A 57,307-nucleotide genomic window follows, 5' to 3' on the forward strand; every position below is an offset into this window, starting at 1 on the left:
ATGTCTTTATCTCCACATAAACTGCCTAATTATCAACAAGGCATAAGAGCTATGAGCCTTATTCTATCAGCGTTATAGGCGACTTGTCACCCCGACAGCATAATGCTACAGCATTTTTATTCACAGAAAAACCATTAACTCAAAGGATGATCGCACTCAACGTCCCATCTGGTCTCTTGAAGAAATAGAAACCAAGATCGGCTACGATCTATTCCCTCTTCTTCCTCAAGAAATAAAACAAGATATCAAAGATATCAAATACATCTTTCCCAGTAAAGAATCTATTGGAGATACTTGGGCTAGCCTTCCTTGGAAATCAAATCCACCGCCACTTCCCGAAGACCCTACAGATCCGGAAGAGGAACTTGAGGAACTTGAGGGTGAATCTGAGGAACTTGAGGAGGAATAATAAATAATACCGAATCCGCGTTAAAATCCCCTTTATGTTCTTCCCCAACTCTCTCGATCTCCCTCTCGGCCCTAGTCGCGCTGCGGTTAATTATAAAAGGGATATTTAACGCGGATTTGTATTAATTTATCTGACGCCTATCGACACAGAAATATGATGAATATTCAAACGGAGGGTAGATCTGTTTTCAGCAATGTTTAGCATTTATCGCTCTGGGCAATTATCGTTTCGGATCGTTCCATCTGGCATGACAGTATTGCACAAGGTAGCGTCTTCCCATTCTCCGCAAAGATTGATTGTTGTATTTGGGCCATATTCAGGCTCTCCTCTAGCTCCCATCAGATTAGCATTGCACAGATTTGAACCATCAAATGATGTTTCCTCTAGAATCGCACCACTGAGGTTTGCTCCAGTAAGATCGGAATTAGTAAACCCTGTTTGATGCAACTGGGTGTTACTCAGATTTGCGCCAATTAGAGTTGCTTTATAAAAACCAGCTTCAGTGACATCTGCATCGCTGAGGTCGGCTCCAGTGAGGTTTGTATTTTGACAGTGGAGCCGAGATAAAAAACCATTTTTCAAATTAGCTCCACGCTCGGTTGGCATCAGTCACGTCAGCATAGTGCAAAGTTGCGTTTTCTAAGCAGGCATTACTTAGATTAGCTCCCGTCAAGTCAGCCCCTTCCAACCAAGCTCCTTTCAAGTTAGCACCACTAAAATTAGCATTAATCAACTGAGCGTCACCCAAGTGAGCATCGCTCAAGTTAGCATTACTCAAGTTAGCATTAATCAAGTGAATACAATCCAAGTGAGCATCGCTCAAGTTAGCACCACTCAAGTCAGCACCACTCAAATGAGTACTCGTCAAGTTAGCATTAATCAAAATAGCATTGGCGAGATTGATATCAATGAGCTTTGCCTTGTTCAAATCGACACCGCTCAAGTCAACCCCAGCAAAGTCTCTTTCTCCACTGGTATACCGTTCGAGCAATTCTTCAGCGTTCATAAATTATCTAGTCAATTATTTTAATTTTTGAATTATAGTATAATTATCCTATGTTTTGCTAGTCCAATTCGATCGCACTCAACCTCCTAGTCGCGCTGGTGCAGTTAACGACCGAGGGGAGATTTAACGCGGATTTGTATTAATTTATCTGACTCCTATTGAAACAGAAATCAGATGAATATCTGTTTTCAGCAATGTTTAGCATTCATCAAGCTGTACAATTATCATTTCGGATGGTTCCATCTGGCATGACAGTATTGCACAAGGTAGCGTCTTCCCATTTTCCGCAAAGATTGATTGTATTTGAGTCGTCATATTCAGGATCGGGTCTAGCTCCCATCAGATTAGCGTGGCACAGATTTGAACCATCAAATGATGTTTCATCCATAATTGCACCACTAAAGTTAGCTCCAGTAAGATCGGAATTCCAAAACCCTGTTTGATGTAGTTTGGTATTACTTAGATTCGCGCCAATTAGAGTTGCTTTATGAAAACCAGCTTCACCGAGGTCTGCATCGCTGAGGTCGGCTCCAGTGAGGTTTGTATTTTGGCAGTTGAGTCTAGATAAAAAACCATTTTTCAAATTAGCTCCACGCTCGGTTGGCATCAGTCGCGTCAGCAGAGTCCAAAGTTGCATTTTCTCTCGCAGGCATTACTTAGATTGGCTCCACTCAAGTCAGCCCCTTCCAACCAAGCTTCTCTCAAGTTAGCACCACTAAAATTAGCATTAATCAACTGAGCGTCACCCAAGTTCGCATCGCTCAAGTTAGCATTAGACCTCTGGCAAAAGTGCGAACGCTCTAGTAAAATAAAAGAAAAAATTAGCTGAATAATATGAATTACGAACAATTACAAAAGTCTACCCCCAAGGACTTCAAACGCTACTGTGGAGTACATCAAGAAACATTCAAGGAAATGGTAAAAATAGTCAAAGCGGAAAAAATATTTCAAAAAAAATCTGGAAGACCAAGCAAATTGTGCTCAGAAGACCAAATCTTAATGACATTATCCTATTTGCGTGAATATCCTACTTTTTTTCATTTAGGAATTAAATGGGGTATCAGTGAATCAAATGCTGATCGAATTGTAATTAGAACTGAGAAAGCTTTAATAAGGTCAGGTTTATTTAATTTACCTGGCAAAAAGATTCTTTATCAAAGTAACAATGAGATAAAAACTGTAGTATTGGATGTGTCAGAGCATGAAATAGAACGTCCCCAAAAAAAGCAAAAAAAATATTATAGTGGCAAGCAAAAATATCATACAATAAAATCGCAAGTTCTAGCCAACCCAAAAAGTGCTGAAATAATATGTACAGCTTTTGGTGACGGGAAGACGCATGATTTTAGTTTGTTTAAAAAAAGCAAGATCGGGATAAATCAAAACCTTGAATTGCTAGGTGATAAAGGTTATCAAGGAATCACAAAGATTCATACTAATAGTAGAACACCGTTCAAAAAAAACAAAAACAAAAAACTGAGTCAAGCCGAAAAACAATTCAATCGACAACTGGCAAAATCCAGAATTATCATGGAAAATATACATCGAAGTTTAAAGATATTTAGAATACTTTCATCTAGATATCGGAATCGAAGAAGACGCTTTGGATTAAGATTTAATTTAATAGCTGGTATTTATAATTATGAACTTTCTTTAAAGACAAATTAGCAATCGCCTGAGACTTTCGCAAGAGGTCTATTGAATCCTCCACCGAAACTCGGTACTACGTCACATCATTAACCGAAACAGCCGCTTCCCTTGCTCAAAGAATTCGAGGCTATTGGGGAGTCGAAAACAAGGTTCATTATGTCCGTGATGTCACCCGGCGTAGAAGATGCTTGTCGCATTCGCACTGTTGGACTCGTTCAATGTTGGACAATCGATCGCAATTTTTCCCTAAATTTGTATCGCGATCGTGGCTTTCAAAACATGGCTCAAGCTCAAGGTCTGGCTGGCTTGAGTTTTAACATACTTAAAGACATCTGTAGAATCAAATAGCCCTGGTGTGGTGTACATCGCTTGACATACACCTTGACCTGTCTGGCACTGCAAACCCTATAAACTAGGGTTATTTTATAAGACTTAAAGGGCTTGAATTTGCAATTGCCAATTACCAATCACCTAATTCCAACGCTTCTTGCGTTGTCGCTGGTTCGCCACCGCCTCCACCAGTCCCAATCCGAGAAAATTACTCAGCAGCGACGCATTCCCGTAACTAAGGAAAGGTAGCGGAATTCCTGTAACCGGGGCTAAGCCGATGTTCATCCCAATATTTACGAATACCTGAAAAATTAACATTGACAGTACGCCGATCGCCAGCAAGGAACCAAAATTGTCGTTTGCAGTTTGTGCGATCGTCACCAAGCGGAAACAAATGATCCAGAACACCAACAGCACTGCAATGCAGCCAATAAAGCCCAATTCTTCGCCGATCGCAGAAAAGATAAAGTCCGTATGCTGTTCGGGAATAAAGTTAAGCTGAGTTTGGGTTCCGTGAAACAAACCTCTGCCTTTGAGTTCCCCGGCCCCGATCGCAATCCGAGATTGAATCAAGTGATATCCGCTGCCTAAAGGGTCTTTCTCGGGGTTCAAAAACCCTGTCAGGCGCATTTTTTGATAATCCTTGAGGACGCCCCAAAATACGTGTCCGACGTGTCCAGAAACCACATTCACCAACACAGCACCGAAAGTCCCCAGCCAAGGCCAAGGTAGGCTACGCCAAGCAATAATACCCGCCACGACTACCCAGGCTACCCAAATCGGTGTGGACACGTTATTGAGGAGAACTGAGAAGAGAGGAGAGAACAACAATATTAACCATCCGGGATTGACATTTCCCCAGTAAAACATCCCCATTGTGATCGCGCCAAACACCAGCGAAGTACCTAAATTTGGTTCAGCAAAGATCAATCCCCAGGGTACGGCCATAATCGCCAGCATTCTCAACATATCGCGCACCGTAGGGACAGTCTTCTCGTGCAGGAGGGCTGCTAAGGTGATAATCATCCCTACTTTGGCAAATTCTGAGGGTTGCAGGTAGAAGCCGCCGATATTGATCCACCGCTGGGCACCGAGCCCTGTAGTACCAATAAACCGCACTGCAATCAGGGACAAATTAATGAATATGTAAATCGGCCATTTCCACTCAATCAGTATTTGGTAGCGACAGCGGGAAATGATGATGGCGAGGAACAAACCGACTCCGCCAGTTACCCAGTGCCGCCACCAGTCGATCGAGCCCTGGTTGATTTCGACGCTGCGGATCATGATTCCGCCGAAGATGGTGAGGCTGATGCAAGCGGCAAACAGCCAAGGATCTGCTTCTTCCCAGGGTTTGAAGATCGATGTCCAGCGGTTTCTGACTTGTATTCTTTGGAACATGAGGATTTTAGATTTTAGATTTTAGATTTTAGATTATCGAGCCGATTTTCGGAAGTTGTGGATATATAGCAGTTGACAGTTGACAGTTGACAGTTGACAGTTGACAGCAATCAAACCGTTTATGCTGTGGGTTCTCGTCTCCATTCATGGAAGTCATTTATGCCCTCACGCCATGTGGCGGTTGCTATATTTTGGATGCTGAGCCTGCACTGTAACTTTAGAAGATTTGGTGTCAGTACGTCACTTTATTCGGCGAGTTGTACGGAGGTTCCGGGCAGTCTGCAACTGGCCGAGGTGCGCAGTGTGCACAAATCTGTAGGGTGCGCAGTGTGCACAAATCTTGTAGGGTGCGCAGTGCGCACCTTACGCGGATTTAGCTCGCTCCGCAAGTCCTAGAATCGGTCAAGTCGGCTCGTAAAGGTACTCAAAACCGTTACCGTCGGGGTCTCTGCCGTAAAAAGACGCTGTACCGTCGCGGTGTTCGTGAATCTGGGTGACGGAAACACCTTCAGTTTTGAGTTGTTCGTAGGCGGATTCCATTTCGGTGCGATCGTCAAATACAAACCCAAAATGCGGCCCTGCTTGGTCGTAAGTCGGACTCAACAGCGCCAGTCCATCATCTCCTGCTTTTAAATAAGCCCAGTCTGCATCTTTCCAAACTAACTCCATTCCCAATTTGCTGTAGAACTCAGCAGCTTTCTCTATGTCTTGCACGCAGACGGCTACGTGTCCCAATCGTTTTAGTTTCATGTCTAGAAATTTTATTGTTGTGCTTTACTTTATTGTATCTTTTTTCCTTTGTTTCTCAGTTAATTAGGGATTTTTTCGGGATTTTTGGTAGCGGCAAACTGTACTTTTTCTACTTGTTTGCTGGCGTCCATTTCGCTGAACAGTTGAATGGCGCGATCGAAGTTTTCTTGGGCTTTCTCGATGTTGCCGAGTTTTTGTTCTGTCAGTGCGAGCTGATAGCAAGCTTCGGCTCGGTCTAATTTAGCGCTGGGCAGATCGAGTATTTCTATTGCTTCTGCATGGTGCTGCATGGCTTGGTCAAATTCTCCTCGTTCTCGGTACAGGGCAGCTATACCGCTAAGAGCTTTGGCTTTGACGGTGCTGTAAAGGTTTTCGTCGGCCTGGGCGATCGCCTGACTGTACAAGCTCAAAGCTTTTTCTGGATCTCCGAGGTTTTTATAGGTGGTGGCTAGAAACACTAACTTGTATCCCGTACCCACTAACTGGCTCTCTTCGCGATCGGCATATAGTTTGTCGGCGAGTTCCTTGGCAGCTTTTTTGACTCCCACACAGGAGTTGAGAAAAGCTAACCCGACCTCGATCGAATAACTGTTAATCCCGATAATCCCGATTTCCTCCCGCGAATTTTTCATTTTGACAAATATCTCCAGAGCTGGTTCTAATTCCAGCATTTCTATTTTGCAAAACCCTATATTGATTGCAGCGTTAAGTTTCCAAAATTCTAGATTAGCTTTTTGGCCGTTTTCCGGTTCGCTATTTTTTGCTATATTTTGCAGACATTTAGTGGCTTTTCTTTCGGATATTTGGTGACATTCTATGGCTTGATTGATGTCGCCCAATATTCTGTAAGAAACGCCTAAAATACTGTAAAGACCGCTCAAATAATAGTCAGAAGTCACATTGTTGACGATGCGAGTAGTTGCTGAAATTATTGGCTGCAAGAAACCTAGTTTATAGAGCGCTCGTCCGAGTTTGTAATCTTTGGCAAACTGGATATTGATTTTTTTGAGGATGACGCTAGCGGCCTGCTCGAAACAGCTAATTGCCACGTAATGATAGTAAGCTTCAAAAGCTTTCAGCGCATCTTCTACGGTTTCAATAATCTCGACGCTATCCGTCCAAAACTCGGCTGCTTTGCGGTTGGCGGTGTCCCAGTCTGCGGGCGAAAGCCGATCGACTGCTTCTTCCCGAATTGCTGGATGCACCCAGTATTCGCCTTTTTGGGACTCGACTAGCGATCGGTGCAACAGCGATTTAATGATTTGTCTGCGTCCGGCTTCGGGCACGTCCCACAGCAGGCACAAAAGTGCATCACTAGGGACTGTCGGCACGTCTTGATAGCGGTAACAGCCCAAGCGGCAAAGGAGTTGATAGGCTTCGGGATCGAGTTCTTGCAGGCGGTTGAATTGACTGGTAACTAAATTTTTTAAGTCGGTTTCCACCAGCGGATCGTCGCTGTTTTCCAGCCAGTAGGCTGCCATATCTCCGTCAAAATCTTCTCGGATTGTCCCCCAAAGAATGCCCATGGCTTTGGCATTACCGCCGTAAACTTTGTGCATTTCCTGGAGTGCGACAGGATCTATTTTGATGTTGCGATCGCCAAAATACTGCTGCCAAGTTTCCACGTCCAATCCCGGAAGCAGGTAGTGTTCGACGGTTACGTCAGAATCGCAAAGTCGATCGCGACTGGTAATCAGCGTTACCGACTGCACCGCGGCATCAGCCAAAACTCGCAAGAGTTCGACGTACAGCCGGTGGGGTTCAATAAACTTACCTTGTCCGTCGAGGGCGGCTTCCAAATTGTCAATCAATACGCCGACTTTGAGAGTCTGAAGTTGCCGCTTCAGCCGCCCGAGGGTGACACCAAAGTCTGGCCCTGGTTCTTCTTGGAAGTCTTGCTTGAGCCATTCTTCGATCGCACTTTCTAAGGCTGTGAGGTTTTCTGTCTCTTTTGCCATCAGCAGTTCAATTACGCGATCGAACCCTTGAGATTTCAGGTACTGTCTGGCTAAAGTCGTTTTGCCCATACCGCCGGCACTTTGGATCACAATCACTTTAGCGCCTTGGGCTACCAGAGTATTCAGATCCTCGATCGCCTCAAACCTGCCCAAAAAGTTCGGATTTTCGATTTCCAAGTCCGAATCTAGCCCCAGGGACGATCGGGGCGGAACAATTTGCCCCGACTGCGGTTCTAGTTTCGAGTAGCTGCGCCAATATCGATCTATTACCGCTTGCAGGTTATCTCTTTTAACTTTTTCACCTTCTCCAAACAAAGCTGAAAGGCGCTTCCACAAATTAGAGGCAGCATCCTTAACAGTCCCTACTCCATATCCTTCACTCTCTGCAACCTGTTGGTACGTCCTGCCTTGCACCCCCATCCATGCTTCGCGAAAGATCGCGCTGTCAAGGTTGTCGAGAGTTTTCAGGTTTCGAGCCACAAGTAACGAGTTAGTAAAATCCAGTGCTTGATCCGCTTCCATTGAGTCACCAGGTTTAGCGTTACCTATTATCAAACAACTCTAACAGACTTTTTCCGACTCGCTTACGGGCTCAAACAGCCGACTTATAAGGACTTTTGCCGACTGACACAGCCATGGTTGACCTGCGAGACTGTTGAGTGTGGAGGGGAAGTTGACCGACAAGCTTCTGACATCCGCACCAATCAAGTCGAACTTACATTCAGGAGCCAGCAGCTATGTCTATTAACACTGATGAAAAGGCGATCGTCGATGAAGCAATTCGCCCTCAAGAATGCGGCCGGGTGCGCTTTCAAAGCACTTGGTGGCCTGCAAAATGCGATCGAGACATAACTTTTCACCCCGGGGATGTGGTTCGAGTTGTGGGAATTGACAACATTACCCTGATTGTCACAGCCTAGCTTTGACAGTTGACAGTTGACAGTTGACAGTTGACAGCAAGAGGGCGACCTCTACCTGGAAATTGGTAACGAGTCGAGCAATCAGTTTTTCGCATCTCAAACTTCAGCCAAACTTATAATCAGGAGCCAGCAATCATGACTTTTGACAATTCCGAAAAAGCGATCGTCGATGAAGCAATTCGCCCTCAAGAGTCCGGCCGCGTGCGCTTCCAAAACAGTTGGTGGCCTGCAAAATGCGAGCAAGAGATGACTTTTCAACCGGGTGACGTGGTTCGCGTCATCGGAATTGACAACATTACTCTGATTGTGGCAGCCTAGCTGCCGATCGAGCCAGTGAATCGAGTCCTGCAAGTTTTTACCTCTCAAGAATCCGACGAATCTGCACTCAGGAGTCCTAAAGTTATGAGTCTCAACCATTTGAAAAAAGCCGTCGTAGAAGAAGAAATCCGTCCAGGCGAGTCCGGTCGCGTCCGATTCCAGAGCACTTGGTGGCCTGCGAAGTGCGATCGACAAATAACTTTGAAACCCGGTGCTGTGGTTCGTGTCCTGGCACTTGAGAACGTGACTCTGATCGTTGAAGCGTAGTTGGGAATTAAGGATTTACCGAGTCTGGTTATAAGTTTATCGCCTTTGAAGGTTACGAAAAATTTGAAATTGGGAGCCAAAAATATGACTGTTAGCTATTTGGAAAAAGCGATCGTAGATGAAGAAATTCGACCAAATCAACCCGGTCGCGTCAGCTTCCAAAACAGTTGGTGGCCAGCTAAGTGCGACGATCTACAAATAACTTTGAAACCCGGTGCTGTGGTTCGAGTCCTGAGACTTGAAAACATTACTCTAATAGTTGAAGCTTAGTTCGGAAAAACTCTGAGGTGGGGAGTAGTCAGTCGATTTTAGATTTTAGATTTTAGATTTTAGATTTACACTCTCATTAAATCTGAGAGTTTGAAAGTCAGTCTAAAATCAGGGATCTGCCAGACTCAAGTTGAGGATTTGTATCGGTTTGTAGAAGGCAGAATTTAACTTCCCGCTTGCAATTGTTGGGATAAGAAATCTGACCATTTAATCAAACTTAAAAAGCGCGAGCTTTTCGCATCCAAAAGTCAAACATAACCTATCTTCAGGAGCCATCCACCATGTCTACTAACTATGTCGAAGAAGCAAGCTTTATTGAAGAAGAAGGAATCTTAGCCTTCGCTGATCAGGAAAAAGTGGGCAGTGTTAATCAAGCAAAATCAGCCGTCTCCGGTGCGGAAAAGTCCAGCACCGATGTAGCAGAAGAGACGGCGGTCGGTGAGGAAAAACCCGCTGTCGGCGATGCAGAAACAGTCCATACTCATCTAGCGCCAAAAGATATCGCCCCAGACCAAAAAGCGATCGTCGAAGAAGAAATTCGTCCGGGAGAATCTGGTCGCGTCCGTTTCCAAAGCAGTTGGTGGCCTGCAACATCTGACCAAGAAATTACTTTTAAACCCGGAGAAGCGGTTCGAGTCATCGCCATTGACAATGTGACTCTGATTGTTGAAGGGTAATTGCAAAGCATCTTCCGATTTTAGATTTTGGATTTTAGATTTTAGATTGGAGGATTTGGGGATTGGGAGATTGATGAATGGTTTATTAATTGGTAAATACCTCGGAAACTGTTCGCCTTCAAAACAATTCCAACCAATTTTTAGGAGTAGCAATCATGTTTTTTGACTATTTTGAAGAAGCAATCGTTGCAGAAGAAATTCGACCGGGTGAATGCGGCCGCGTCCGCTTTCAATGTAGTTGGTGGCCCGCTAAGTGCGATAAAGGCATAACTTTTAAACCCGGGGAACTGGTTTATGTGGTAGGAATTGACAAGATTACTTTATTGGTGGAGGGTATAGCTTGAAATGCGGGAATTTGCGATCGCGCTGCCGCCTAGGCGGATCTCTCTTCAAATCTCTTCAAAAGCGCGATCGAACTTCTCACCTCTGTTAATTGCAATATTCTAGAGTTTAACCTCAACAACTACTCACCGCTGACAGTCTTGTCGGCGGTTTTTTTTCAGTAGGAAGACGGTACCGTGCCTATTGGTGAAAACTTAAGCCTGAAAGCCTTGATAAATCTCGTTTTTACCTGAGTCCAGATCCCCCTCGCATCCCCCGCATCGTTGCGGGGACTTTGAGACAACTCCTGTCCCCCCCGACTATCCGGGGGGCTAGACAGGGTTAATTAAAGGTACGTAGTTGCGATGAAAGCGCTCTTTCCTAATATTATAAAGAGCGCTTTCATCGCAACTACGTACCTAATTTGTATGACGACAATAAATTTGATGTTAAGTTGACACTCCGAAAGGCTCTTGGAGTGTCCCTAATTACCCACAGCCTATGTATCATGCTGAGTGAAACGAAGCATCTCCCTCAATGCTTCGCCCAAGTGCGTTTAGGACTTTTCATAACGGACCAGAAGATGCCAGAGAAAAATATCCGGATCGTCATGCTGGATCTGAGCTTTAAACATCGAAACAAAAGGCTCATAGTCCAAAAACTCCATCTCCAAACAAAGTTGTTTTAATCCCGCTTCTTTAAAGATGCGATTCAAACGCAAGGGAGTGTAATAAATCTGGGCATCTTGCCACTCAGCGTCCCAAACTTTATTGCAGTATACATCGATAAATCCCTCTGTAACACAGTGAGCGTGTTTGCGACTAAAATAGGCAATTTCTAAGAAGCATAAGGTAGTTGGAAAATATCCGTATATCTTGCCACTGGGCTTGAGAACTTTACCAAATTCCCGAATCATCTGGCGGTTGGTTTTATCCTCACTGGAAACCACAGAATTTGCGAGGAGCACGTAATCAAATTTATCGTTCCACTCCGGTTTTTGTTCGATGATTCGCGTGGAGTCTACTTCCTCAAACACGATTTGCTGGTTGTTGAGTCGGGCATCTCCATCTGCTTTTCCCCAATCTGCTCGTGCTTTTTCAATCGCTGTTTTGGAAAAATCGGTACAGTAGATTTGTCCAATTTGGGGGCAAAATTCTAGTAAAGTCTTCTGAAGATAAATTTCCGAGCCGCAACCGGGAATTAGGACTTTGATGTCAGGCGAGTTGGGAATATCATAGCCGGGAGAACGCTCTGGACGGATTAAGTTTTTGCAGATTTTGGGGTCTTGGGTAATGCTGAAAGCGGTGTTGGTATAATCTTCGTGGTTGTTATCCCAGAGAGCTTTCTCTTCTTCAAGTGATTTCGAGCCAAGGTTTTGAGAAGAGGGGATTAGCCATTTGTAATCATTTGTATCGGTCATAATTTTTAACTCCAAAATGTTCAGTACAAGTTAAATCTGCGTGTCAATCACTCACCACCAATCTGCCGTTTTCCATCACATACGTGACATCCGCACGCAACGCATTAGCCATGCGGTGGGTGATGAAAATCACCGTGCGTTCTTTGGTAATGCGCTCGATGGTGGTGAGGATTTTGGCTTCCGTGGCGGGATCGAGGGCGGATGTGGCTTCATCGAGAATTAGAATTGCTGGATTTCTCACCAACGCCCTCGCCAGGGCGATTCTTTGGCGTTGTCCCCCTGATAACTGTCCGCCCCTGTCACCAACAGGTGTGTCGTAGCCTTGGGGTAAGGACAAAATAAATTCGTGAATCTCGGTGGCTTTGGCTGCGGCTTCGACTTGTTCGTCAGTGGCTTGTAGATAGCCCATGCGGATGTTGTCTCGCACCGAGCAATTAAACAGAATTACATCCTGAGAAACCAGTCCAATTTGAGAACGGAGGGAGCGTACTGTGGCATGACGTAAATCAATTCCATCAAACAGAATGCGTCCTTTATCTGGATCGTAAAATCGCGTTAGCAAGTTGACAATTGTACTTTTGCCTGCTCCACTTTGACCGACAAATACCACAAAGTCTCCTTGGCGAATCTTCAGGGAGAGATTTTTAACTCCTCCTCTATCTTGGGAGTAGCTAAAGGTAACATCGTCAAAGTAAATATCGCTGAAAAAGTGAGGTAAATCAATCGCGCCTGGTGCATCCTGAATCGCCGGAGTTTCTGATAAGATATCGCTGATGCGTTGCAGCCCTGCCACTCCATCAATAAATGCCGGTATTGACGAAGTTAAACCAAGAATATTGAGATTCAACCCTAGCATTAAAACTTGAAAGGAGGCAAGGGTGCCTACGGAAATGATATTCTGGTATGTCATGACAGCACCGATACTTAAAACGATAAGCTGCGTCAAGACAAAACCAATCATGGGGACTTTCTGCACTAAGTAGGAGAGAAAGGTTGCCCGGACATAAACCTGTTTTAAGTCATTCAAATCGGTGGCAAAATCTTCAGTCATTTGGTTCTCCAGCCCGAATATCTTGACAACGGTTTGCGAGAGGATATTCTCTTCGATAACGCTGGCAATCTGTCCTTCTTTTTGCAGCAACTTATAGCCGACTTCGGTGGCAAGGCTGGCAATTTTTGCTGGAGCAATGGTACAGATAGTTAAACCGATTAAACTGAGCAGGGCTAATTGCCAGTTGAGGAGGAAGAGGAAAACCATAGAAAATAGGAAGTTAGACAGTTGTAAAACAACAACTGTCAGCCCCATTGTAATTACACCATTTTCCACCTTTTGGACATCGGCGATCAGACAATTGACAATATCCCCGGCTGAACGCCGTCCAAAAAACTCCATTGAAAGGCGTTGGAGATGCTCGAATAGAGAGTATCGGATATTGTTAGTGATTAAAATGCCCAAACGCGCTCCTAGGAAAATTCCTAGCAAACCGATGCAGGCATATAGAATTGCTCCCACGACTAGCAATGACAGGATTAGAACCAGAAGACTATAGTTTTGGGGAACGATGGCGGCATCGATGATAAATTTTAAGCTGGCTCGGAAGACTGAATCAAATGCTGCGTCGCATATCAGGCAGATAAAGAGTAAAATGAATTGCCATTTGTAGGAGGCAATGTATTTGTTGAGGGTTTTAAAGAACCAAATAAGTTCCATGAGTTATGGGAGTTTGTCTACAGGCAAGATTTATACTTTGACTTGTGCAATTTCAATTGGATAGCCTTCTTATTAAGCAGGGTGGGCATTGTTCACCCTACAGGGATTTTCAGTTGTAATTTCTCAGCACCATCACTAGGATTTTACTGATTAACTTTTAAGTTAAAAATAACGGAATCGCACAACTTCTCTCCTTTTTGTTGTTAGCTTACTTGTTGTCTTGATTGAGTTTTTGTCCTCAACTTTCTCAATATTAGTCGAGATTTAATAGGTTTGTCAAGCTTAAGAAACAGAGTTTACACAAACTTTATCTTACCGAAAAACACAAATAAATCAACAGGAAATAATCCGATGCTATTATTTTAAGCTCGGATTATTTCTCTTTATTCTGCTGTTTTAAATAGCAGATGTGAGGCAAGTAAATGGAAGGTGGTTAAAGAAGCAATGCTCTCTTGACTCCTGAATTAGAGTGTGTTGAGGCGCGATCGCCTTTAAGGGTTGCGTCAGACTTTTACTCCTAAAAATGCTTTACACTCTGAAGACGATTACCAGCGATAATTTCTGAATTTCTAGAGTTAACAAAAGCCTCGACTAACGATTCCTAACTGAAAAAATCATTTTGGGATAGGTGGAGTGCGATTGCACTTCCTTATCAAAGGTTAAAATATCAAACAGAAGACACTCTACGCGATCTCCCAGGAATCGATTGGCTCACAAGCCCTTAAATTAAGGCTGTTACTGTATATCCAGGTGAACATTGTGAAATATATTGCTCAGCTAAATCGTGTATTCGACCGTTAATCACGCTACAGGGAACATACCAAGGGCTATCTATACATTGAATTTGAAGTGTTTCATTCGATGGATTATAATTCCATGTGACCGTGAATCCATCCTGAGTATATGAACCACTCTTGCCCGAAATATTATATCCTTGGGATCTAGCTGCTGCCTCTAAACAATCCAGAAGGTTTTGAGTAATGTTACTGAATGTTTGTAATGCACAAGCGCTCATAAAGTATCCTTTTTTTTGTTGTTCATCCTTAAGACGAATCCAGAGATCGATTTCTGAATTTTTCGAGTTAGGCGCTGTTTTTTCCTAACTCAATGCACCCCATGAAACCACCTCAAACACAAGAACTATAATTTCCACCCATTGCACTAGATTTTGTCATTGAATTAACATCAGCAACAAAAGATGTAGGATAGGCGCTGACGGCAGTGCCTACCCTACATCTATTTTCAATTACCGAGCGATTTTCGCTCAGAACTGATTTTTACTTTTAATAACGAAATCTAAATAGCATTATTTTTCTCCTTTTTTAGATGAATTTGATGTGCTTTCTGTGGAGACAAAATTTTATTTTTGTCTCTACACCTATAAGACGAATCCAGAGGTCAATTTCTGAATTTTTCGAGTTAGAGGCTGTTTTTTCCTAACTTAATGCACTCTGAGAGGTTCAGATCCCCGACTTTCCGAAGAAGTCAAGGATCTACGCTTTAGAACGAGATCCCTTTCGCCTCTTACCTTTCAACCGTTTCACAGCCTCCTCAACCTCCCCGCGAAAAGGGTAGAGCAACCGCCGGCTCAGCGCACTTCGATAGGCCTCCACAGCCTCCCTCACATCCCCCAAGCCCAACAACGCCCTCCCTCGCCAGTAACCAGCCATCGCTGGGTCAAACTCCATCAATTCCTGAGACTGACAAGCCTTTTCCAAGCATTTCCGGCTCGCCACCTCATCCCCCAACACTCCATAACTCTCCCCCAGCCACACCGCAGCAGATACAGATTGCAGATAACCCCCCTCTTCTGGTAACAACTCCCATCCTTGCGCCAAAGCCTCCACCGCCGCCCGGTGTTTGAGAGCCAATGCCAACACCCGCCCGTGAGCAAACCAAGCATCAGGTAACTGCGGCTCAAGTTGCGTCCCCTTCGCAGAGACAGCACACCCTCGCTCAATCTCCTGAAAACTTTCCACCAACACCCGCCCCGCCGTCGTCCAAACACTCCAGCGATCGGGAAAACAATCGAGCATTTCTTCTACTATTGATGTCAGGGTGACTTCACGGTTCGATCGCCCTAAATCCCCCTTAAAAAGGGGGACTTTGAGAGGAGTTCCCCCCTTGCAATTAGAAGACTTTGCCTGCTCTATCTCCCCCCTTCTTAAGGGGGGCTGGGGGGGATCTAGAGAGGCTGGGGGAGAGGTAACAGGCAAAATCTCACACAACGCCCGATAAATTTCACAATCCAGGGGATACAGACGATAAGCCTCCAGCATCGCCGCCGCCGCCCTCTGATATTCCCCCGTGTGGAACAAGTAACGCCCGTAGGAATACCAACCCCTAGGATGATTCGGGTGTTCCTCGGTAAACCCTTCCAACACCGCAACCCCGTTAGCCGACTCCCCCCGGAAAAGGTGATAATATGCCAGCAACTCATGACCGTCCGCCGCATCAGGAGCCAGTTGCAGCACAGAAGCGATCGTCTTTTTAGTCTGCTTCCCCTCCTCACCCGATACCAATCTCATCCGGCAACGAGTATCCGCCAGTCGTTTGAGTACCCCAAAATCACCCGGAGCCACCTCTAGCGCTTTGCTCAACCGCTGCTGCGCTTGGCGCACGTTCCCCACCGCCACCAGAGCGTCATAGCTGCCGATCGACGCGACAATATCCTCTGGGTGCAGTGACAAAACGGCATCAAAGGCTCGCAAAGCTGCAACCGCATCGCCTCTCCCCACCTGCACCTGGGCCAACGCCAGCCAGTGAGCTGCATTGTGAGGTTCAAGGGAAGCCGCCGACTCAAAAGCGAGTATCCCTGCCTGAGTATCACCTCTACAGAGTGCGATCGATCCGCTGATATGCTGTCGAGTCGCCTCATTGCGCGCATTCGCCGAGGCACTTTCATAAACCGCTGCTGCCTCAACCTCTTGTCCCATAAGCTGCAAGAGTTTTGCCAATTGCAAGCGGACGCCGATCGATGGTGGTTGCTGCCGATCGATTACTTGGCGATATTCCTCAACCGCCTGCTCGATCTGACCCATTTCAGACAGCAGATTCGCCAATTCCAACCGTTTCTTCCACCCAGAGGGAAACTGCTGCACGTACTCACTTAATGTTTTCAGCTTCTGCTCTTGTCGGGTTGGCTTGGAGTCTGCAACCAGGTAAGCATTTAACTCCACCCCAGAGGACTGAGTGAGCGATACCACCCGGAGTGTAGTGTTTCTAGACATATTGCTGTTACCTGATAATTAATTGTCTCGCCAATGTTCTGAGGGATGGGGGCGATCGCGGGTGGGGCGATCGTTTCATCGGATTGTAGGGGCAATCCCCCCGCCCCAAAATCTTGACGGGGTAGGCACTCTTGCGCTACCCCTACAGTAAATTCATCTGCGATCGGGGCAACTTCCCCCTTTTGAGAAGACTCGGAGGAATCTAACAGAGCATCATCCAACCCTGACAAATACCTGCTCAAACGCTTTTGCAGAATCTCTCGCGCCTGTTGGATGCGCTTGTAAACGTTATCTAGCGAGAGAGCAAGTTTTTGGGCAATATCTTGATAGGCAATTTGGTGGCAGTAACGCAGGATAAACGGATTGCGTAATCGAGAAGGAAGAGTATTAATAGCGCGGCGAATGTACTGTCCCAACTCATGATGCAGAAGTGCCTCTTCAGGAGAGTTTAAACCAGAAATAACTGCTGAATTTCCTGTAGCAGCTAATTCTTCAATATCCTCCATCTGCATTGCTTTCCGGCGGCGTTCTCGGTGTATATCTATACATAGATTATGGGTTAAGCGAATCAGCCAAGCTCGGAGGTTGGTGATTTTTTCGGCATGGTTTGGCAATTTATCCCAAGCTTTAAGCATGGCGCGACTGAGCACCTCTTCGGCATCAGTAGGATTCCCCCCCATCCACTTGACACAGCAACGGTAAAGATAATCTCGATTCTGTTCCCATAGCTGCCAAAATGCTTTCTCCATATCTTCTGGGCAACCCCAAATGTCTGCTGCAATAACGGATTGAGAATTTGACATGATTTTAAAAGTGGTGAAAGATAGATGTGAAGGAACATTCCTCTATTCCTTTTTTCGTTGCACCCCAATCCCGAAAACATCTCGCTCTGTGCGATCCGAGTATTTATCCGACTAAAGATTCGATTCAGTGTCGTTAGCGAATATTCAAGGTTGATTGTTGTCAGGGTGATTCATCAATCACCCCGACTCAGCAAAATCAAGCAAAAGGAACCGAGAAAAGGACACCGCCCTCGGTATAAGGCACTAGCAAAGGGTTAACACTAAAACCTGGGAAGTTGCGATCGGTCATCTCCTGATAGTTCCCCACTGCGGAAATCGCATTCAAAGCGAAATTATTCGACAAACCCAGACTTTCACCCACAGTTCCTTCCACTCCCAAAAAGCGGCGGACAACTGGATCGGAACTATTGATTTGCTGGCGCACATTTTCAGAAGTTATACCCAGTTCTAACGCTTCATAAACAGAATAAGTAACGCCTGTTACCACATCCTTCCACTGGGATTGATTCTCGTCCACCACCATTGCTAAAGGCTCTTCTCCCAAAACATCGGGAAATGGCTGATGTTTGTCTCGCTGGTCGGGGGGTAAGGTGAGAAGACTAGAGATAATCAGATTCCCATTGCCGGTGAGCGCATCCAATTCGCCCTTGATATAACGATCGAATAGGGCCTCCAAGCTATTTAAGGCTACGACTTCCGCATTAATGCCCGCAGCTTTCAGCTTTTCTCGCAGGGTTACCTCAGAATTGGTATTTGCACTCACGCCAATTCGGCGACCGGCAAGCTGTTCAAAAGAGGTAATTCCGCTGGCGGTTGGTGTTACCACAAATTGAGCATCGTAACTATTAATGGGGGCAAAATCTACCCCCAGCAAAGCATCCCGCTTGAGGTTGTGGCTGGCATTGCGGCTAGTTACATCAACGATGCCATTGGCGACATCGCTGAAGCGCTGAGGACCAGTTTTCTGAATCACGAATTCCACTGCGTTGGGGTTGCCAAATAGGGAAGCTGCTAGTGCCCGACCAAAATCCACATCAAATCCGCTGAAGTTGCCCTTGGAGTCAGCAAAACCAACTCCTGGCGCGTCATTTCTCACCCCGACACGCACGAAACCCCGGTCTAACACTTCCTGTAAAACGTTGCGGTTGTCGTTATTTACCAAGGGCACGGTTAATTGGTCAGTCCCCGAAAAGGGTAGATAATAAAGCAGTCCCCCAGGCTTGACAAACATTAGCTCATTGAGCCCGCGCGGCAGCACTTTGGGATTGAAATTGCGATTGTAAATTTCTTCGTAATTACCAATTTGTTTGATAACTTTCAACGCAAAATCATTTTTGAGTCCCAGGGATTCTCCTAACTTTCCTTCCACGCCTAAGAAGCTCTTGGTGGCGGAATTTTTATTAAGAAATTCATTCACATTCTGGGAGTTAATACCAAAGAATTCGGCTTGGATGGGAGCGCTGACCACCCAGCGCACCACATCAGCCCATTCAGACTGATTTTCCGGCACGACGAGTGCTAAAGGCTCTTTAGAAATGGCTTCATCCAGGATGACTTGATTTCCCGGATTGGATAAGGTGGGAATGCGATTGCTCAGCACCCCGCGATTAATGGAAACAGCGCCCAATTTCCCCGCATCGTAGGCAGCAAATAAGGTATCTTGAGAAGGAAAAGTTTGGATGTTGAGGGCGATTCCGGCACGTTTGGCGACATCTATTAAATTTTGCTGAGAGCGCGTTCCTGCTAATACGCCGATGGTTGTTCCTGGTAACTGCTTAACAGAACTAATTCCACTATTACCGCGCACCAATACCGCTTGAGTGTCGAAGAAAACCGTAGGCGAAAAATCTACTCCTAAACTGCCATCGCGGAGCATAGATTGAGTGGGCAAAGTGGCGGCAATATCGACTGCGCCACTGGCTACGCTGTTAAAGTCTTTGCCCGCCTCGACGACTACGAATTCTACTGCTTTCGGGTTATCGAACAAAGCGGTGGCTAAGGCGCGACTAAAATCAATGCCAATCCCACTAAATGAACCGTCGGATTCCCGCTTGCTAAATCCGATCGCATCGTCGTTAACTGCAACCCGCACAAACCCGCGCTTTAAGATTTCTTGAAGTTTAGGGCCTGTGGGTGTGGTACTGGCAACTGGTTTTCGACCTTCAGCCGCTCCAAACCGCGCATAATGTTCAAATCCGCTTGATAAACTACCCTTGGCAACTGCTGCTGCTACCTCGGGGTTAGCATCTAGATAAAATTGCTCGTTGAATGAAATTTGTGGCTTTCTTTTTTCAGTAAAACCAAACTTTACCCAATGCTCAAACCCGTTGGGAATAAGGCCAGAAGCTACGGCTTTTGCCACTTCTGGATTTTCTTGCAGATAGGTGGTCTCGTTGTAGTTAGGAATGGTCATAATGCTGGTAATTAGATAATTTGTGTGTTCAATTGGCAGGGTTTTTGATAAAGGCTCATTACTGCTCCAACCGCAGCGGATTCCCGCAGGTTTCTGTTGTTGGATGGTTTTGAATTTTATCAAAGCTGAAAACCCTTATTTTTCCGGCGGGTTGTTCGATCGCGGTAAAAAACCCGGTTATGAAGGTCGGAGTGCGTCCAGGACTAATTTAATTAGGATGTGCTGGGAAATTTTCGTCGTACAGCTAGCAAAGTAATGTCTCTGTTTCAGGTAATAACCCACAGTTTTACTGCTATTTTGAGAGATAGCTAGCTCAACAAGCAGTAGACTTTCCCTAGTTTTAAATTATGTCGGTCGCATCCTCTGGAGATCTTGTCCTAACTGTGACTTGTACGATGGACAGTAAATATATTGCGATTGCGATTTTCTAGCCACTCGTAAGCAAATTCATCTACATTTTGAATAGCTAAATAAACTCCGAGTCCTCCAATCTTTTTTTCGTGCGGGTGTTTGTCTAAGTCATCAGGTAGCGCTCGATCGAGGGGATCGTAGGTGACTGCTGTATCCTCAATCATAATTGTCAAGTTGCGATCGCTAATTTCGGCACGCAACTCCAAATCCCCTTCTCTACCAGATTCTTGATAACCGTGAATGATGATATTTGTGGCAATTTCATCGACTGCAAGGCGCAGCCCGTAAGATGCTTTTTGATCCAGATCTGCCTCTGCTTCTGCTACGAGGACATACTCAGCTATCTGACTTAAAGAATCTAATTTTCCCGGCACTATTAACCGGTGCATAAATGATACAATGCCTCCTGCAAAAGGCGATAAGGGGTATAGCCGGGATACTGGCAAAATAGAACAGTGCGATTTGTTGAATTTTTCGCAGTTCATAGTCGCTATCCAAAGCTCTGATTGCGTATCCATTTCTATACCTTAAGGACGATGACACTAATCAGTTTCTGAATTTTGACTCAAAAGAAACGAAGCCTAATCTTGATTCCTGAGAGACTCTTGACAAGGGAGTGAAAATATGAAATACATTACACAGGAGGAGAGAGGGACGATCGCACAAATTCTCCAGTAATTTGCCCCGCCTGATGCCTCCTAAACAATTCAGCCACGGGGGGAATGCTCCTACTATCTGTTTGCCGATAAAATTAAATTGGTATAATACTAAATCCGGGTTACTCACCCCCTTTTTTAGTTCGCGAGCTAATTTCTCCCCATTCCCCGATCTCGCCCTCTCCCCATCTTCAAAAATCAAGGGGTTTTTAACCCGGATTTGGTATAGCCTCCCGTCAGCAGTCGCTACAACAGAATCCGACTTCGACTGCTGCTGCGATCGCACTACCTCAATTAATTCCTCACTCACCACAGTCTCCACTTTCTGCACTGCAACTGAAACTACCGTCTCACCTGCGATCGCTTCAACTGCTGCATTCCCTTGGGACATTTCCCCAATTGCCGATTCCGTTGCTGTCGGTGGAACAGATTTATCCGTATCCGCCCTCTCCTCTCCGATAAAATATCCCCTCAATACCTCTCGCAAAATCTTCCGCGCCTGGGAAATCCGCTTGCAGACATTCTGGTAGGAAATCTCTTGCTGTTGGGCAATCTCTTGATGAGAAAGTTCCCCATAAAAGTGCAGGATAAACGTCTCGCGCAGCCTAATCGATAAGTTATCAATTGCACGGCGAATCACAATCTTTTGCTCGTGGGCCTCCAATGCCATTTCTGGCGTATGCTCAAAGGAAACCAGTCCTTGTTTCTGTGGAATCGCTTCTATATCCTCAACTCGATTCGCACCCCGACTGCGTTCTCTATAAATATCCATGCAGAGGTTATGAGTCAGTTTTGTCAACCAAGCCTTAAAATTAGCAATTTCGCCCGCTGCATACTTTTGCACCTTTTCCCAAGCTTTCAGCATCGCCCGACTAAGTGCATCTTCAGCATCAATAAAGTTCCCACCCATCCACTTGATACAGCAACGGTAAAGAGAGTTTCGATACTGTTGCCATTGCTGCCAAAAAGTTGTGATTAGATCTAACGAGCAATCGCGCTGCTTTGAAATCGTAAATGATTGAGAACAGGATGTCATTTCTAATACCTAAAGTTAATAAAAGTTTTGCAATAATTCAACTGCCCGACAGTTTTTGCCAAGGACAATCCGAGCCTTTCCACTGAGGAAAGACAGAGCGATGAGTAACGATTGTTCTGGTTGTAAGCTTCAAGTGTTCTTTGAGGATGCGGTTAGTAGTCACCACCGCGATCTTTCCATCAAAGCTGCTTCTTAACACCAGGGTTTAGTAAAGCACCCTAAATATTCGGTAAAACTACACGCTAAATTTTCATAGGCCGGATGTAGAAGCAGTTTTACCTGCTTTACCCGATCGCAGTTTAATTCAGGCTTACCAATAATATTGGCTAGCCAGACAGTATCATTTTGCACTGCCGAGACCGATCGCACCACTCAAATTTAGCTATTTAAGATCGCAACTTAAGATTTGCGATCGGCAATTAACCAAACTCCCCCGGAGCTAGGGTTTGGCGCATTTGTAAGTTTTTCTATCTAACTGCTAAGTTGCTTAACTTGATAAAATTTTTATAATCTTGGGAAATCAATCATCATCACATGATAGTGTTACAAGCTCAACACAAAGAAAAAGATAAGCGCCAACGCGGTGTAATCCTTACCCTACAAGGATTAGAGAAATTAGAGGCAGCCAAAACAAAGGCAGAATTCGAGCAAAATAGCGGGAATCGGTATACTTTGGAACAAATAAGCGATCGCACGCGGTTAGCTGTGAATACTGTGATGAAAATATACACTCGCGAAGCTGGTGTCGATCGCAACACGCTAAAAAGGTGCTTCAGCGCTTTTAGTCTGATTCTGGAGCCCAGTGATTATGCCAGGGTGTTTCCTCAGAGTGACGGGGTTAAAGCATCCCATACCCCGCCCAAACCAGAAAAAGACATAGAGTTGGAATTACCATTAGGCCAAGTTCCCCTGGATTCGTCTTTTTATGTGGAGCGTCAGCCAATTGAATCTCAGTGTTACAAGACAATTTTGCAACCGGGAGCGCTAATCCGCATCCAAGCTCCCAGGCGGATGGGGAAAACCTCCCTCATGGCAAGGATTCTAGAGAAAGCTGCCGAGCAAGGCTATCAAACGATTGCGATAAATTTTCAGTTAGCAGATAGAGAAATCGTCCTAGATTTAGATAAATTCTTGCGGTGGTTTTGTGCCAACGTCGGTTTGGGTTTGCAACTGGAAAATCAGATGGCGGAATATTGGGATGAACTTTTTGGCAGTCAGCTTAGTTGCAAGATGTATTTTGAGGAGTATCTGCTGGCTGCAACAGATAAGCCTATAGTTTTAGCTTTAGACGATATCGATCGCTTGTTTCCCTATTCCCACCTGGCGAGCGACTTTTTCGGGCTTTTGCGAAGTTGGCACGAGGAAGCAAAGAATCGGGAAATTTGGCGAAAACTGCGGTTAGTCGTAGTGCACTCGGCTGAGATATATATTCCGCTGAGTGCGAATAGATCGCCGTTTAATGTCGGGCTACCGATCGGACTGCCACCATTCAATAGCGAGCAAGTACAGAATTTAGCCAAACGGCAAGGACTGGATTTGTCTGCTGAAAATGCTAAACAACTGGTGGCTTTGGTAAACGGAAATCCCTATTTAATACGATTAGCTCTTTATCATATTGGGCTCGGAGATGTGACTCCCGAGCAAGTGCTGCAAACCTCTGGTATTGCAGCGGGAATTTATAGCGATCGCTTACAACGAGAATTGTGGAACCTACAACAGGAGCCTGAATTGCTAGCAGCCTTTGTGCGAGTGGTGAAAAGCAGTATACCTGTAGAGTTGGGTTTAGTGGAGGCCTCTAAGTTGGAAGGTATGGGGTTGGTAAATTTACAAGGCAATCTGGCGGCGGTGAGTTGCCAGTTGTATTGGGAGTATTTTGGCTATCGATTCAGTAGCATTGGAGGAGGTTGCGTTTGAAAACGGGTTCTTTAACTGTTGTTGGTACCGGGATTCAATTGGTTGGTCATCTGACCTTAGCTGCAAAGGCGTCGATCGAGCAAGCCGACAAGGTTTTGTTCGCTGTAGCTGACCCGATTACTGGAAAATGGCTGCATACACTCAACGCCACGGCCCAAGCCCTGCCTTACAATACCGACAATCAGCGGCGCAGAGAGACATATCGGGAGATGGTCGATCGCATTTTGGCTGAAGTTCGTCAGGGATTGAATGTGTGTGCTGTTTTTTACGGTCATCCGGGCGTTTTTGCTGACCCCACCCATGCAGCGATTAAACAGGCGCGTCGTGAAGGTTTTAGGGCGCAAATGTTACCGGGAATTTCAGCGGAAGATTGCTTGTTTGCTGACTTGGGTCTTGACCCAGGGCGCAACGGATGTCAAAGTTTTGAAGCCACTGACTTTCTGATTCGGCAGCGTAAATTTGACCCAACCAGTGCTTTAATTTTGTGGCAGATTGCGACGATCGGCAATCTGGGTTTTTATCGGGAAGAAAGCCAACTGCGCGGCCTAACGGTGTTAGCTGAAGTGTTAGAAACATACTATGGTTCTGAACACGAAATAATTGTTTACGAAGCAGCAGTTTATTATCCGGTTTGCGAGCCAGTTATCCAGCATATTCCTCTGTCTAAACTGGCAGGAATTCGCGTTACTTTAGTTTCGACACTTTACGTTCCGCCTCAAGCGCCAGCACCTGTAAACAGTGAAATGATGGCACGGTTGGGGTTGACAGTTGACAGTTGACAGTTGACATTTGGTAGGGGCGAAGCGAAGCGGAGGGGGGGCCCCCGTGCCTGCCCTGATAGTTGATAGTTCTCAGCTATCAGAAAATATTGCTACAGTTAGTAGATGTGTTTGATCGATGAAGGTTTATTCGATCGCTCATATTTGTAGCAACATTTTATGAAGTTGGTAGTGCTTAATTTGCCAATAAACTAACAATAAACTAACAAAGAATACATTTTTGTGCGCTCTCTCGCTCGGGCAGGAAAAAATTTATTTTTATTAACTGTGCGCGAGAATCAAAAAAATGTGATAAGTTATTTTCATAACTTATTGTTATGAAAATATAGACAAAAAACCATGTCAAAAAACTTATGTAATGGAGAGAAATATGGCTCCCACACGCTCTAACGATCGCGAAACTTTAGATGACATCAACCCATCGCTCGAACAAAACCCTGAGGATGCTAAGGCTTGGGCTCACCGCGGTGAAAATCGCCGACTGGCAGGACATTTTGCAGCAGCGCTAGAGGATTTTAATCGATCGATCGAGTTGCAGGCTGACAGTGCTTGGGCGATCGCGCACCGAGGTGAAACTTATTATCTGATGAAACGCTATGAGGAGGCTCTAGCAGATTTCAACCGCGCCATCGAACTGAACCCAGATTATAATTGGGCGATCGCGCATCGAGGCGTAACTTACCGCTTTCTGGGAGAAGCATACTACACAAAGGCACTGACCGATCTGGATCGGGCGATCGAGCATCAATCGGATTACGTTTGGGCGCTGGCTTATCGCTGCCGCATCTATGAATTGATGAAGTGCTACAAGCAATCGCTGATTGATTTCGATCGAACAGTCGCCTTTGACAAAACCATTTTTGGTGGGAAAAATTGGCTGATTGAGAAAGGATTAATCTTTTGCTATGACGGCCAATATTCTGAGGCGATCGCCTGTTGCGAACAAAGGTTGCTAGAGGTTGCTGACGATACTACAGCTTTGTACTGTATCGCAATATCTAAGGCGCGCTGGCAGGGATTGGAGGCGGCAAAAAGCGAAATCGATCGAACGCGAACGGCTTTGCTTGCTCAATGGGAAACTGGCGATCGGGGAGATATTCTGTACCGACTCTGTGGCTTAGAAATTTTGGAAGGTAACTGCGAACCAGCATGGCAGTATTTGCAGGAAGCTATTCCGATTAATGATGAAGCCATTGAGTTAGTCGGCCACGATCCGGCTTGGTTGGAGTGGCGGGATCACCCGAAAACTCTGGCATTGCTCGCAAGTTAAGTGTTTGCAAAAACCGAAATTTTGCAGCAAAGTCGATAACCTGTAAGGGCTGGTTCGCCAAGGAATTTAAACGTAGCGAACAGGTTAAATAAACCCGCCCTCTCCCACGAATAACCCCTTATTTAGTTCAGTAAGTAACATTTCAGGAGGATTTTATGCAGATGAACGAACGAGCTCGGGCGAATGCTCAAAGAGGAGAAACTTTTCGGTTGTCAGGGGCTTATGACGAGGCGATCGAGATTTTTAAACAACTCCTAGAAAAAGCTCCAAACGATGCTTGGGTTAATGCTCATCTAGGAGCAACTTACTGCCAGTTGATGGATTATGGGAAAGCAGAAGAGTGCTTAAAGAAGGCGATCGGCAAGAGCAAGAATTATTTCTGGGCTCACGCACAGCTAGGTGAAACCTATCGTCTCTGGGCACTTGCAGAGAACAGGCGAAAGAAATACATTGACTCGGCGATCGAACATTTTCAAAAAGCGCTTGATGGTAAAGAACCAGCAGATAGCACCTACGAGTGGGCATTAGCTCACTTGGGAGCAACTTATCGGCTGAATATAACGAGCGGTATCATTCAATTACTTAATGAGTTGGTAACTCCGGCATTAAGTCAAGGAAAATTGTCAGGACTGGATGTCATACAACAAAACAAAGACACGGCCCTACAATACCTTAACAGAGCGCTCGAACTTATGCCTACATATGCTTGGGCGTGGGGGATGCGATCGACCGTTTACAGGTTGGCTCAAGAATACAAAGATTCATTCTGCGATTTGGAAGTTGAGACTGTAGTAGCTCCGAATTTTGAGATTCTGCAAAACTCTTCTTTTCCCGTTCCCTTCTTAGAAAGCAGCAGGGTAAATCTTTACGAACACGCATTTCTGTTTTTTTATTTGACCAAGCAAACAGAAGACCCACATGAGAAACAAAAATGTTACCTGAGGGCGATTGCTTTTCTCCAACAAGCTTTGATTCTGCGTCCTGGTGATTTAATAGCTAAGCTAATTCTCACCATAGTTGACACAAAACAAAAGCAGGAAAAACAGGATGGGCAGGCATTAACACCAGATGAGATTGAAAAACTTCAAAGAAAATTGGATCGATTTTTTGAAGATCTAGAGGAGGATTTTTGGCAAATCTGTAAAAAGGTGTTGCGGAATCAAATGAACGTTCCGGAACCGTCAGTTACAATCGAGAAGTTGCAATCGATATATAACCAAGCCGAGGAGGGACATAAATTAAAAAAGCTGATTTTGGAAGATGTGATAAACAACCAGAAATCAGGTGTGAGAGAAAATTCGCAATTATGGCTGTGGAAAAACGTTGCACAGATCCAGATGTGTACCTACGTTCTGTTCTTACTTAGTGAATTAAGCCACATTCTCGGAAAAGACAGTAATATCGGTACGGCAAGGCCTTATCGAGAGCTGGCATTGACTATCGCTCCTTACGTCTTTATAGAAAGGCTTTACCAAACTCCAGTGTTCTCAGATGCAGACAGAAAAAGCATAGTTAAAGAGTTGAACGATGGCATAGGATTCAACCTTAAGGAAACCGCCCTGCCCAAATGGGGGGACTAGAAGTAACTCAAAGTCCCCCAACAATCAGGGGGATTTAGGGGGATCTAGTTTGTATGTTGGGTTAAGCGTAGCAAAACCAACAAATTCACGAAAAATGTTGGGTTTCGTTCCTCAACCCAACCTACAATTTAAGTTTCGTTTTTCACTATCTAAGATTAGGAGAACATCCCATGAGTAACCTATTGGATTTATTAACTGATTTAGCGCTTGACACCAAGAAACAAAGTGCTTTCATGGATAACCCCAGTTCCTTCACGGACGGGGTGGGTTTACCTGAAGCAGAAAAAACCGCAATAATGAGCGGTGAAAACGCTAAAATCACCGCACTCTTTGCAGGGGAACGAGTTCCGCTTGCCATTACTGCTTTCGATCCCGGACCAGATCCCTTGCCAGATCCAGATCCCTTTCCTCCTTCTCCATCGCAAGACCCCGAACCCGACTCTAACTCGGACTTGAACTAAAATGCGATCTTGAGGTCAAATCGCTCATACAGCAGATTGCAGGTTGATGATGTAGGCCCGTCTATCGAACAATCCTCGCAAGGACACGGCAGTGCCGTGTCCCTACCTGCGTTCTCTGCGTGCATCACTTACATGAAAAGTGCTGTAATTTTCTACAATTGGAAAAGTGGATTGATATTTCACAAACTCAAACCGCACTTGTTGCGGTTTTTTTATCATAAAAACATACAAACACCTAACTTATGCAGAATGTTTACCAAATTACTGAAAAACTGCACGAGAGCAGTAACTCGCTAGTCTATCGGGGATACCGGCAAGCAGACAATCGGCCTGTTATCCTCAAAATGCTCAAACAAGCCTATCCTTCACCGGAACAAATTGCCGGGTTCAAGCGAGAGTATGAAGTAACCCAAAACATTAACTTACCGGGAGTAATCGATGTTTACAGCTTGCAACACCTAGACAATCAGTGGGTAATTGCGTTAGAAGATTTCGGCGGCGAATCCCTGAATAGGACGATAGCTAAGCAGCAATTTACAATTGCTGAATTTCTCCACCTGGCAATTGAGATTGTTGGCATTCTCGGTCAGGTTCACCAGCAGCATATCGTTCACAAGGATATTAACCCTTCAAATATTATTTTCGAGCGGGAAACAGGCAAGCTGAAGCTAATTGATTTTGGAATTTCAACAACCCTGTCGCGAGAAAATCCAACCTTTCGCAACCCGAACGTGTTAGAAGGAACGCTGGCTTATATCTCGCCAGAACAAACAGGTCGCATGAATCGATCGATCGATTACCGCACTGATTTTTACTCGCTGGGGATAACCTTTTATGAATTACTAACGGGACAGTTACCCTTCCCTACAAATGATGTTTTGGAATTAGTGCACTGTCATATTGCCAAACAACCTCTCCCACCACACGAACTCCAACCAGAAGTTCCACCAATTATTTCGACCATCGTGTTGAAATTAATGGCAAAAAATGCTGAGGAACGCTACTTGTCAGCATATAATATCGAGGCAGATTTACAAGAATGTCTCAGGCAGTGGCAGACTAAAGAGCAAATCGACCCTTTCCCGATCGAGCGGCACAATATTTCGGATCGATTTCAAATTTCGCAAAAACTGTACGGGCGAGAGCGGGAAATTTCTGCCCTATTAGCCGCCTTCGATCGAGTCAGCGAAGGAGCCAGGGAAATGATGCTGGTTTCGGGATATTCCGGGATTGGAAAAACAGTATTAATCCAGGAAATCTATAAGCCGCTGACTCGCCAACACGGCTATTTTATTGCTGGTAAGTTTGACCAGTTTCAACGAGATACTCCCTACGCATCCTTAATTCAAGCATTTCGTTCATTAGTACGGCAGTTACTCACAGAAAGTGACGCGCAAATTAGCCAGTGGCGGGAGAAGTTACAAGGGTCATTAGGGGAAATTGGCGGGGCAATCGTGGAAGTTATTCCTGAAGTAGAACTCATTATTGGTTCGCAACCACCCCTACCAGAATTGCCACCAGCAGAACAGAGGAAGCGCTTTAATCTGGTTTTTCAAAAATTTATTAATATATTCACTCAGCCCGAACATCCGCTAGTAATTTTCTTAGATGACTTGCAGTGGGCAGATCTAGCATCGCTGGAATTAATTCAACTGCTGATGACACTAGCAGAAAATAAATATCTATTTCTCATGGGCGCATATCGCGATAATGAAGTAACTGAGGCGCATCCACTCACTCAAATTTTGGAAAAAATTGCCAAAGCCAAAGTAACAACAGTTAATAAAATATTGCTGGCACCTTTATCCTTGACCGATATTACGCAACTTTTAATCGATACGCTGTTTGCAGACTCAAAAAATGCTAAACCGCTTGCCAAATTGCTCCTGCAAAAAACTGGTGGCAATCCGTTTTTTATCAATGAATTCTTAAAATTCCTGCATTCTGAAGCATGGTTGCATTTTAACTACCAAGCTCAGAAATGGCAGTGGGACTTAAAACAAATCAAAGCGCAATCCCTGACAGATAACGTTTTAGATCTGACTGTAAAAAATGTCCAAAAACTCCCGACAGCCACTCAAGCAGTATTAAAATTAGCAGCTTGCGTGGGGAATCAGTTTGATTTGCAAACGCTGGCAATTATCTATGAAAAATCTCTCCAAGCAACAGCAACAGATTTACGATCGGCACTGCAATCAGACCTCATCCTGCCCCTCAGCCGTGCCTATCAGTTGGCGGAATTTGAGGTAGCAGGTTTGTCCGAGGGGTTAGTTGCAGAATACAAATTTGCCCACGATCGCATTCAACAAGCAGTTTACTCTCTCATTTCCGAAGCAGACAGACAGTCAGTACACCTGCGTGCGGGCAGGTTGTTACTCCAAAATTCACCATCTGAAGCATTGGCACAGAAGCTATTTGAGATTGTCAATCAGTTGAACAAAGGCCGCGCCCTAATAGCTCGACAAACAGAGCGATACCAGTTAGCTAGATTTAATTTACAGGCAGGTAAAAAAGCCAAATCTTCAACGGCCAGCCAAGCAGCTTTCAATTACCTTCAGACAGGCTTAATTTTGTTAAATAAAAAGAGTTGGTCGCAGCAGTACAACCTTACCTTAGATTTGTATTTGGAAACAGCAGAAGTAGCTTATACAATTGCCAACTACGATGAAATGGAGCGCTTAGCTGAGGTAGTTTTGCAAAAAGCCAAAACCCTGTTAGACAAAGTAAAAGTCTATGAAGTCAAGATGCAAGCTTATTGCGCCCAAATTAAATTTTTAGAGGCGATCGACATTGGGCTAGAGGTTCTGAAATTACTTGGAGTAGAATTACCGAAACAACCGAACCAATCCGATCTGACACGAGAGATGGAGCAGATAAAATCTGACTTAGCAGGCAGGCAAATCCAGGAACTAATCGACTTACCGCAAATGACCGCTCCGTATAAAGTAGCAGCTATGCGGATTATGAACTATTTATTTGGTCCTGCGTTCATAGCAATCAATCAACTGAGCTTGCTAAATTGGTGTCGGCAGGTGAATTTATCGATTCAGCACGGTAATTCTGCTGGCTCTGCTTTTCCATATGTAGGTTACGGAATGCTCCTCTGCTGCTCGGGAGAGTTTGACGCTGGCTATCAGTTCGGTCAACTTGCTTTGCAGTTACTAGAACGATTCAAAGATAGAATATTTAAAGCAAGAATTTCTGTGGTGTATCAGGGCTATATCAGGCATTGGCGTGAACCTCTCAGAGATACATCTTCTTTTTGCATGGAAGCTTATCACAGTGGGATAGAAACTGGAGATCTTGAATATGCTGCTAGTGCTAGAAGTCTCTATGCCTATTCTTTGTACCTCAGCGGTGCAGAGTTGAGCGATGCCAAGAAAGAGATGGCGAAAGTTCTTGAAGTTACTTATCAAACTCAGCAGGAAGCGTACCTTCATTGGACTCAAATCTATATGCAGGCAATCCTGAACTTGATGGGACAAGCAGACAATCCGTGCCGTTTGATTGGTGAAGTATACGATGAAGAAAAGATGATACCATTTCATCTATCAGGTGGCGATCGAACTGCACTCATGCACGCTTATTCACATAAAGTTATCCTCTGTTATATTTTCGAGGAATTTCAGCAAGCTGTTGAGAATGCAGACAGCTTTGAAGAATACTCAGCTAATGCAGGTTCCTCGTTTATTCTCCCTGCTGTCTGTTTGTATGATATGTTAGCGCGACTGGCGCTTTATCCTAATTCCTCAGAGACGGAAAGAGAAGAAATCCTGACAAAGGTTGCTGCCAAACAAGAAAAAATGGACACATGGGCAAAGCAGGCCCCCATGAATTACCTGCACAAATTTTATCTAGTCGAAGCGGAACTCGCGCGCGTATTAGGCAACGATAAAGATGCCAGAGAATATTACGACAAAGCCATCATCCTAGCCCGCGAAAACGAATATCTCAACGAAGAAGCCCTCGCCTACGAATTGGCTGGCAGGTTTTATTTAGCCAGAAATCAAAATCATATTGCCCGTCACTACTTGCAAGATGCCCACTACGCCTATCAGCGCTGGGGGGCTATGGCTAAGGTAAAAGATTTGGAAGCGCGATACCCGCAGTTTTTAGCACTCCAGTCGATCGATTCAACTCGAACAGATGCCCGAGACAATCAGCAAGATCGGGTTACAACAGGTAACAAATCGGGCGAAGTGCTGGATTTTGCCGCCATATTGAAAGCATCCCAAGCTATCTCCGGCGAAATCGTCCTCAAACAATTGTTAAACCAGGTGATGCAAACTGCGATCGCAAATGCAGGTGCCCAAACAGGTTTTCTCATCCTGGATCGAGGCGGGAATTGGGTTATAGAAGCAGCAGCAGCAGTAGAGGGCGATCGCACAATTCTGCAATCCATTCCGGTAGATGCCGTCGAACCCGCAACCGGAATTCCCCTGCTATCAACCGCCATAGTTAACTACGTCGCTCGCAGCCGCGAAAATGTAGTATTAAATAATGCTGCCGCCGAAGGACAATTTACCCGCGATACTTACATAACCGCCACTAAACCCAAATCAATCCTCTGCATTCCCCTGCTCGATCGAGGCAAACTAACTGCCATTTTATACTTAGAAAATAATCTGGCGATCGGCGCATTTACCCCCCAACGAGTCGAAACTTTAAAAATCATTGCTTCTCAAGCCGCCATCTCCATTGAAAATGCAAATCTTTACGAACAATTAGAAGATTACAACCAAACTTTGGAGAAAAAAGTAGAAGAACGCACCCAAGAATTGTCGCACACCCTAGAAATTCTCAAAGCAACTCAAGCCGAATTAGTAATAGAAAATGCGCTGCTGAGGAGTGCGGAAGAACCGCCTAATTTCGATTACCAAGTTGGCGGCAGTTTGCCAATGGATGCACCTACATATGTAGTGCGATCGGCCGACAGACACCTATACAAAGCTTTAAAGTTGGGCCAGCTTTGTTACATCCTGAATGTCCGACAAATGGGCAAATCCAGCTTGCGAGTACAAATTATGAAAAAGCTGCAAGCAGAAGGCTTTGCTTGTACCGCGATCGATATTTCTGTAATTAGCAGTCCTCAGAGCACTTTAGATCAGTGGTACGCAGGCTTTGCCTACCTTTTAGTTAGTGGTTTGCATCTGTTAAATAAAGTCAATATCCGTACTTGGTGGCGCGAACGCGAATTATTATCGCCCGTCCAACGTTTGTCAGAATTTATCAATGAAGTATTGTTAGCCAATATTTCTGAAAGAATTATTATTTTCATAGATGAGATAGATAGCGTCCTCGATCTTCAGTTTGACAACAGTGTATTTTTTAGCCTCATCCGAACTTTCTATAACAAACGTGCTGATAGTTCTGACTATCAGCGTCTGAATTTTGTCTTGTTAGGCGTGGCTACTCCTTCTCAATTAATTCAAGATAGAAAATCTACTCCCTTTAATGTGGGTCAAGCAATTCAACTCAAAGGTTTTCAAGCGCATGAAGCTCAACCCTTACTGCAAGGATTAACGAAACGAGTGACAAATCCGCAAACGCTACTTACAGAAGTAATCGCCTGGACAGCCGGACAGCCTTTTCTCACCCAAAAAGTCTGCAAACTGATTTGCACTTCTGACTCTCCTATTCCCACTAACAATGAAGCAACTTATGTGGAGGAGTTGGTGCGATCGCACATCATAGAAAATTGGGAATCGCAAGATCAACCAGAGCATTTGAAGACAATTCGCGATCGTCTATTGCAAGATAAACAGCGTGCTGTTGAACTGCTAAAACTTTACCGAAAAATTTTACATCAAAGACAGGTTGTGGCTGTTGATAGTCCAGTAGAAACGGAATTGCTGATGTCGGGTTTAGTAGTCAAGCGAGAGGGTTATCTCCAAGTGAATAACCGTATTTATGAATTGGTATTTGACGAACGTTGGGTAGAAGGGATAGATCGGGTGCATCTGGTTTTTGAAGAGGGCGAAGCATGACCGCATATAAGTTATTAGTTATAATCCCATATTTTCTGCGGTCATGCTTCGCCCCTACACACGTATTTGCCTTGCACAGGTCGCTGCACCCGGTAGATCTAGGGCAGAAAATTCAGGAGAATTAAGCAAAAAATCTCAAATCTACCTGCAATCTCTGTTTGAACAATTATAAAATATCAGCAGACAATCCTCACTGCGAAGATAATACTTTTTTATATAATGTTAAGAATAATCTGCCCTCGATCGTGCTATAATCTGACATCAATATGACTTACGCACGGCCGCTCGGAAACCTGTTTTTTCACCCGAAGAGGCGTTACAGCCGGCAACAACGGCAAAAACCCGGTTTATGAAGGTTTTGATGCGTAAGTCCCGATCCATTCACTTTTCTTCCCAATCGAGTGCGTGCAGTTATGCGAATAGGTAAAAATTTACAAAAGTTTCTGCTTTTGACAATAGCGTTATTTTTTGCAGCATCGCTACTGATTAACGTTACTAAATTCCACAATTATTTTGGCATCAACCGCGCCGATACTCAAGAGAAAGTGGTGGCGCTTACCTACGACGACGGCCCCTATCCTCCCTATACAAATCAACTTTTAGATATCTTAGACCGCTATCGAGTTAAAGCAACTTTTTATGAAATCGGCCGCAATATAGAGAAACATCCCGAAATCGTCAAAATGATTGTGGCGAGGGGCGATGAGTTGGCAAACCATTCCTACTCTCATAAGGATATGATGTTTAAACCCCGGGAATATTTGCTGTCTGAGATTGAAAAAACGGACAAACTTTTGCAGGAATTGGGCGTTAAGCAAAATAGTATTAGTTTTCGGCCACCTTGGGGACGGAGATTTGTAGTTTTATCTTATTTACTTGCCCAAATGCACAAAAAACTGATTATGTGGGATGTGGATTCTCAAGATTATGAGAAAACTCACACGGTAGAGGATATCGCAAATCAGGTGATTAACAATGTGCGATCGGGTTCGATTGTGGTGATGCACGACGGCGGAGGCGATCGCTCGAAAACCGTATTAGCAACTGAGATAATTGTCAAGTCTTTGCAATCAAAAGGTTATCAATTTAAAACTGTTTCTGAGTTGTTGAAATAATTAGACCTCTTGCAAAATAATTTTATGCTATAATGAAGGGTTTGGCTTAAGTGGAGCAGATTGCAGGTTAGATCAGCACTTTACAATTATGAGTTAGCTCTCAGGTCTAAAACTCAAAACCTTTAATTGTAACTCCGTGATTTTTTTTGCAAGAGGTCTATTATCAACATTTCGGATCAATCAGGGAGACAAACATCCGGCGCACACAAACTGTGAAAATCCAAAGTTGTGACCTCCAAAGTATCCAACTCAATTCGCCGAATCACGTGATTGTTCGTATCAGCAACAAACAAATGAGACCCGATAGCGCTCAAGCCTGAAGGTTCAAAAAATCGAGCTTTGAGACCTTTAGCATCTACCAAACCAGCTTTACCATCTCCAATCATCGTCATGCAAGTACCGCCCCGGTGGTCGATTCGCTTAATTTTGTGATTGTAAGTATCAGCAACCCAGAGGTAATTTTGAGCGTATTCAACACCCAAACAGTGCTGCAACCTCACCTCCTCACCGCGACCATCTTTATCCCCAAAACCAAACAATTCACCGCTACCGCAGACAGTGCGTACCTTCGGGTCTTCATCGATACCGACGGCGCGGATCGAACTAATTTCGCTGTCAGCGACAAACAACTCCGATCGATCCGTAGACAGGCCGCTGGGCTGAGAAAAAGCAGATTCCGCCAGACTACCGTCAACACAGGATTCTCGACCAATACCTGCGTAAGTGGCGATCGTACCAGTATCTAACTGCATCTCCCAAATTTGGTGCGAACCCGCCATGGCGATAAAAAGTCGATCGCCAACTCTTTCTAAATCCCAAGGCGAATTCAATGGCGTCTCTAAAGCCTTGCCGCTGCGGGGAGCAATTTCGTGACTTTGTTCGCCAGTACCAGCAACAGTTTGCACCCTTTGAGTCGTAAAGTCGATCGTTCTGATAGCGTGATTTTCCGTGTCAGCAACATAGAGAATTTGAGTTTCTGCATCAAAAGCCATACCTTGAGGTGCAAAAAACTCAGCTTCTTCAAAGTTGCCATCAGTCAAACCCGGTTTCCCAGTACCAATGACGTGCAGTATCTCACCCTCGGTACTGCTGACAACAATTCGATTGTGTCCCGAATCGGCAATAAACAAGCAAGAACCGACCAAGTTTTGGATAACTGAATTAGCAGGCCCGGGCAGTACAGTTTCATCTACAGATTGACTGTCCTCAGTCATTTCGCCCAACAGCGCCTCATGTTGGTGAAGCTGTTTTGCCTCCGTTGGCGCGATCGCAAATCCCAGCACTTTACCAGGAAAAGCCAGGGGAGTTGATACAGGTTTGCGCTGTTTTTCTAAACTGAAGCGAAGTTCTTGAAAGGCGATCGCATTTTTATCTTTGTATTCAGCAATTAACTTGCCAACTAACTGATCTAGTGCTTCTCTATTGCCTTCGCCCGAAACAAAGCCGACGACATAACTTTCTGGATCGATCACCATTAAAGTCGGCCAAGCGCGAACCGCGTAGCTTTGCCAAACTTTCATACCGCTGTCTACGATTACGGGATGTTCGATATCGTAGCGGAGGATAGCTTGGCGGATGTTTTCTACATCTTTTTCGTTTTCAAATTTAGCCGAGTGAACCCCGATTATCGTCAGGGAATCCTTATATTTTTGTTCCAGGTATTTTAAGTCTGGGAGGACGTGCAAGCAGTTGATGCAGCAGTAAGTCCAGAAGTCGAGGATGACGACGCGCCCTTTTAAGGATGCAATGGATAAAGGTTTTTCGGTGTTCAACCAGGGGTACTTTACGGGGAATTCTGGTGCTCTGACGCGAGGCATGGATATCTCCTTGGTGCGGGCTGAGTAAGTTTTACACTTCTTTAATTTAGCGAGAAGTTTGGGAGGATGGGGAAAAGCTGGTTAAATCTGGGCTTTTCGGCACAGGCTAGATGGCTGTCGCACAAGATGGGGAGAGAGATTCAGTGTTTATTTTGTCGCATAGAATACTTTTCCAGCATCACCAATACTCCGTTAATTTTATGCTGATCGATCGCACTTACGATCGCATTAACCCACAGATTGACATTCTGCGGTTCCCCGTGTAATGGCAATAATACGCGATCGCAGTAATATTGTTATCTATATAAATACTCAAAAAATCCCTCTTTACCTAAAATATAAAAATTTAATCAAAAATCCTTGACTCTGCCCCTAGAGGAGAGTGTTTACTAGAAAAGTCAGAGGTTTAGAGCACCCAAAATGCTAAAAATAGGCGACTTTTCCAAGTTGAGTCAAGTGTCAATCAAAGCACTGCGACTCTACGATCGCATGGGACTGCTCAAGCCAACTGTAGTAGACTATGATACCGCATACCGCTACTACTCAGCCAGCCAGTTGCCAAGACTAAATCGCATTTTAGCGTTTAAGGATTTGGGATTTTCTCTAGAACAAATTCTGCCATTGCTAGACGACAAAATTTCGCCTGTGCAAATTCGCGGAATGTTGCGCCTGAAACAAGCTGAACTCCAGCAACACATTCAGGGAGAAACCGCACGATTGGCAAGAGTAGAAGCTCGTTTAAGACAAATTGAACAGGAGGACGATATGCCAGATTACGAAGTAATTTTGAAAACCATTCAACCCATAACCGTTGCTTCGATTCGGGAAACTTTACCCAAGTATGCAGCAGTTGGATCGCTGTTTAACGAATTGTACGATTATCTGCACCGAAACGAAGTCAAACTGGGAGACTATTGTCTTGCTATTTGGCACGATGCTGGATACAAAGAAAGCGATGTAGATGCGGAAGCGATTGTATCTGTTGACAAGTTGCTGCCAGAAGGCGATCGCATTAAAGTGTACGAATTACCAGGTTGCGATCGGGCTGCCTGCGCTATTCATCACGGGAGTTACAATACAATTACCCAATCTTACAACTATTTGCTCACTTGGATAGAGAACAACGGTTATCGGATTGTTGGGGCAAATCGAGAGGTTTACATCCAAGGAGGGCAGGAACAGGATAATGAATCTTATGTAACTGAAATTCAGTTTCCTGTTGAAAAAGTCTGATCGTCAAATATAGCGCAATACGGTTTACTTAAGATTGTCATTGCGAGGAACGAAGCAATCTCCGTATCTATTTTTCATAGGATTTTACCCCAGGGCGCTCTTAAGTAAACGGTATTGAAATATAGCGAAGCTAAATTCTGACCCAACACTCTTGTTTGTAACAAGACCTTTTTAAATTGGCACGATTTAGTCCGCTGCGAGTGGACTTTGTTGGTGAAAACTGCGGTTAAAACCGCAGTTTTTCCTTTCTTTGTGAAAACGGCAGTTTAAACCGCCGTTTTTTCTCCTAACAGCAACCGCCGCCGTTATAGTGCCAAGTCGAATCAGTAATCAACACCTTATCCGGCATCAATCCCCCCAACTTCCCAGCCGTTTTATCGCACACCGCCGCCGGAACTCCTCGCTGCAAAACGTGACCTGCTCCGTCATCAAACAGCTCTTCAGACCCCGCATAAATCGCCGTCTTGCCCGTGAAAATGCAAGCGCCATCCGGGGGGATGTCCACTTTAAAGGACACTGTATCGAGGCTTTCTAACAACAGATCCGCATCCAATTTGTAATTGTGTTTGTCCAGCAGCCTGTAAGGACGGCGCGCCCGGACTTCCACTTGCCCAAAGCCCACGTCTACAAGGTGTTGAACGTATTCTGCGTATGTCAGAGCACCCGACAAACACAAAGCCCGCAAGCGCTGATCGTCTTTCAAATGCTGCGGAATTGCGCGAGTTGCGATCGGATCGCTCATCAACAACCTGCCCCCTGGCTTCAACACCCGATAGGTCTCTTTTAATGCCTTAGCTAAATCCGCAGGTTCAAAGATATTAAACAAGCAATTTTGTGCGACAACATCAACAGAAGCATCCGGTACCGGCAACGCAAAAGCATCGCCTTCTATAATTTCCACAAAACTCTCGTCAAACCAATCATTTTCGTGGGCGGCAATTTGCAAGTTGCGTGCAGCCGCTTCTCGCATTGCTGCAACCGGATCGACGGCAATAACCGATCCATTGTGCCTAGAAAAATAAGCAAATTGCAGTGCTTCCAATCCGCCGCCGACGCCGACATAAAGCACGACTGGATTTCCGACAAGTTCGGCGGCGTGAACGGTGGTGCCGCAGCCGTAGTTCATTTCTTGCATTTGTTCGGGAATTTTTAATCCTGGGAGTTGCAAGGGACTGCTTTGGACGCAGCACAGTCCAATTTGGGGAGTTTCGGCAACGTCGCTATAAAATTTGGCTGCTGTTTCGAGATAGGTCATGTTCGATTTCCCTGAGTTTTTTTTACCGCAGATGTAGGCGGATTTACGCTGATGCACGCAGATGAATTCTGAAATATTTTTTAGGTTTCAAATTCGACTTTTTCTTCGGATTTGGGTATGTTTTATGGTTTGGAAACTGTTGTTTCTGGAACTTCTAATTCGGCGCTTTGGGGATCGATAACTGACGGCGCTGGTGCTATTAGATTGGGAGATGCTTCTGGTATGGCAGGAGCGACTAATTTAGGCACAGGAGCTTTGTCTGTTATTTCTGGCAGGGCTGTCTGTACTGAAGGATCGGTAGGTTCGGTAACTTGATTCAAAAAGTTGCGGAACCGATTGTAGTATCCTTTGTATTCTTGTTTTTGTGTTTCGGGAGATGGTGTTGGTTTTGGCTCTATTATTTTAACGGGTACAACAACTTTGGGGGTTTCTAACTCTGGGGTTGCTGTTGGTTTTGGTTCTATGACTTGAAGTGGTTCCACAACTTTGGGGGTTTCTAGCTGTGGGGTTGCTGTCGGTGTCGGTGTCGGTTCTATGACTTGAACTGGTTCTACAAGTTTTGGTGCTTCGAGTTGGGGGGTTGCTGTTGGTGTCGGTTCTATTGTTTGAACGGGAGCAACTTTTGGCTCTAAGCTCGGCTCGGTAGCTGGGGTTTCTGGAACCGCTGGTGAGGGTTCGGCTACTGGTGTTTTTTCTAATGCAGGTGTCGGTGTCGGTTCGGGTGTTGGTTCGGGTGTCGGTTCGGGTGTTGGTTCGGGTGTTGGTTCGGGTGTTGGGGTTGGTACTTGGTAGGTACGATCGACTATACCGCGAGTTTCTGCTACTGTGATCTCGCCCCGCACTAATTTAGAAAAAGTATCTTGCCCCTGGGGTTGGTAATCTATCAGTCTGACTGTATTATTAAAGGCGTTTTTGACGGTATTTCCCTGTTCGTCGATTAATTCTAGCTGCACCCAGTTTTTCCCGGGTTTGAATCCTTTAAGATATATAGGTTGCAACTGGTCGATCGCGAAACTTTCCCCGTTCACTGTGGCTCGAATTTTCCAATCGAGTATGTCATCTTGGGAATTTTCTTGAGCCACTTGGTGCAAAGGCGCATTTGTCAAGTAAAAATCGAGCAGGATGGGTTCTGCCCCGTAGCTGCCTTGCGGGCTGTTGTACGTTAATAGGGGCAATGTGAGATCGGGATTGTTGTCCTCTGTTTTGGTAAAAATGTGAAAGGTGGTTTGGGCAAAAGCACCTTCGTTTTTAAAGCTTTCTTCCCAAGGGCGAGCTGCGAACACCCGCAGCGTATGGGTTCCGGGTTTTAAGTCAAAGAGCGTTAAAGTTTGGTTGATGTCGTAAACTGCTGCATAAGGTTGGTTGTCTAATAAAACTTGCAGGTGGGGCCCCAAACCCAAGTTGGCCTCTTTGAAAATGGGGAAGTCCTTGACTTGGAACTTAACAGACACATTTATATCCTGAAGCACTTCGTCAGGTTTTGGATTCAAAATACTTATTTGAGGCTGGTAAATTTCTAGAGCCTGACGCAGTTGTTGAATGGCTTCTGGGGGAGAAACCTCTGAGATTCTGTTTACCTCGGCGGTAGCTGAGCCGCTCTTGTTTCCTGATTTGGGCATGGAGGGATGGCCCGCGCCACAACTTGCTACACCCAAAATCAATACTGCTGCTGCAAACAATGCCAGCAGCCTGCCTGCAACCGTTCTCTGCCAATTGATGCCAATCACGCAACTATACTCCTAGAAGCCTTCTCATAGGGAACTATAGCCCAAAACTGAATTTAGTATTGCCGAATTGCCGATCGGCAATTGGGGGCCCCCCTGTGTCGCGGATTCAGGCTGTGCCGGCAACCAATCCGATCCCACTAATAACTGCCCCAGCCATTTTCTTAAACATCTCTCTATAAATGAGTATTCCTCAATTGCTTTATCTTTGAGTTTTGTAAACTTAATGGCAATACCCCTTGACTTTTTTGAGGGACTGTGGAAATTAAAGGGGGTAATTGCATCAAGAATTGAGGCTTTTTTAAGTATTGTTAACAAGCGATTAATACTTCTCTAGCAGGCTTATAATTCATAAAACTCCCTCAAAAGGAGCAGCCGCATCAAACCTAAATCCAGGAGGCGATCGGCAGCTCTGGCGAGAAGAGTTGGCAGTACCCAGGGACATTGTTAGCGACACTGGGGAACTGGCTTCTTTACAAAGAAGCAAAATGCTTGGGGAGACGATCGACCTGCGTGTAACTCTGGAAAGAGCGAAGTGCAAGCTGTTTCGGGGAACCGAGAATCCCCCGCCTAATTAAGCGTGGGGAGTGTCAGATACAGTATTCAGTTCTCGTTCCTTGTCTTATCGAGAGGAGAGTCTTCATGACCATTAGTCCTCCAGAGCGAGAGGTAAAAGTTAGAGTAGTAGTCGATAAAGATCCGGTTCCAACTTCCTTCGAGAAGTGGTCAAAACCAGGTCATTTCGATCGCACTCTAGCTAAGGGGCCAAAAACCACCACTTGGATTTGGAACCTCCACGCTAACGCTCACGACTTCGACAGTCATACAAGTGATTTAGAAGACGTTTCGCGCAAAATCTTTAGCGCTCACTTCGGCCACTTGGCAGTAATTTTCGTATGGTTGAGCGGCGCATATTTCCACGGCGCTAAATTCTCCAACTACGAAGCTTGGCTGACAGATCCTACAGCCATCAAGCCCAGCGCTCAAGTGGTTTGGCCGATTTTTGGTCAAGAAATTTTAAATGCAGATGTAGGCGGCGGCTTTCACGGGATTCAGATCACCTCTGGTTTGTTCCAACTGTGGCGCGCCAACGGCATCACTAACTCATACCAGCTATATTGCACTGCGATCGGCGCCTTGGTAATGGCAGCCCTGATGCTATTTGCCGGTTGGTTCCACTATCACGTCCGCGCTCCGAAACTGGAATGGTTTCAGAACGTAGAATCGATGATGAACCACCACTTGGCAGGTTTGCTAGGCTGCGGATGCTTGGGCTTTGCAGGACAACAAATTCACGTTGCTCTGCCGATCAACGCTTGCATGGACGCGATCGATGCAGGCTCACCGTTGACAGTAGGTGGCAAACTGATTAAAACAGTTGCCGATATCCCACTGCCACACGAGTGGCTTTTCAACTCAGCCTTGATGGCTGACATCTACCCCAGCTTTGCTCAAGGTTTAACGCCCTTCTTCACCCTCAACTGGGGCGCCTACAGCGACTTCCTGACTTTCAAAGGTGGTCTGAACCCCACCACAGGCGGTTTGTGGCTGAGCGATACAGCACACCATCACTTAGCGTTGGCAGTGTTGTTCATCATCGCCGGACACTTCTACCGTACTAACTGGGGCATTGGCCACAGCTTCAAAGAAGTTTTGGAAGCTCACAAAGGCCCCTTCACTGGCGAAGGCCACAAGGGGATGTACGAAATCTTCACGCAGTCTTGGCACGCCCAACTGTCGTGGAACTTGGCCTGGATGGGCTCTATCAGCATCCTCGTGGCTCACCATATGTACGCGATGCCTCCGTATCCGTACATCGCGACTGACTACCCAACTCAGCTATCCCTGTTCACCCACCACATGTGGATTGGCGGATTCCTGATTGTTGGAGCAGCAGCTCACGCAGCAATTTTCATGGTGCGGGATTACAATCCGGCTCAGCACGTTAATAACTTGCTCGACCGCGTACTCCGCCATAGAGATGCAATCATCTCTCACCTTAACTGGGTTTGCATATTCTTAGGCTTCCACAGCTTCGGTTTGTACGTTCACAACGATACAATGCGAGCTTTCGGTCGTCCTCAAGATTTGTTCTCAGATACCGGTATCCAATTGCGTCCGATATTTGCCCAATGGGTACAAAATATCCACGCTTTGGCACCAGGTAACACAGCGCCTAATGCTATGGAAATCGTCAGCCACGCTTTTGGCGGCGGTGCAGTAGCAGTCGGTGGCAAAATAGCGATGATGCCGATCGAGTTGGGTACGGCGGATTTCATGATCCACCACATCCACGCTTTCACCATTCACGTTACAGTTCTGATTCTTTTGAAAGGCGTGTTGTTCGCACGCAGTTCTCGCTTGGTTCCTGACAAAGGCAGCTTAGGCTTCCGGTTCCCTTGCGACGGCCCAGGCCGTGGCGGTACCTGCCAAGTTTCTGGTTGGGATCACGTGTTCCTCGGCTTGTTCTGGATGTACAACTGCATCTCGATCGTGATTTTCCACTTTAGCTGGAAAATGCAGTCGGACGTGTGGGGAACAGTATCGCCAGACGGCACAATTTCTCACATCACCGGCGGCAACTTCGCACAAAGTGCGATCACGATTAACGGCTGGCTGCGGGACTTCTTGTGGGCGCAAGCTTCTCAAGTAATTCAGTCCTACGGTTCGGCACTGTCGGCCTACGGTCTGATGTTCCTAGCTGGACACTTCGTGTTCGCCTTCAGCTTGATGTTCCTGTTCAGCGGCCGCGGCTACTGGCAAGAACTGATTGAGTCCATTGTTTGGGCTCACAACAAGCTCAAGGTAGCTCCTTCCATTCAGCCTCGCGCTCTGAGCATTACTCAAGGTCGGGCTGTGGGCGTAGCTCACTACCTCCTAGGAGGAATTGTCACTACGTGGGCATTTTTCCTAGCGCGAATCATCTCGGTAGGGTAAACTACCTTTAGGTTTTGGATTCAGGATTTGGGAGCAATCTCAAACCCAGAATCCAAACCTCGGAACCGAACCTCTTCAACGTTCAGGATTCAGGATTAATCAAGGCTTATGGCAACGAAATTTCCAAAATTTAGCCAAGACCTTGCCCAAGACCCGACCACACGGCGGATCTGGTACGGGATTGCCACAGCGCACGACTTTGAAAGCCACGATGGCATGACCGAAGAAAATCTTTACCAAAAGATTTTTGCTTCTCACTTCGGCCACCTAGCAATCATTTTCTTGTGGACTTCGGGCAGCCTGTTCCACGTAGCATGGCAAGGTAACTTTGAACAGTGGATTAAAGACCCTCTAAACGTCCGCCCGATCGCTCACGCGATTTGGGACCCTCAATTCGGTGCTCCAGCAGTAGAAGCTTTCACTCAAGCGGGCGCTTCTAACCCAGTGGACATCTCCTACTCTGGTGTTTACCACTGGTGGTACACCCAAGGGGTTCGGACAAATGGCGACTTGTATCAAGGAGCTATCTTCTTGCTACTGTTGGCTTCTGTCATGCTGTTCGCAGGTTGGTTGCACCTCCAGCCGAAGTACCGCCCGAGCTTGTCTTGGTTCAAGAATGCTGAATCTCGCCTCAACCACCACTTGGCTGGTTTGTTCGGTGTCAGCTCTTTGGCCTGGACTGGTCACATGGTTCACGTTGCTATCCCCGAATCTCGCGGACAGCACGTAGGTTGGGAAAACTTCTTGTCTACCCCTCCTCACCCGGCTGGTTTGGCTCCGTTCTTCACTGGTAATTGGGGCGTATACGCCGAGAACCCAGATGCAGCAAGCCACGTATTCGGTACTGCCGAAGGCGCTGGAACTGCAATTCTGACTTTCTTGGGCGGCTTCCACCCTCAAACAGAATCCCTGTGGCTCACAGACATTGCTCATCACCATTTGGCGATCGCAGTTCTGTTTATCGTTGCCGGTCATATGTACCGGACTAACTTCGGTATCGGTCACAGCATCAAAGAGATGTTGGATTCAAAAGCTGGTTTGGTAGGCGGTAAGAGTGAAGGTCAGTTCAACCTGCCTCACCAAGGCCTTTACGAAACCTACAACAACTCGCTGCACTTCCAACTGGCATTTCACCTCGCTGCTTTAGGTGTAATCACCTCCTTGGTCGCTCAGCATATGTACGCGATGCCTCCTTACGCTTTCATAGCGCAGGATCATACGACAATGGCTGCGTTGTACACGCACCACCAGTACATTGCTGGTTTCATCATGGTCGGTGCTTTCGCCCACGGAGCTATCTTCTTGGTGCGGGACTACGATCCTGAAGCTAATAAAGGCAACGTGCTCGATCGCGTGTTGCAGCACAAAGAAGCGATTATCTCTCACTTGAGCTGGGTGTCGCTGTTCTTGGGCTTCCACACTCTCGGCTTGTATGTTCACAACGACGTTGTAGTCGCTTTCGGAACTCCTGAAAAGCAAATCTTGATTGAACCAGTGTTCGCACAGTTCATCCAAGCTGCTCACGGGAAGGCTCTGTACGGCATGGACGTGCTACTTTCTAACCCAGACAGCATTGCGGCGACTGCTTGGCCAAACTACGGCAACGTATGGCTCCCAGGCTGGTTGGAAGGAATCAACAGTAGTACAAATTCTCTGTTCTTGGCGATCGGACCTGGCGATTTCTTGGTTCACCATGCGATCGCACTTGGCTTGCACACCACCACCTTGATTTTGGTCAAGGGCGCTCTGGATGCACGCGGTTCTAAGCTGATGCCGGACAAAAAAGACTTCGGTTATGCTTTCCCTTGCGACGGCCCCGGCCGTGGCGGTACCTGCGATGTCTCTGCTTGGGATGCGATGTACCTGTCTGTCTTCTGGATGTTGAACACCCTAGCTTGGGTAACGTTCTACTGGCACTGGAAGCACCTAGGCATCTGGCAAGGTAATGTGGCTCAGTTCAATGAGTCTTCTACCTACCTGATGGGCTGGTTCCGCGATTACCTCTGGCTGTATTCTTCTCAGTTGATCAACGGTTACAACCCGTATGGTACTAACAACCTGTCTGTCTGGGCCTGGATATTCTTATTCGGACACCTAGTTTGGGCAACTGGTTTCATGTTCCTGATCTCTTGGAGAGGTTACTGGCAAGAGTTGATCGAAACCTTGGTTTGGGCTCACGAGCGCACTCCTTTGGCCAACTTGGTTCGCTGGAAAGACAAGCCTGTTGCTTTGTCGATCGTCCAAGGTCGTTTGGTTGGCTTAGTTCACTTTACTGTGGGCAACGTCTTCACTTACGCAGCCTTTGTAATTGCCTCGACGGCCGGGAAATTCGGATAACTCTGAACTCTGGTTTCTAGGTAATTAAATTAAATCCCCTGCCTTCGGGCGGGGGATTTTTTGAATTTTATTGTGGAATTTTGTACAATAGAAGCAGACAAAATTGTGTTAAAAGTTATAAAATTTTTATGGAATCATTGAATTTAATCGTCATTAACCTCGTCTTATGGGCTTTCCCCTCTGATCCTAAAGTTGCTGTGGGTGAACTCACCGAAAGCCAAAACCTTACAATAAGTCGGTTGCGTCAAAGGATTACCGATAAGTTAAAAGAAAACCCAAAAGCAGGAAGTGCTATATTTGCTGCTGAACATGGTTCAAAATCTGATTTGCAGCAAGTTGCTGTGTATTTACAAGTGGCAATGTATGAAGATGCAGAATTTGCAGCCGAAATGAAAGCGATTTGTCAAGAATTAGGGACTATTTCAGATGATAAAACGGAGAACAGACAAAAACTTATTCAGACCATTGGAAATCAGATGATTGTTGGGGCATCAGGCGGTGCTTTAATCGGAAATATGGTGGTTGGAATACCTGGTGCTGTACCCGGTGCTGTAGCTGGTGCTGCCCTTGGATTGTGGTACGGGAGAAATTCTCGATCGTCCGATAGGACAGAAGATAGTAGGGATGTTAAATGAGTCAGAACCAAATTTTAGTCTCTAGCTGGGCTTGTTTAACATTTGTGACCATAGTTTTAGGTATCAGTTCGTTATATGTTCGCCGTAGACCTATTGTTTTCAAGTTGGCAGACTTTATGAATTTAGCTTTGGCTACAACAGCGATTATATCAAGTTGTAGCTTGATATACCGAGCCATTACTTTGAAAGAATTGGAAACCCTTTTAGGTTTTGATATTGTGACATTATACTTGGGAGCGATCGCTGTAATTTGGTTGTCAACACAGCAGATATGGCAAATCTTTAGATAATTTTCTTCTGCTACGCCGAATTCAGTAGGTCAAACTATTGAGCAAGCAGAAGCTGACGCCGATGCGATCGAAGCCACTATCCAGGAAGCGAAAAGAGATTTTAACCTGCCATGAGTGAAACACCCAAACTCCCCGATCCAGAGAAAGTTAAGCAAACTGTTGCTATGCTTCGGGACAGCAACCGAATGCTGGAAGCTTGGACTCAAACACTAGATGAACTAATTGCAATGGTTGAAGCTGATATTCGCAACAGTCCGATTAATGTTTATCGGCGGGAGAATGCGAAGCGGTTGGCTGAGTCTGTCAAGCAGGAATAAAAGTACGATCGCATTCTCTATCTTTAACATGAGGATTTAGGTAGTTCACATAGTCATATGCACCCTGAGACAGAGGAACTAATCAACAAGTTCAAAAACTATGCGAAAAGTTTGAACCCATTTTGGTGGGATACAGAGCGTAGAGGAAGCCTAAATGCCTGGAATCTTTTAGTCTCAGAAGGCTTTGTTCAGCTTGCAGACTTAGATCGAGCGATTACAGCGTGGAAAGGGATCGAGCGACGTGGATTGCCCATTGACCCCAAGGAATATCCTGGCTATGAATACGCACCACCTCGACGAAAACGTAAAGATAAATCCTGGAATCCATATTTACAATCACAGCATTTCCAGTATTACAATGCTTTAGCATACTTCTTAAAAAATAGTTTGCAGAATCTTAAAGTTTACAGTTTGAGGAGTATTCAAAGTAGCCTCAACTATCGTCGGGGGTCGGGCCAATTTAAGATTTATATAATTGTTGGTCAAACTCCAGATTCGGACTGGATTTGTCTTGCTCCTACCGTTCCGGATCAAGTTTGGAATCGATACGAGTTATCATATCATCCAGCTTTCGCATCACTAACTTCCTGTGACTCACCAAGCTTGGTAACACAAGATTTACATGATAAAATTTGCAAAATTATTGCCAAATTTAAACCTATTCAAGTAACTGGTTACTACAACGAATACAGCCACCATCATCAGATTTTTTGTACAGCAGCTTCTGAGGAAGCTACAGCAATTGAAAAAGCTCTGAAGGTAGGCAAGTTTTTGGATGATGACATTTACTATTTCAATATAAATTATCTTGACTTTTCTGAGGAGGAACCTACTAATCAGTTAGTGCATGAATACCTGCAAGACCAAAAACAATATATGTTTTGCTTCTGGGATGTAGGATGCGGATACAAGTTTGGCTGTACCGCACGCGGTGATTGGATTGGCTTGAAATATTTGAGCTTAATGGACTACAATCCTTGACAGCGGCACAACTATTCTGTAGGAGCGGACTGAATCGCATTCCCCTCTTTTCACCAAAAGCCCGATCGCCCTCAACCCCTCAAATCTCTCCATTTACCTGCATTTGATGCACCTTGTCCGCCAACTCTTGCAGGCGCTTTTCGTCCAACTCGTCGATCGCCAGCATCCCGACATATATAATTTCCTTCAGCGTTAGTCGGGTTGCTAGCGCCTTTTTCTGCACTATATCCTTGATGATGGGGCTGACTCCGATCGCGGTACTGGCTCTAGTCACAAAACTAACGGGAGATTAACAACTTTGACTAAATCTTAGCACCTTTAAGCTGAGTTTCTAGCTGCGTTGCAAAACGTTTAAGCGCGTCTTGACAAGACGCAGCGTGAGGTTTATAGTGGAAAGGTAGAAAGGTCGATCGACCTACTCCTCCAAAATCTCCACCAAATCCTCAATCATCACATCAAAAGTCCGAGCCAACCTGTGCAGGTAGGCAAAGTTCACGGTTGTCATGCCTTGACATTGGGCGTAGTTCCTAATGGTACTGTAACCAACGCCCGATCGATCGGAAACTTCCTTAAGTGTCCAGCCGTTTTGGGCCGCAAACTCCCTAATCCGCAACCTCACTAAGCCTTTGCTCATACTTACTTGACAGATGACAATCTGCTGTCGTTTAATAGTTAGATATCTAAAAAGCCGCCCTATTCCTCCAAAACCTCGACCAAATCCTCAATCATCACATCAAAAGTTCGAGCTAACCTCCGCAGGCAAGTAAAGTCAACCATTGCCATTTCAGGACGACGAGCATAGCTTCTGACAGTGCTATAAATTACCCCAGAGCGATCGGATACTTCCTTAAGCGTCCAGCCCTTCTCAGCAGCTAGTTCCCGAATTTTTAGCCTGACTAAACCCATGCTTGACAGTTGATGCAATTGCGTCGTATAATTGTATATGTAAAGAGCGATCGCCCCCCGGCCTCGAAAACTAAAGGGCGATCGTCTTAAAAACTCAATCTAGACAGATTATTTCTTTCTATCAAAAGCGCATTTGCCATATCCAGAAGTCTACTAACCATATCCAGAGGTATACTAGCCATGATATCAGAAACTCCGGCAAAATCGCGGACGATCGCAGAATCCAAGATAATTCACAAATCTCCAATCCTGCATCCGCTGGCGAGATTCGTCACAGAAGACACAGTAGCACTGCTGTTCAACATCTCAACAGACGACATTTACCGGATCGAATGCTGCCGCTACATGGTGTATGTCCACGCCAAAGGCATCAGCCGGTTTGTCAGCTACGCCGATTTTCCCCCAATCTTACGAGTCAATCCGCCTTCCCCTCAAGATTTTGGCAGATGGTACAAACGCTGGAAAAGCAAGCTAGCACCGGGATTTTGGACTAAATTCTATACGCACAAGTTCAAAGAGGCTGTGTCAGTTGACAGCTTGCTGGAGTGGGGAATGTTGGTAGCTAAACTTAAATCGGTGATTTCTGCTTCAGGGCTGCAACAGCTACGAGATGTTTATTCCCAAGAAAAAGATTTGATGGAAAGATTTTAAAGTGCGATCGAATACTGATAATTTTGATTTGTTTGTCAATGGTGGCGGACAAGTATTGATGATTAATATACCGATTGCATAAGTCTTTGATTGGTACAGAAACCGCAGATGTCAGACGGATAAACACAGATGCGACGCAGATAATTTAAGTAATTGGAAACGAAGTAATACCAGATATATAATGTTCATAAGCTTGGCAAGATCTATCAAAAATACGTAAGGTGCGCGGCGCGCACCCTACAATCTCAAAGCTTAGGAGAAAAACCCCGCATTAGGATAAATAGAAACTTAAGCAGGTTCTAACTTGGCAATTACCTTTTCCATGTACTCGGCAACTTTGGTTTCTTTTTCCACAGAGTTGGTTTCCATGTAAACGCGCATCAAAGGTTCCGTTCCCGAAGGCCGCAGCAATACCCAACCGCCGTCTTCAAGATACAGTTTAATCCCGTCTTTGCGGCCGATTTCCTTAACGCCAATACCCGCTATTTCCGTGGGTGGATTCTTGGTAAAAGAGTCCAAAACGGCTGCTTTGTGCGCTTCTTCTAGGTGTAAGTCCAAGCGTTTGTTGTACAGGGGGCCGTCGGCTTCTTTGATGGCTTCTTCTACTAGCTGAGATAGCGGTTTGCCTTCGTAGGCGATCGCCTCAGCAACTAGCATATCAGCCAAAATCCCGTCTTTTTCGGGGATGTGACCCAAAACGCTCAAACCGCCAGACTCTTCGCCACCGATGAGCACGGCTGTTTCCCGCATTTTTTCGCCGATGTATTTAAAGCCGACTGCGGTTTCGTAGATTGTTAAACCGTATTTGGCGGCCATGTTATCTAGCAAGTGGGTAGTTGCGACGGTACGGACGATCGCCCCAGTCAAGCCTTTATTCTTAACCAAGTGACGCGCCAACAGCAACAACACGGTATTCGGAGTCAAGACATTACCCAACTCATCAACAATACCAAAGCGATCGCTATCGCCATCCGTAGCCAAACCTAAATCGGCTGAATCCTTCTTAACAGCTTCCACCAACTCGACTAACTGTTCGCCCTTGGGTTCAGGCATTCCGCCCCCAAACAGCACGTCGCGGTAGGTGTGAAAACTTTCCACATCGCAGCCGCAGTGTTCCAAAACACCGTCGAGATAGCCGCGAGAAGTCGAATAAAGAGCGTCGTACTTCACCTTCAACTTAGCAGAGCGAATCCGCTCCACATCAATCAAAGTATAAAGAAACTTCAGATATTCAGGTTTCGGGTCAAAAGTGGAGATTTTATCGTTGTGGCTGCCTATGGCTGGGGCATCAGAAGCACCAGTAATATTTGCCACAATGGTATCCGTAATTTCCGGGGTTGCCGGCCCTGCGTAGTCGGGGATGTATTTGATGCCGCAGTAAGGTGCGGGATTGTGCGAAGCCGTGAACATCAGGGCTCCTGCGGAGTTGAGATGCTTGGCGCTGTAGGCGATAACTGGTGTCGGACAATCTCGATCGACTACCATCACCGTCCATCCCAAATCTGCCAAGACTTCCGCCGATGTGCGGGCGAACTCGTCTGCCAAAAAGCGGGTATCGTAGGATACTAGCACTGGACGGTCTTTGGTGTAAGCGGTTTCGAGGTAGCTGGCGATCGCCCGGGTGACTTTTCGCACGTTGGCAAAAGTAAAGTCATGGGCAATCAGTCCCCGCCACCCATCGGTTCCGAACTTGATTTCTTCTGTTGAATTGCTGGCGCTCATAAAAAAGCTCGGTAAGTGGGAAACTCAGAGTCTTTAGACCTGAGAGGAAAACGACCAGGCGGTTGAAACCGCCTTGAATTTTTCCATTACCGCCTTGGGATTGTTTGACTAGGTGTACTTTTGTAATGTACTTTCAATGGGACAATTACCATTTCAAGCTTCACAATCCTGTACGCATAATGGTTGCCTTTGTTGGGTCTCCCTTACGGGGTAATGTTAGCTTCGCCAATGTTATCAGGGCTTGTTGGGCTTGCAACACTGTTCCAGTGACTTTAGAACTGTTTAATTGCAAACGACAGAGCAGGGGACTAGCTTCGCATCCACAGGGTGTCGTGACCTAAATAACGTAGTCAGTTAAGACTTAGGCTGGTCAGAATAGCTGGCTTCGAGACTTGCTCGCGACCAAGCGAGCGTGTCTTTAGACCTGAGTTCCTGACTTTATCCACTTCCTCTCGTCCTACTAATCCTACCCGAAGGCATAGCCTTAAAGATGCACTGGCTATCCTGTTTGTAACGATCGATCGCCCGTGGGGCCCTTAAACCTAATCCTATCCTTGTAGGGACGGGCTACCACCTCCGGCAGACGACTCGCAGCAGCCAGATTTCGTATAATGCAGGAGCGATCTGGTGAGTCGATCGAGATTCCGGTTTTGAATGGTGGTTGGGCGATCGGGAATCTAAAAAAACTGAGCGCAAGAAACCGCGCTGACAATGGCATTAACGAAAATCAAATAAATCTGATTGTTATCTCAAATTTAATAATTTATTTATAAATGCCGCTCGTTGAATGTGTTAGGGTTTCCTAACGAATGTCAGACAAATTTTTTGGGCTTCACATAAAAAAATAAATCAATCAAAGTCACCGCTCGATCGTGATGTAGCCTAGATTCTTTGAGAACGTAGGGCGATCGACATAAGCGACAAAACAAAGATAAAATATCTCAAAGAGCAGTTTTTTCAAGGCAGACTAGAGTTTAATTCTGAGCTTTTAAAACAAATTGAATTTATTTTTGCCGTCTTTACAGGTAAAGAAAAAAAATCGGTTACGATCGCATAGTGACTGTGATCGAGCGCACAATAAATAGCGTTATTAACGTGCAAGTTATATAGGATGGATGCAGTGCAGCCAAATGGCTCATAGTTTTAAGCACAATGGCGGATGACTGTCAGGGTATAAATGCAGAAGATTATATTTAGTAACTTTAAAAATTAGGGGAATCGATCGGGTACGGCTTTATAAAACAACGAGGTTTCTCATGGCTGGTATTTCACAACTATCTTCAAAGTTTTTATCGGTGGGCGACGAACTGCAACAGGACGACAGTTTTGCGTCACAGGCTATTACGGAATCGGACATTCACAAGATCCCAGGGGCTAAAGGAGTTAGCATTTCTTCCTTGGCAGTTAGCTGGGCAAAAAAATATTACAGTACAGTAGCGGGACGAGAAAACCAAACACATCAGCAAATCTCCGAGAGCCGAGATTTAAGCAATTTTGATGGCAATCGAGCCAAAATAGTTGACAAATTGACAGATACTCTGAAAGTTGCCAGCCAGATAGCTTGGAATAAAGTAGAGACTGTTTTAGGGGAACAAATAGAGCGACACGCGATCGATCCTAGCTTAATTAATCAAGAAGAAATTGTCGCCGACACTCGCAGCTTATATCGGAAAGCAATAGACGCTTACGGCGATAGGGAACCTGTTTTCCGCTTGTCAGTGCTGGTGGGAAAAGATATTGTCCAAGTAAGACGGAAATACTCAGACACAGATCCGTTAGTGCTGGGATTTGTGACGTTGGAGTTTCAATACACTAGCAAAATCTTGTTAGGATGCCTTTCGGAGTCAGAGCGATCGGAATTTGCACCCTACTTAAAAGTTATAGATGACTATCTGCACATTCCCCACGGAGAGATTAACGAGGCTGCGGCGGATCATACCCCGAATTCAAAAGCTCTCTTAGCCGTTCAGCATTTGTTGCAGCAGACAACTCAGATTGCTAGTGCAGTGTACGCTCGGGCTAGTTCCCAGCATCCAGGATACCGCAGCAGCAGCGGTTATTTGACCGATCCGCAGGTCAAAATTTCTGGCATTCGGGATGTCGAGATTTTTCAAAGTTATTTGTGCTGGTGCGTTTTGGAAGAAAGCATTCGCCCGGTACAGCAAGAATTGTTTCCAATCTGCGTGATGCTGTACCCGAGACTTCATGTAAGTTGGGAATTAGTGCAGGATATGCTGCTAATTTTGTTTTGGGAAATATCCGATCGCCTCCCGGCTGCCGATGTTATGGTATTTTTACCTTACTTGCGGACTGTGACAGATATGTTTTCCAGCGATGTCTTTGACAATTAGGGAATTGGGCATAGGGCATAGGGCATAGGGCATAGGGCATAGGGCATGGGGTCGAAAAGCGGAGTTCTCGCGGAGGGATTTGGCATTGGTAATTGCCAATCTCTATTTAAAACTCCAAGCAGCAACTGCCAAACATCCCCAACCTACAATGTAAGCAACTCCTCCCAAGGGGGTAATTGCACCCAGCCATTTGATGTCAGTCAAACTCAGCGCGTACAAACTGCCTGAAAAGACGATTGTGCCGACAATAAAAGCCCATCCAGCCACTGCAAAAAAGGTTTCAGACTCTGGGGCGCGGCTTAATAATAAAGCGACGAGTAATAAAGCCAGGGCGTGGTACATTTGATAGCGGGCGCCGGTCTCAAAAATGCCTAAAGCTCGATCGGTCAATTGATTTTTCAAAGCGTGGGAGGCAAAAGCCCCGCCCGCAACCGACAAACCTCCGAATACGGCTGCGGCTGCTATGAAAATGCGCGTTAGGATTAGCGTTGACATAATATTTTTTTAATGGGCAATTGGTAATTGGTAATTGGTGAACATAAATATACTTGAGTTGGATTCATTCACAAACTATATTTAAATCATCTGCGTTTATCTGCGGTTTCCCTATCAATGAATCCCAGAATATGGATCGCTCCTCTAGGTACGTAGTTGCGCTTGGGCGCTCTTTCATGAAAGAGCGCCCAAGCGCAACTACGTACTGCACACCCTATTTATGATAAATCAGCTTTTTGCAGATATTTCTAGTTTATTTGCGTACAGCTTCCAGCAAGCGCGAATAGTAAAAGCTAGTGCTATTCATGGCTGTTCTTTTAACAACAAAACCGTTGCTTTCTAGGATTTTGATAATATCAGCTTCGCGGTGCTGGTAAGCGCGGGTAGTTTTGCTCGGGCCGGGGAAAAGTTCGCCAAATTTTTTGAGCGCGGTAAGTGCTAAGGTTTTGGGGGCAAAACTGAGAATTAGTCGCGATTGGGCGATCGAACTTAGGTGAGCGATCATTTCCGCAGCCTTACTTTGAGGATAGTGGATCAGCACGTCCAAACAAATAACCGTGTGAAATTTGCCGGTTAAAGCTTCCAAATCCTGGGCGGCGAAAGAGATGTTGTACATCTTGCCGGGAACGGCTGTCGATCGCTCATAAGCCTCTGCTACCATCTTGTCAGAGATATCGCTAGCACAAACAATTGCCCCAGCCTCAGCCAGAGGAATGCTCAGAGATCCAACACCACAGCCAGCATCGCAGACACTAAGCCCGCGCAAATTGCCGTCAGCTTGCAGCCAACCGAGCACTGTATCCACCGTTTGCTGATGCCCGGTGCGAATGTCTAGCTGCACTTTGTTCACTTTGCCGTCGCCGTAAATTCGCTGCCAGCGATCGAAGCCCGTCGAGTTAAAATACTGTTTGACAATATCCTTGTCATTTACCAAATTCATCTTTCCGCCTGCTGCTGAGTTATTGCCAACGATTAGACATTATAATTTTAATTAGCCCTAACTTAAAAAAATATGGTGCTACAAGATCATTTCCGCCCGCCGCTGTCAGCGCGCCGTCACTGGCACGCCTTTCACAATGCTTGGGCGACTTATATTGCATCTGACTTGAATGCCAAATTACCCGAAGGTTATTTTGCAGAACCCAACGTGCAGTTTGAAATTGAAATTGATGTAGCAGCTTTTGAGGAACCTCTACCGGACTTTGATTGTCCAGAGACGGTAATTAATTTGCCAATAGATTTACCAAACAATTGGATGTCGCCCCCAGCACAAAGCGTGCCTTTTTTACCTGTGGCAGAAGCTGTGCAAGTTAATATTTTTAACACAGAAGGTGGCCCGGTTTTAGCAGGTGCAATTGAATTAGTAAGTCCTGCCAACAAAGATCGTTCTAGTCATCGCTGTGCTTTTGTGTCAAAGTGCGAGACGTATTTGCGAGAGGGAATTGGGTTGGTAATAGTTGATGTTGTGACGGTTAGGAAGGCAAATCTTCACAATGAATTGTTAGCCCGTCTAGTGGGAGGAATTGCTTCGCCCTTCGACGCCGATCTCTATGCTACAGCTTATCGCCCGATCGAGCGAGACGGCAACCAATGCCTAGATATTTGGCAGGAAAATTTAGCTGTGGGTTCCACGCTTCCAGTTGTACCGCTATGGCTGCGGGGTGGGATTTGCTTGGCTGTGGAATTAAATAATATTTACGATCGAACTTGCCGAGAACACCGAATTTCTGTTAGCAGCGCTTAGTTTGACACTCCCCGGCGTGAACGCACGGGGATTCTTAAGACACTACCAAATGGCAATCCTTAATGGCGCTGTCAAGACACCTCTACCAACTCCGCTAAGGTCAAAACCTAGCATTGTCGCTACTTTTCGCATAATGTTGGCTGCACCATTGCAGTCGGCGTTAATACACCAGTTTTGTAAACCAGTTCGATACAATCCACGCTTAATTCGTCTACCCGACTCTTTCCACCCATCGGGTTTTGCACCGATTGTAGGCAGGAAGTCATTGTCAACGAATGAAGCTTTTGATGTGTAGCTTTCCTCTGTTTCTGTAAATCGAATTCCATACTTTTCGCAGAGCTGAGAGATTCTAGTTTTCAATCTACCAGTAGGAATTTGTACGAATTTCTGATTAATTTTTACTCCCATATTTACGCCATTTTTTTGACCCTTATTCCAGCCAAAAACAACAGTACCAATTTGGTTTTCTCGGCAGTGATTGATAACTGTTTTGGCCGCTTTATTTACCGCATCACGCATTTGACGATTGCGCTTTTCAGTTAATCGTGCTAATTGATGCGACCAAAAGCCATTAGGCTTTCCACCCATCAATGCAGCTACTCGCTTGTTATACCACTGATTTAGAGACTTCAAATGTTTTCCGTCAACAATAAAGCTTGTGTTCGCATTGCTGACACAGGTTAACCAATTATCGATACCATGATCGATACCTAAAACTTTTTTACCGTCAGTATTGACCTGGACGCTGACTGACCAAAGAGCGAGACGCAAGCCCCTGGCTTTAGACATGGGGATAAGTCGGTAGCGGTTTCAACCGCCTTCTGTATTTAACAAAGCTTAATAAAGAAT

At 45.5% G+C, this 57,307-nt stretch carries 50 protein-coding genes; 26 read left to right on the forward strand and 24 right to left on the reverse strand.

The window, feature by feature from the left end:
• Positions 1-613: 613 nt before the first annotated feature.
• The 4 genes from JGK22_RS07965 to JGK22_RS33220 all read right to left on the reverse strand — a co-directional run bounded on the left by JGK22_RS07965 (position 614) and on the right by JGK22_RS33220 (position 2,264).
• Positions 614-1,015 carry a pentapeptide repeat-containing protein gene (locus JGK22_RS07965; protein ID WP_293205707.1) on the reverse strand — a complete coding sequence of 134 codons (402 nt, stop codon included), beginning with the start codon at positions 1,013-1,015 and terminating at the stop codon, positions 614-616.
• Positions 993-1,415, reverse strand: a complete 423-nt coding sequence (locus JGK22_RS07970) for a pentapeptide repeat-containing protein (protein ID WP_293205709.1) — start codon at positions 1,413-1,415, stop codon at positions 993-995. The genes JGK22_RS07965 and JGK22_RS07970 overlap by 23 nt, the downstream gene beginning before the upstream one ends.
• Positions 1,416-1,623: 208 nt before the next feature.
• A complete protein-coding gene (locus tag JGK22_RS07975) occupies positions 1,624-2,052 on the reverse strand; it encodes a pentapeptide repeat-containing protein (RefSeq protein ID WP_293205711.1) in 429 nt (142 codons plus the stop codon).
• Positions 2,031-2,264 (reverse strand): pentapeptide repeat-containing protein, encoded by a 234-nt coding sequence (locus tag JGK22_RS33220; RefSeq protein ID WP_363319120.1) that lies wholly within the window; start codon positions 2,262-2,264, stop codon positions 2,031-2,033. The genes JGK22_RS07975 and JGK22_RS33220 overlap by 22 nt, the downstream gene beginning before the upstream one ends.
• Between JGK22_RS33220 and JGK22_RS07985 the strand changes: the two genes are divergently transcribed.
• Both JGK22_RS07985 and JGK22_RS07990 read left to right on the forward strand, forming a co-directional pair.
• Positions 2,250-3,083 (forward strand): IS5 family transposase, encoded by an 834-nt coding sequence (locus JGK22_RS07985; protein ID WP_293205713.1) that lies wholly within the window; start codon positions 2,250-2,252, stop codon positions 3,081-3,083. The two genes, JGK22_RS33220 and JGK22_RS07985, sit on opposite strands and share 15 nt — an antisense overlap.
• A gap of 138 nt (positions 3,084-3,221) precedes the next feature.
• On the forward strand, positions 3,222-3,413 hold the full coding sequence (locus tag JGK22_RS07990; RefSeq protein WP_293205715.1) for a hypothetical protein: 192 nt from the start codon (positions 3,222-3,224) through the stop codon (positions 3,411-3,413).
• Positions 3,414-3,536: 123 nt separating this feature from the next.
• Here the strand turns inward: JGK22_RS07990 and rodA are convergent, their stop codons facing one another.
• From rodA to JGK22_RS08005, 3 genes are all read right to left on the reverse strand, one after another.
• Entirely contained in the window at positions 3,537-4,796 is a 1,260-nt protein-coding gene (gene rodA, locus JGK22_RS07995) for a rod shape-determining protein RodA (RefSeq protein ID WP_293176851.1), read from the reverse strand.
• A gap of 402 nt (positions 4,797-5,198) precedes the next feature.
• Positions 5,199-5,546 (reverse strand): VOC family protein, encoded by a 348-nt coding sequence (locus JGK22_RS08000; RefSeq protein ID WP_293176849.1) that lies wholly within the window; start codon positions 5,544-5,546, stop codon positions 5,199-5,201.
• Positions 5,547-5,605: 59 nt separating this feature from the next.
• Entirely contained in the window at positions 5,606-8,026 is a 2,421-nt protein-coding gene (locus tag JGK22_RS08005) for a tetratricopeptide repeat protein (RefSeq protein ID WP_293176847.1), read from the reverse strand.
• 215 nt (positions 8,027-8,241) lie between these two features.
• Here JGK22_RS08005 and JGK22_RS08010 point away from each other — a divergent pair, with 215 nt between their 5' ends.
• The 6 genes from JGK22_RS08010 to JGK22_RS08035 all read left to right on the forward strand — a co-directional run bounded on the left by JGK22_RS08010 (position 8,242) and on the right by JGK22_RS08035 (position 10,300).
• The gene (locus JGK22_RS08010; RefSeq protein ID WP_293176845.1) at positions 8,242-8,424 is read left to right on the forward strand and encodes an NfeD family protein; all 183 of its coding nucleotides are present in this window, start codon (positions 8,242-8,244) and stop codon (positions 8,422-8,424) included.
• A gap of 135 nt (positions 8,425-8,559) precedes the next feature.
• Positions 8,560-8,742, forward strand: coding sequence for an NfeD family protein (locus JGK22_RS08015; protein WP_293144766.1), 183 nt, complete (start codon positions 8,560-8,562; stop codon positions 8,740-8,742).
• A 15-nt stretch (positions 8,743-8,757) separates the two neighbouring features.
• Complete coding sequence (locus JGK22_RS08020; RefSeq protein ID WP_293176843.1) at positions 8,758-9,009, forward strand: NfeD family protein; 252 nt, start codon at positions 8,758-8,760, stop codon at positions 9,007-9,009.
• An 84-nt stretch (positions 9,010-9,093) separates the two neighbouring features.
• Positions 9,094-9,279, forward strand: a complete 186-nt coding sequence (locus JGK22_RS08025) for an NfeD family protein (protein WP_293176841.1) — start codon at positions 9,094-9,096, stop codon at positions 9,277-9,279.
• Positions 9,280-9,560: 281 nt separating this feature from the next.
• Positions 9,561-9,956 carry an NfeD family protein gene (locus tag JGK22_RS08030; protein WP_293205717.1) on the forward strand — a complete coding sequence of 132 codons (396 nt, stop codon included), beginning with the start codon at positions 9,561-9,563 and terminating at the stop codon, positions 9,954-9,956.
• 155 nt (positions 9,957-10,111) lie between these two features.
• Positions 10,112-10,300: an NfeD family protein gene (locus JGK22_RS08035; RefSeq protein ID WP_293176837.1), complete on the forward strand. Its 189-nt coding sequence runs from the start codon at positions 10,112-10,114 to the stop codon at positions 10,298-10,300.
• 533 nt (positions 10,301-10,833) lie between these two features.
• On the opposite strand, the gene JGK22_RS08040 is transcribed toward JGK22_RS08035, so the two are convergent.
• The 7 genes from JGK22_RS08040 to JGK22_RS08070 form a co-directional block, all read right to left on the reverse strand.
• The gene (locus JGK22_RS08040) at positions 10,834-11,697 is read right to left on the reverse strand and encodes a class I SAM-dependent methyltransferase (RefSeq protein WP_293196631.1); all 864 of its coding nucleotides are present in this window, start codon (positions 11,695-11,697) and stop codon (positions 10,834-10,836) included.
• Positions 11,698-11,740: 43 nt separating this feature from the next.
• Entirely contained in the window at positions 11,741-13,408 is a 1,668-nt protein-coding gene (locus tag JGK22_RS08045) for an ABC transporter ATP-binding protein (RefSeq protein ID WP_293196632.1), read from the reverse strand.
• Between the two features lie 1,493 nt (positions 13,409-14,901).
• Positions 14,902-16,638: a tetratricopeptide repeat protein gene (locus tag JGK22_RS08050; protein ID WP_293218858.1), complete on the reverse strand. Its 1,737-nt coding sequence runs from the start codon at positions 16,636-16,638 to the stop codon at positions 14,902-14,904.
• On the reverse strand, positions 16,578-17,441 hold the full coding sequence (locus JGK22_RS08055) for an RNA polymerase sigma factor (protein WP_293218860.1): 864 nt from the start codon (positions 17,439-17,441) through the stop codon (positions 16,578-16,580). Before JGK22_RS08055 ends, JGK22_RS08050 begins: the two co-directional genes overlap by 61 nt.
• A 196-nt stretch (positions 17,442-17,637) precedes the next feature.
• Positions 17,638-19,854 carry an amino acid ABC transporter substrate-binding protein gene (locus tag JGK22_RS08060; protein WP_293218862.1) on the reverse strand — a complete coding sequence of 739 codons (2,217 nt, stop codon included), beginning with the start codon at positions 19,852-19,854 and terminating at the stop codon, positions 17,638-17,640.
• Positions 19,855-20,231: 377 nt separating this feature from the next.
• Positions 20,232-20,654 (reverse strand): ATP-binding protein, encoded by a 423-nt coding sequence (locus tag JGK22_RS08065; protein WP_293190064.1) that lies wholly within the window; start codon positions 20,652-20,654, stop codon positions 20,232-20,234.
• A gap of 157 nt (positions 20,655-20,811) precedes the next feature.
• Entirely contained in the window at positions 20,812-21,957 is a 1,146-nt protein-coding gene (locus JGK22_RS08070) for a sigma-70 family RNA polymerase sigma factor (RefSeq protein ID WP_293190066.1), read from the reverse strand.
• Between the two features lie 534 nt (positions 21,958-22,491).
• Here JGK22_RS08070 and JGK22_RS08075 point away from each other — a divergent pair.
• From JGK22_RS08075 to JGK22_RS08105, 7 genes are all read left to right on the forward strand, one after another.
• Entirely contained in the window at positions 22,492-23,871 is a 1,380-nt protein-coding gene (locus tag JGK22_RS08075) for an AAA-like domain-containing protein (RefSeq protein ID WP_293190068.1), read from the forward strand.
• Positions 23,868-24,650: an SAM-dependent methyltransferase gene (locus tag JGK22_RS08080; RefSeq protein WP_293176817.1), complete on the forward strand. Its 783-nt coding sequence runs from the start codon at positions 23,868-23,870 to the stop codon at positions 24,648-24,650. Before JGK22_RS08075 ends, JGK22_RS08080 begins: the two co-directional genes overlap by 4 nt.
• A 370-nt stretch (positions 24,651-25,020) precedes the next feature.
• Entirely contained in the window at positions 25,021-25,920 is a 900-nt protein-coding gene (locus JGK22_RS08085; RefSeq protein WP_293176815.1) for a tetratricopeptide repeat protein, read from the forward strand.
• 161 nt (positions 25,921-26,081) lie between these two features.
• Entirely contained in the window at positions 26,082-27,500 is a 1,419-nt protein-coding gene (locus tag JGK22_RS08090; RefSeq protein ID WP_293176813.1) for a tetratricopeptide repeat protein, read from the forward strand.
• 170 nt (positions 27,501-27,670) lie between these two features.
• Positions 27,671-27,961, forward strand: coding sequence for a hypothetical protein (locus tag JGK22_RS08095; protein WP_293176811.1), 291 nt, complete (start codon positions 27,671-27,673; stop codon positions 27,959-27,961).
• A gap of 242 nt (positions 27,962-28,203) precedes the next feature.
• The gene (locus JGK22_RS08100) at positions 28,204-33,948 is read left to right on the forward strand and encodes an AAA family ATPase (RefSeq protein WP_293190070.1); all 5,745 of its coding nucleotides are present in this window, start codon (positions 28,204-28,206) and stop codon (positions 33,946-33,948) included.
• A gap of 449 nt (positions 33,949-34,397) precedes the next feature.
• Complete coding sequence (locus tag JGK22_RS08105) at positions 34,398-35,063, forward strand: polysaccharide deacetylase family protein (protein WP_293176807.1); 666 nt, start codon at positions 34,398-34,400, stop codon at positions 35,061-35,063.
• Between the two features lie 176 nt (positions 35,064-35,239).
• On the opposite strand, the gene JGK22_RS08110 is transcribed toward JGK22_RS08105, so the two are convergent.
• Positions 35,240-36,880: a thioredoxin-like domain-containing protein gene (locus JGK22_RS08110; protein WP_293224570.1), complete on the reverse strand. Its 1,641-nt coding sequence runs from the start codon at positions 36,878-36,880 to the stop codon at positions 35,240-35,242.
• Between the two features lie 110 nt (positions 36,881-36,990).
• Between JGK22_RS08110 and JGK22_RS08115 the strand changes: the two genes are divergently transcribed.
• Together JGK22_RS08115 and JGK22_RS08120 are read left to right on the forward strand one after the other, a co-directional pair.
• A complete protein-coding gene (locus tag JGK22_RS08115) occupies positions 36,991-37,146 on the forward strand; it encodes a hypothetical protein (RefSeq protein ID WP_293205726.1) in 156 nt (51 codons plus the stop codon).
• 154 nt (positions 37,147-37,300) lie between these two features.
• Positions 37,301-38,113: a MerR family transcriptional regulator gene (locus JGK22_RS08120; protein WP_293205728.1), complete on the forward strand. Its 813-nt coding sequence runs from the start codon at positions 37,301-37,303 to the stop codon at positions 38,111-38,113.
• Positions 38,114-38,399: 286 nt separating this feature from the next.
• Here the strand turns inward: JGK22_RS08120 and arsM are convergent, their stop codons facing one another.
• On the reverse strand, positions 38,400-39,368 hold the full coding sequence (gene arsM / locus JGK22_RS08125; RefSeq protein WP_293269653.1) for an arsenosugar biosynthesis arsenite methyltransferase ArsM: 969 nt from the start codon (positions 39,366-39,368) through the stop codon (positions 38,400-38,402).
• 122 nt (positions 39,369-39,490) lie between these two features.
• Entirely contained in the window at positions 39,491-41,095 is a 1,605-nt protein-coding gene (locus JGK22_RS08130; protein ID WP_293312661.1) for a hypothetical protein, read from the reverse strand.
• Positions 41,096-41,734: 639 nt separating this feature from the next.
• On the opposite strand from JGK22_RS08130, the gene psaA reads away from it, so the two are divergent.
• The 5 genes from psaA (at position 41,735) to JGK22_RS08155 (ending at position 48,589) form a co-directional block, all read left to right on the forward strand.
• Positions 41,735-44,029 (forward strand): photosystem I core protein PsaA, encoded by a 2,295-nt coding sequence (psaA, locus tag JGK22_RS08135; RefSeq protein ID WP_293176795.1) that lies wholly within the window; start codon positions 41,735-41,737, stop codon positions 44,027-44,029.
• A gap of 108 nt (positions 44,030-44,137) precedes the next feature.
• Positions 44,138-46,366 carry a photosystem I core protein PsaB gene (gene psaB / locus JGK22_RS08140; protein ID WP_293176793.1) on the forward strand — a complete coding sequence of 743 codons (2,229 nt, stop codon included), beginning with the start codon at positions 44,138-44,140 and terminating at the stop codon, positions 46,364-46,366.
• Positions 46,367-46,494: 128 nt separating this feature from the next.
• The gene (locus JGK22_RS08145; RefSeq protein WP_293176791.1) at positions 46,495-47,001 is read left to right on the forward strand and encodes a hypothetical protein; all 507 of its coding nucleotides are present in this window, start codon (positions 46,495-46,497) and stop codon (positions 46,999-47,001) included.
• A 400-nt stretch (positions 47,002-47,401) separates the two neighbouring features.
• Positions 47,402-47,608: a hypothetical protein gene (locus JGK22_RS08150; protein ID WP_293176789.1), complete on the forward strand. Its 207-nt coding sequence runs from the start codon at positions 47,402-47,404 to the stop codon at positions 47,606-47,608.
• 57 nt (positions 47,609-47,665) lie between these two features.
• Positions 47,666-48,589, forward strand: coding sequence for a nuclease A inhibitor family protein (locus JGK22_RS08155; protein ID WP_293202922.1), 924 nt, complete (start codon positions 47,666-47,668; stop codon positions 48,587-48,589).
• Positions 48,590-48,668: 79 nt separating this feature from the next.
• Here JGK22_RS08155 and JGK22_RS08160 read toward each other — a convergent pair whose 3' ends face one another.
• The 3 genes from JGK22_RS08160 to JGK22_RS08170 form a co-directional block, all read right to left on the reverse strand.
• Positions 48,669-48,863, reverse strand: coding sequence for a hypothetical protein (locus tag JGK22_RS08160; RefSeq protein WP_293190080.1), 195 nt, complete (start codon positions 48,861-48,863; stop codon positions 48,669-48,671).
• Positions 48,864-49,004: 141 nt separating this feature from the next.
• A complete protein-coding gene (locus tag JGK22_RS08165; protein ID WP_293135490.1) occupies positions 49,005-49,223 on the reverse strand; it encodes a helix-turn-helix transcriptional regulator in 219 nt (72 codons plus the stop codon).
• Positions 49,224-49,282: 59 nt separating this feature from the next.
• Entirely contained in the window at positions 49,283-49,495 is a 213-nt protein-coding gene (locus JGK22_RS08170) for a helix-turn-helix transcriptional regulator (RefSeq protein ID WP_193974409.1), read from the reverse strand.
• 180 nt (positions 49,496-49,675) lie between these two features.
• Here JGK22_RS08170 and JGK22_RS08175 point away from each other — a divergent pair, with 180 nt between their 5' ends.
• Positions 49,676-50,146 (forward strand): hypothetical protein, encoded by a 471-nt coding sequence (locus tag JGK22_RS08175; RefSeq protein ID WP_293176780.1) that lies wholly within the window; start codon positions 49,676-49,678, stop codon positions 50,144-50,146.
• 288 nt (positions 50,147-50,434) lie between these two features.
• Here JGK22_RS08175 and JGK22_RS08180 read toward each other — a convergent pair whose 3' ends face one another.
• Complete coding sequence (locus JGK22_RS08180) at positions 50,435-51,868, reverse strand: phosphoglucomutase/phosphomannomutase family protein (RefSeq protein ID WP_293176776.1); 1,434 nt, start codon at positions 51,866-51,868, stop codon at positions 50,435-50,437.
• Between the two features lie 611 nt (positions 51,869-52,479).
• Between JGK22_RS08180 and JGK22_RS08185 the strand changes: the two genes are divergently transcribed.
• Positions 52,480-52,641 carry a hypothetical protein gene (locus JGK22_RS08185; protein WP_293176774.1) on the forward strand — a complete coding sequence of 54 codons (162 nt, stop codon included), beginning with the start codon at positions 52,480-52,482 and terminating at the stop codon, positions 52,639-52,641.
• Between the two features lie 483 nt (positions 52,642-53,124).
• Positions 53,125-54,219 carry a hypothetical protein gene (locus JGK22_RS08190; RefSeq protein WP_293176772.1) on the forward strand — a complete coding sequence of 365 codons (1,095 nt, stop codon included), beginning with the start codon at positions 53,125-53,127 and terminating at the stop codon, positions 54,217-54,219.
• A 102-nt stretch (positions 54,220-54,321) separates the two neighbouring features.
• Here JGK22_RS08190 and JGK22_RS08195 read toward each other — a convergent pair whose 3' ends face one another.
• Positions 54,322-54,714 carry a DUF423 domain-containing protein gene (locus tag JGK22_RS08195; RefSeq protein ID WP_293190086.1) on the reverse strand — a complete coding sequence of 131 codons (393 nt, stop codon included), beginning with the start codon at positions 54,712-54,714 and terminating at the stop codon, positions 54,322-54,324.
• A gap of 253 nt (positions 54,715-54,967) precedes the next feature.
• The gene (bchM, locus tag JGK22_RS08200) at positions 54,968-55,654 is read right to left on the reverse strand and encodes a magnesium protoporphyrin IX methyltransferase (RefSeq protein WP_293312663.1); all 687 of its coding nucleotides are present in this window, start codon (positions 55,652-55,654) and stop codon (positions 54,968-54,970) included.
• A gap of 72 nt (positions 55,655-55,726) precedes the next feature.
• Here bchM and JGK22_RS08205 point away from each other — a divergent pair, with 72 nt between their 5' ends.
• Positions 55,727-56,458, forward strand: coding sequence for a DUF4058 family protein (locus JGK22_RS08205; RefSeq protein ID WP_293312665.1), 732 nt, complete (start codon positions 55,727-55,729; stop codon positions 56,456-56,458).
• A gap of 42 nt (positions 56,459-56,500) precedes the next feature.
• On the opposite strand, the gene JGK22_RS08210 is transcribed toward JGK22_RS08205, so the two are convergent.
• The gene (locus JGK22_RS08210) at positions 56,501-57,247 is read right to left on the reverse strand and encodes a transposase (RefSeq protein ID WP_325314809.1); all 747 of its coding nucleotides are present in this window, start codon (positions 57,245-57,247) and stop codon (positions 56,501-56,503) included.
• Positions 57,248-57,307: the final 60 nt, after the last annotated feature.

Source organism: Microcoleus sp. PH2017_08_TRC_O_A (genome assembly GCF_020738665.1).
Taxonomy (GTDB): domain Bacteria; phylum Cyanobacteriota; class Cyanobacteriia; order Cyanobacteriales; family Microcoleaceae; genus Microcoleus.

What these genes read in the sequence shown, in the direction of transcription:
- JGK22_RS07965 (WP_293205707.1), bottom strand. Translation starts at nt 1,015, where the DNA reads ATGCCAACCGAGCGTGGAGCTAATTTGAAAAATGGTTTTTTATCTCGG.
- JGK22_RS07970 (WP_293205709.1), bottom strand. Translation starts at nt 1,415, where the DNA reads ATGAACGCTGAAGAATTGCTCGAACGGTATACCAGTGGAGAAAGAGAC.
- JGK22_RS07975 (WP_293205711.1), bottom strand. Translation starts at nt 2,052, where the DNA reads ATGCAACTTTGGACTCTGCTGACGCGACTGATGCCAACCGAGCGTGGA.
- JGK22_RS07985 (WP_293205713.1), top strand. Translation starts at nt 2,250, where the DNA reads ATGAATTACGAACAATTACAAAAGTCTACCCCCAAGGACTTCAAACGC.
- JGK22_RS07990 (WP_293205715.1), top strand. Translation starts at nt 3,222, where the DNA reads ATGTCCGTGATGTCACCCGGCGTAGAAGATGCTTGTCGCATTCGCACT.
- rodA (WP_293176851.1), bottom strand. Translation starts at nt 4,796, where the DNA reads ATGTTCCAAAGAATACAAGTCAGAAACCGCTGGACATCGATCTTCAAA.
- JGK22_RS08000 (WP_293176849.1), bottom strand. Translation starts at nt 5,546, where the DNA reads ATGAAACTAAAACGATTGGGACACGTAGCCGTCTGCGTGCAAGACATA.
- JGK22_RS08005 (WP_293176847.1), bottom strand. Translation starts at nt 8,026, where the DNA reads ATGGAAGCGGATCAAGCACTGGATTTTACTAACTCGTTACTTGTGGCT.
- JGK22_RS08010 (WP_293176845.1), top strand. Translation starts at nt 8,242, where the DNA reads ATGTCTATTAACACTGATGAAAAGGCGATCGTCGATGAAGCAATTCGC.
- JGK22_RS08015 (WP_293144766.1), top strand. Translation starts at nt 8,560, where the DNA reads ATGACTTTTGACAATTCCGAAAAAGCGATCGTCGATGAAGCAATTCGC.
- JGK22_RS08025 (WP_293176841.1), top strand. Translation starts at nt 9,094, where the DNA reads ATGACTGTTAGCTATTTGGAAAAAGCGATCGTAGATGAAGAAATTCGA.
- JGK22_RS08030 (WP_293205717.1), top strand. Translation starts at nt 9,561, where the DNA reads ATGTCTACTAACTATGTCGAAGAAGCAAGCTTTATTGAAGAAGAAGGA.
- JGK22_RS08035 (WP_293176837.1), top strand. Translation starts at nt 10,112, where the DNA reads ATGTTTTTTGACTATTTTGAAGAAGCAATCGTTGCAGAAGAAATTCGA.
- JGK22_RS08040 (WP_293196631.1), bottom strand. Translation starts at nt 11,697, where the DNA reads ATGACCGATACAAATGATTACAAATGGCTAATCCCCTCTTCTCAAAAC.
- JGK22_RS08045 (WP_293196632.1), bottom strand. Translation starts at nt 13,408, where the DNA reads ATGGAACTTATTTGGTTCTTTAAAACCCTCAACAAATACATTGCCTCC.
- JGK22_RS08050 (WP_293218858.1), bottom strand. Translation starts at nt 16,638, where the DNA reads ATGTCTAGAAACACTACACTCCGGGTGGTATCGCTCACTCAGTCCTCT.
- JGK22_RS08055 (WP_293218860.1), bottom strand. Translation starts at nt 17,441, where the DNA reads ATGTCAAATTCTCAATCCGTTATTGCAGCAGACATTTGGGGTTGCCCA.
- JGK22_RS08060 (WP_293218862.1), bottom strand. Translation starts at nt 19,854, where the DNA reads ATGACCATTCCTAACTACAACGAGACCACCTATCTGCAAGAAAATCCA.
- JGK22_RS08065 (WP_293190064.1), bottom strand. Translation starts at nt 20,654, where the DNA reads ATGCACCGGTTAATAGTGCCGGGAAAATTAGATTCTTTAAGTCAGATA.
- JGK22_RS08070 (WP_293190066.1), bottom strand. Translation starts at nt 21,957, where the DNA reads ATGACATCCTGTTCTCAATCATTTACGATTTCAAAGCAGCGCGATTGC.
- JGK22_RS08075 (WP_293190068.1), top strand. Translation starts at nt 22,492, where the DNA reads ATGATAGTGTTACAAGCTCAACACAAAGAAAAAGATAAGCGCCAACGC.
- JGK22_RS08085 (WP_293176815.1), top strand. Translation starts at nt 25,021, where the DNA reads ATGGCTCCCACACGCTCTAACGATCGCGAAACTTTAGATGACATCAAC.
- JGK22_RS08090 (WP_293176813.1), top strand. Translation starts at nt 26,082, where the DNA reads ATGAACGAACGAGCTCGGGCGAATGCTCAAAGAGGAGAAACTTTTCGG.
- JGK22_RS08095 (WP_293176811.1), top strand. Translation starts at nt 27,671, where the DNA reads ATGAGTAACCTATTGGATTTATTAACTGATTTAGCGCTTGACACCAAG.
- JGK22_RS08100 (WP_293190070.1), top strand. Translation starts at nt 28,204, where the DNA reads ATGCAGAATGTTTACCAAATTACTGAAAAACTGCACGAGAGCAGTAAC.
- JGK22_RS08110 (WP_293224570.1), bottom strand. Translation starts at nt 36,880, where the DNA reads ATGCCTCGCGTCAGAGCACCAGAATTCCCCGTAAAGTACCCCTGGTTG.
- JGK22_RS08115 (WP_293205726.1), top strand. Translation starts at nt 36,991, where the DNA reads ATGGCTGTCGCACAAGATGGGGAGAGAGATTCAGTGTTTATTTTGTCG.
- JGK22_RS08120 (WP_293205728.1), top strand. Translation starts at nt 37,301, where the DNA reads ATGCTAAAAATAGGCGACTTTTCCAAGTTGAGTCAAGTGTCAATCAAA.
- arsM (WP_293269653.1), bottom strand. Translation starts at nt 39,368, where the DNA reads ATGACCTATCTCGAAACAGCAGCCAAATTTTATAGCGACGTTGCCGAA.
- psaA (WP_293176795.1), top strand. Translation starts at nt 41,735, where the DNA reads ATGACCATTAGTCCTCCAGAGCGAGAGGTAAAAGTTAGAGTAGTAGTC.
- psaB (WP_293176793.1), top strand. Translation starts at nt 44,138, where the DNA reads ATGGCAACGAAATTTCCAAAATTTAGCCAAGACCTTGCCCAAGACCCG.
- JGK22_RS08145 (WP_293176791.1), top strand. Translation starts at nt 46,495, where the DNA reads ATGGAATCATTGAATTTAATCGTCATTAACCTCGTCTTATGGGCTTTC.
- JGK22_RS08150 (WP_293176789.1), top strand. Translation starts at nt 47,402, where the DNA reads ATGAGTGAAACACCCAAACTCCCCGATCCAGAGAAAGTTAAGCAAACT.
- JGK22_RS08155 (WP_293202922.1), top strand. Translation starts at nt 47,666, where the DNA reads ATGCACCCTGAGACAGAGGAACTAATCAACAAGTTCAAAAACTATGCG.
- JGK22_RS08165 (WP_293135490.1), bottom strand. Translation starts at nt 49,223, where the DNA reads ATGAGCAAAGGCTTAGTGAGGTTGCGGATTAGGGAGTTTGCGGCCCAA.
- JGK22_RS08170 (WP_193974409.1), bottom strand. Translation starts at nt 49,495, where the DNA reads ATGGGTTTAGTCAGGCTAAAAATTCGGGAACTAGCTGCTGAGAAGGGC.
- JGK22_RS08175 (WP_293176780.1), top strand. Translation starts at nt 49,676, where the DNA reads ATGATATCAGAAACTCCGGCAAAATCGCGGACGATCGCAGAATCCAAG.
- JGK22_RS08180 (WP_293176776.1), bottom strand. Translation starts at nt 51,868, where the DNA reads ATGAGCGCCAGCAATTCAACAGAAGAAATCAAGTTCGGAACCGATGGG.
- JGK22_RS08185 (WP_293176774.1), top strand. Translation starts at nt 52,480, where the DNA reads ATGCAGGAGCGATCTGGTGAGTCGATCGAGATTCCGGTTTTGAATGGT.
- JGK22_RS08190 (WP_293176772.1), top strand. Translation starts at nt 53,125, where the DNA reads ATGGCTGGTATTTCACAACTATCTTCAAAGTTTTTATCGGTGGGCGAC.
- JGK22_RS08195 (WP_293190086.1), bottom strand. Translation starts at nt 54,714, where the DNA reads ATGTCAACGCTAATCCTAACGCGCATTTTCATAGCAGCCGCAGCCGTA.
- bchM (WP_293312663.1), bottom strand. Translation starts at nt 55,654, where the DNA reads ATGAATTTGGTAAATGACAAGGATATTGTCAAACAGTATTTTAACTCG.
- JGK22_RS08205 (WP_293312665.1), top strand. Translation starts at nt 55,727, where the DNA reads ATGGTGCTACAAGATCATTTCCGCCCGCCGCTGTCAGCGCGCCGTCAC.
- JGK22_RS08210 (WP_325314809.1), bottom strand. Translation starts at nt 57,247, where the DNA reads ATGTCTAAAGCCAGGGGCTTGCGTCTCGCTCTTTGGTCAGTCAGCGTC.